Origin of the sequence: Nitritalea halalkaliphila LW7 (assembly GCF_000265075.1) — a bacterium.
Classification (GTDB): Bacteria; Bacteroidota; Bacteroidia; order Cytophagales; family Cyclobacteriaceae; genus Nitritalea; species Nitritalea halalkaliphila.
The window spans coordinates 1-57,671 of record NZ_AJYA01000024.1; the positions used below are offsets into that span (position 1 = coordinate 1).

The 57,671-nt window shown below is 51.7% G+C and carries 49 protein-coding genes and 9 pseudogenes (1 of these 58 running past the window's edge); 38 read left to right on the forward strand and 20 right to left on the reverse strand.

Annotated features, from left to right (window positions below; all coding sequences use genetic code 11):
- From A3SI_RS19330 to A3SI_RS09060, 7 genes are all read left to right on the forward strand, one after another.
- A partial coding sequence (locus A3SI_RS19330) for a hypothetical protein (RefSeq protein ID WP_040670575.1) occupies positions 1 to 229 on the forward strand: 229 nt, incomplete at its 5' end.
- Between the two features lie 230 nt (positions 230 to 459).
- On the forward strand, positions 460 to 1,143 hold the full coding sequence (locus A3SI_RS17395) for a TonB-dependent receptor (RefSeq protein WP_050977460.1): 684 nt from the start codon (positions 460 to 462) through the stop codon (positions 1,141 to 1,143).
- The gene (locus tag A3SI_RS17400) at positions 1,140 to 2,420 is read left to right on the forward strand and encodes a SusC/RagA family TonB-linked outer membrane protein (RefSeq protein WP_050977464.1); all 1,281 of its coding nucleotides are present in this window, start codon (positions 1,140 to 1,142) and stop codon (positions 2,418 to 2,420) included. Before A3SI_RS17395 ends, A3SI_RS17400 begins: the two co-directional genes overlap by 4 nt.
- 11 nt (positions 2,421 to 2,431) lie before the next feature.
- Positions 2,432 to 3,847 carry a RagB/SusD family nutrient uptake outer membrane protein gene (locus tag A3SI_RS09045; RefSeq protein WP_083836476.1) on the forward strand — a complete coding sequence of 472 codons (1,416 nt, stop codon included), beginning with the start codon at positions 2,432 to 2,434 and terminating at the stop codon, positions 3,845 to 3,847.
- Positions 3,848 to 3,859: 12 nt separating this feature from the next.
- Entirely contained in the window at positions 3,860 to 4,318 is a 459-nt protein-coding gene (locus A3SI_RS09050) for a hypothetical protein (protein WP_009055280.1), read from the forward strand.
- A gap of 97 nt (positions 4,319 to 4,415) precedes the next feature.
- The gene (locus A3SI_RS20685; protein WP_009055281.1) at positions 4,416 to 4,643 is read left to right on the forward strand and encodes a hypothetical protein; all 228 of its coding nucleotides are present in this window, start codon (positions 4,416 to 4,418) and stop codon (positions 4,641 to 4,643) included.
- On the forward strand, positions 4,615 to 5,319 hold the full coding sequence (locus A3SI_RS09060) for a mechanosensitive ion channel family protein (RefSeq protein ID WP_009055283.1): 705 nt from the start codon (positions 4,615 to 4,617) through the stop codon (positions 5,317 to 5,319). Before A3SI_RS20685 ends, A3SI_RS09060 begins: the two co-directional genes overlap by 29 nt.
- A gap of 37 nt (positions 5,320 to 5,356) precedes the next feature.
- On the opposite strand, the pseudogene argJ reads toward A3SI_RS09060, so the two are convergent.
- From argJ to A3SI_RS09090, 5 genes and pseudogenes are all read right to left on the reverse strand, one after another.
- A pseudogene (gene argJ / locus A3SI_RS09065) lies at positions 5,357 to 6,570 on the reverse strand (bifunctional glutamate N-acetyltransferase/amino-acid acetyltransferase ArgJ).
- 13 nt (positions 6,571 to 6,583) lie between these two features.
- Positions 6,584 to 7,630 (reverse strand): N-acetyl-gamma-glutamyl-phosphate reductase, encoded by a 1,047-nt coding sequence (argC, locus tag A3SI_RS09070; RefSeq protein ID WP_009055291.1) that lies wholly within the window; start codon positions 7,628 to 7,630, stop codon positions 6,584 to 6,586.
- Positions 7,617 to 8,836, reverse strand: a pseudogene (locus A3SI_RS09080) (aspartate aminotransferase family protein). The gene argC and the pseudogene A3SI_RS09080 overlap by 14 nt, the downstream one beginning before the upstream one ends.
- A 13-nt stretch (positions 8,837 to 8,849) precedes the next feature.
- On the reverse strand, positions 8,850 to 9,677 hold the full coding sequence (gene argB / locus A3SI_RS09085; RefSeq protein WP_009055296.1) for an acetylglutamate kinase: 828 nt from the start codon (positions 9,675 to 9,677) through the stop codon (positions 8,850 to 8,852).
- 490 nt (positions 9,678 to 10,167) lie between these two features.
- Complete coding sequence (locus A3SI_RS09090) at positions 10,168 to 11,661, reverse strand: M28 family metallopeptidase (RefSeq protein ID WP_009055298.1); 1,494 nt, start codon at positions 11,659 to 11,661, stop codon at positions 10,168 to 10,170.
- Positions 11,662 to 11,928: 267 nt separating this feature from the next.
- On the opposite strand from A3SI_RS09090, the pseudogene gcvP reads away from it, so the two are divergent.
- From gcvP to A3SI_RS18210, 5 genes and pseudogenes are all read left to right on the forward strand, one after another.
- Positions 11,929 to 14,750 (forward strand): annotated as a pseudogene (gene gcvP, locus A3SI_RS09095) (aminomethyl-transferring glycine dehydrogenase).
- A 291-nt stretch (positions 14,751 to 15,041) separates the two neighbouring features.
- Positions 15,042 to 15,251 (forward strand): hypothetical protein, encoded by a 210-nt coding sequence (locus tag A3SI_RS20700; RefSeq protein WP_238531697.1) that lies wholly within the window; start codon positions 15,042 to 15,044, stop codon positions 15,249 to 15,251.
- An 8-nt stretch (positions 15,252 to 15,259) separates the two neighbouring features.
- Positions 15,260 to 16,288 (forward strand): MFS transporter, encoded by a 1,029-nt coding sequence (locus A3SI_RS09100; RefSeq protein ID WP_238531698.1) that lies wholly within the window; start codon positions 15,260 to 15,262, stop codon positions 16,286 to 16,288.
- Positions 16,289 to 16,406: 118 nt separating this feature from the next.
- Positions 16,407 to 16,760: pseudogene (locus A3SI_RS21595) on the forward strand (trehalase family glycosidase); the annotation flags it as partial.
- A gap of 73 nt (positions 16,761 to 16,833) precedes the next feature.
- Positions 16,834 to 17,769, forward strand: a complete 936-nt coding sequence (locus A3SI_RS18210; RefSeq protein ID WP_262491767.1) for an alpha,alpha-trehalase — start codon at positions 16,834 to 16,836, stop codon at positions 17,767 to 17,769.
- A 68-nt stretch (positions 17,770 to 17,837) separates the two neighbouring features.
- Here the strand turns inward: A3SI_RS18210 and A3SI_RS09110 are convergent, their stop codons facing one another.
- Positions 17,838 to 18,956, reverse strand: a complete 1,119-nt coding sequence (locus A3SI_RS09110; protein WP_009055304.1) for an App1 family protein — start codon at positions 18,954 to 18,956, stop codon at positions 17,838 to 17,840.
- A 76-nt stretch (positions 18,957 to 19,032) separates the two neighbouring features.
- Here A3SI_RS09110 and rlmN point away from each other — a divergent pair, with 76 nt between their 5' ends.
- On the forward strand, positions 19,033 to 20,103 hold the full coding sequence (gene rlmN / locus A3SI_RS09115; RefSeq protein ID WP_040670576.1) for a 23S rRNA (adenine(2503)-C(2))-methyltransferase RlmN: 1,071 nt from the start codon (positions 19,033 to 19,035) through the stop codon (positions 20,101 to 20,103).
- Positions 20,100 to 20,579 carry a hypothetical protein gene (locus A3SI_RS09120; RefSeq protein WP_009055308.1) on the forward strand — a complete coding sequence of 160 codons (480 nt, stop codon included), beginning with the start codon at positions 20,100 to 20,102 and terminating at the stop codon, positions 20,577 to 20,579. Before rlmN ends, A3SI_RS09120 begins: the two co-directional genes overlap by 4 nt.
- 83 nt (positions 20,580 to 20,662) lie before the next feature.
- On the opposite strand, the gene A3SI_RS09125 is transcribed toward A3SI_RS09120, so the two are convergent.
- The 4 genes from A3SI_RS09125 to A3SI_RS09140 form a co-directional block, all read right to left on the reverse strand.
- Positions 20,663 to 21,634 carry a rhomboid family protein gene (locus A3SI_RS09125; RefSeq protein ID WP_009055309.1) on the reverse strand — a complete coding sequence of 324 codons (972 nt, stop codon included), beginning with the start codon at positions 21,632 to 21,634 and terminating at the stop codon, positions 20,663 to 20,665.
- A gap of 18 nt (positions 21,635 to 21,652) precedes the next feature.
- On the reverse strand, positions 21,653 to 22,450 hold the full coding sequence (locus A3SI_RS09130; RefSeq protein ID WP_009055310.1) for a rhomboid family intramembrane serine protease: 798 nt from the start codon (positions 22,448 to 22,450) through the stop codon (positions 21,653 to 21,655).
- Between the two features lie 131 nt (positions 22,451 to 22,581).
- Entirely contained in the window at positions 22,582 to 24,387 is a 1,806-nt protein-coding gene (gene mutL / locus A3SI_RS09135) for a DNA mismatch repair endonuclease MutL (protein ID WP_009055312.1), read from the reverse strand.
- Complete coding sequence (locus tag A3SI_RS09140) at positions 24,384 to 24,794, reverse strand: hypothetical protein (protein ID WP_009055313.1); 411 nt, start codon at positions 24,792 to 24,794, stop codon at positions 24,384 to 24,386. Before A3SI_RS09140 ends, mutL begins: the two co-directional genes overlap by 4 nt.
- 203 nt (positions 24,795 to 24,997) lie before the next feature.
- Between A3SI_RS09140 and A3SI_RS20705 the strand changes: the two genes are divergently transcribed.
- From A3SI_RS20705 to A3SI_RS09160, 8 genes are all read left to right on the forward strand, one after another.
- On the forward strand, positions 24,998 to 26,695 hold the full coding sequence (locus tag A3SI_RS20705; protein ID WP_050977466.1) for a glycoside hydrolase family 3 protein: 1,698 nt from the start codon (positions 24,998 to 25,000) through the stop codon (positions 26,693 to 26,695).
- Complete coding sequence (locus A3SI_RS20710) at positions 26,692 to 27,252, forward strand: serine hydrolase domain-containing protein (RefSeq protein ID WP_050977468.1); 561 nt, start codon at positions 26,692 to 26,694, stop codon at positions 27,250 to 27,252. The genes A3SI_RS20705 and A3SI_RS20710 overlap by 4 nt, the downstream gene beginning before the upstream one ends.
- Positions 27,237 to 27,542, forward strand: a complete 306-nt coding sequence (locus A3SI_RS21600; RefSeq protein ID WP_009055314.1) for a serine hydrolase family protein — start codon at positions 27,237 to 27,239, stop codon at positions 27,540 to 27,542. Before A3SI_RS20710 ends, A3SI_RS21600 begins: the two co-directional genes overlap by 16 nt.
- The gene (locus A3SI_RS21605; protein ID WP_262491768.1) at positions 27,515 to 27,910 is read left to right on the forward strand and encodes a serine hydrolase; all 396 of its coding nucleotides are present in this window, start codon (positions 27,515 to 27,517) and stop codon (positions 27,908 to 27,910) included. Before A3SI_RS21600 ends, A3SI_RS21605 begins: the two co-directional genes overlap by 28 nt.
- A gap of 93 nt (positions 27,911 to 28,003) precedes the next feature.
- Positions 28,004 to 29,143, forward strand: coding sequence for an N-acetyl-alpha-D-glucosaminyl L-malate synthase BshA (bshA, locus tag A3SI_RS09150; protein WP_009055316.1), 1,140 nt, complete (start codon positions 28,004 to 28,006; stop codon positions 29,141 to 29,143).
- 138 nt (positions 29,144 to 29,281) lie between these two features.
- Positions 29,282 to 29,905 (forward strand): sterol desaturase family protein, encoded by a 624-nt coding sequence (locus A3SI_RS09155; protein ID WP_202946856.1) that lies wholly within the window; start codon positions 29,282 to 29,284, stop codon positions 29,903 to 29,905.
- 116 nt (positions 29,906 to 30,021) lie between these two features.
- On the forward strand, positions 30,022 to 30,237 hold the full coding sequence (locus A3SI_RS20720; protein ID WP_238531699.1) for an NAD(P)-binding domain-containing protein: 216 nt from the start codon (positions 30,022 to 30,024) through the stop codon (positions 30,235 to 30,237).
- Entirely contained in the window at positions 30,195 to 30,833 is a 639-nt protein-coding gene (locus A3SI_RS09160) for a Rossmann-fold NAD(P)-binding domain-containing protein (protein ID WP_238531700.1), read from the forward strand. The genes A3SI_RS20720 and A3SI_RS09160 overlap by 43 nt, the downstream gene beginning before the upstream one ends.
- Before the next feature lie 165 nt (positions 30,834 to 30,998).
- Here A3SI_RS09160 and A3SI_RS20725 read toward each other — a convergent pair whose 3' ends face one another.
- The 7 genes from A3SI_RS20725 to A3SI_RS18915 form a co-directional block, all read right to left on the reverse strand.
- Positions 30,999 to 31,124 (reverse strand): hypothetical protein, encoded by a 126-nt coding sequence (locus A3SI_RS20725; RefSeq protein ID WP_083836478.1) that lies wholly within the window; start codon positions 31,122 to 31,124, stop codon positions 30,999 to 31,001.
- 137 nt (positions 31,125 to 31,261) lie between these two features.
- Complete coding sequence (locus tag A3SI_RS09165; protein WP_009055321.1) at positions 31,262 to 32,335, reverse strand: RagB/SusD family nutrient uptake outer membrane protein; 1,074 nt, start codon at positions 32,333 to 32,335, stop codon at positions 31,262 to 31,264.
- Positions 32,336 to 32,346: 11 nt separating this feature from the next.
- On the reverse strand, positions 32,347 to 32,505 hold the full coding sequence (locus A3SI_RS18910; RefSeq protein WP_156810251.1) for a hypothetical protein: 159 nt from the start codon (positions 32,503 to 32,505) through the stop codon (positions 32,347 to 32,349).
- Complete coding sequence (locus A3SI_RS21610) at positions 32,478 to 33,845, reverse strand: SusC/RagA family TonB-linked outer membrane protein (protein ID WP_050977473.1); 1,368 nt, start codon at positions 33,843 to 33,845, stop codon at positions 32,478 to 32,480. The genes A3SI_RS18910 and A3SI_RS21610 overlap by 28 nt, the downstream gene beginning before the upstream one ends.
- Positions 33,842 to 35,401: a SusC/RagA family TonB-linked outer membrane protein gene (locus A3SI_RS21615; protein WP_009055323.1), complete on the reverse strand. Its 1,560-nt coding sequence runs from the start codon at positions 35,399 to 35,401 to the stop codon at positions 33,842 to 33,844. Before A3SI_RS21615 ends, A3SI_RS21610 begins: the two co-directional genes overlap by 4 nt.
- Before the next feature lie 277 nt (positions 35,402 to 35,678).
- Positions 35,679 to 36,710, reverse strand: a complete 1,032-nt coding sequence (locus tag A3SI_RS09180) for a PQQ-dependent sugar dehydrogenase (RefSeq protein WP_009055327.1) — start codon at positions 36,708 to 36,710, stop codon at positions 35,679 to 35,681.
- Positions 36,707 to 36,844, reverse strand: coding sequence for a hypothetical protein (locus A3SI_RS18915; protein ID WP_156810252.1), 138 nt, complete (start codon positions 36,842 to 36,844; stop codon positions 36,707 to 36,709). Before A3SI_RS18915 ends, A3SI_RS09180 begins: the two co-directional genes overlap by 4 nt.
- Positions 36,845 to 36,982: 138 nt before the next feature.
- Here A3SI_RS18915 and A3SI_RS09185 point away from each other — a divergent pair, with 138 nt between their 5' ends.
- The 3 genes from A3SI_RS09185 to A3SI_RS09195 all read left to right on the forward strand — a co-directional run bounded on the left by A3SI_RS09185 (position 36,983) and on the right by A3SI_RS09195 (position 40,018).
- Complete coding sequence (locus tag A3SI_RS09185; protein WP_009055329.1) at positions 36,983 to 38,101, forward strand: sugar phosphate isomerase/epimerase family protein; 1,119 nt, start codon at positions 36,983 to 36,985, stop codon at positions 38,099 to 38,101.
- A gap of 126 nt (positions 38,102 to 38,227) precedes the next feature.
- Entirely contained in the window at positions 38,228 to 38,995 is a 768-nt protein-coding gene (locus A3SI_RS09190; RefSeq protein WP_009055331.1) for an NRDE family protein, read from the forward strand.
- A gap of 36 nt (positions 38,996 to 39,031) precedes the next feature.
- Positions 39,032 to 40,018, forward strand: a complete 987-nt coding sequence (locus tag A3SI_RS09195) for a YpdA family putative bacillithiol disulfide reductase (protein WP_009055333.1) — start codon at positions 39,032 to 39,034, stop codon at positions 40,016 to 40,018.
- An 8-nt stretch (positions 40,019 to 40,026) separates the two neighbouring features.
- On the opposite strand, the pseudogene A3SI_RS09200 reads toward A3SI_RS09195, so the two are convergent.
- Positions 40,027 to 41,177 (reverse strand): annotated as a pseudogene (locus A3SI_RS09200) (NAD(P)H-dependent glycerol-3-phosphate dehydrogenase).
- Entirely contained in the window at positions 41,062 to 42,762 is a 1,701-nt protein-coding gene (locus A3SI_RS09205) for a 1-acyl-sn-glycerol-3-phosphate acyltransferase (RefSeq protein WP_009055335.1), read from the reverse strand. Before A3SI_RS09205 ends, A3SI_RS09200 begins: the two are co-directional and overlap by 116 nt.
- A gap of 184 nt (positions 42,763 to 42,946) precedes the next feature.
- Here A3SI_RS09205 and A3SI_RS09210 point away from each other — a divergent pair.
- Positions 42,947 to 43,923, forward strand: a pseudogene (locus A3SI_RS09210) (polyprenyl synthetase family protein).
- A gap of 145 nt (positions 43,924 to 44,068) precedes the next feature.
- On the opposite strand, the gene A3SI_RS09215 reads toward A3SI_RS09210, so the two are convergent.
- Positions 44,069 to 45,316 carry a TlpA disulfide reductase family protein gene (locus A3SI_RS09215; RefSeq protein ID WP_009055336.1) on the reverse strand — a complete coding sequence of 416 codons (1,248 nt, stop codon included), beginning with the start codon at positions 45,314 to 45,316 and terminating at the stop codon, positions 44,069 to 44,071.
- 375 nt (positions 45,317 to 45,691) lie between these two features.
- Between A3SI_RS09215 and mraZ the strand changes: the two genes are divergently transcribed.
- The 12 genes and pseudogenes from mraZ to A3SI_RS09275 form a co-directional block, all read left to right on the forward strand.
- A complete protein-coding gene (gene mraZ, locus A3SI_RS09220) occupies positions 45,692 to 46,126 on the forward strand; it encodes a division/cell wall cluster transcriptional repressor MraZ (RefSeq protein ID WP_316929151.1) in 435 nt (144 codons plus the stop codon).
- A gap of 44 nt (positions 46,127 to 46,170) precedes the next feature.
- Entirely contained in the window at positions 46,171 to 47,043 is an 873-nt protein-coding gene (gene rsmH / locus A3SI_RS09225) for a 16S rRNA (cytosine(1402)-N(4))-methyltransferase RsmH (RefSeq protein ID WP_009055340.1), read from the forward strand.
- A complete protein-coding gene (locus tag A3SI_RS09230; RefSeq protein WP_009055342.1) occupies positions 47,036 to 47,437 on the forward strand; it encodes an FtsL-like putative cell division protein in 402 nt (133 codons plus the stop codon). Before rsmH ends, A3SI_RS09230 begins: the two co-directional genes overlap by 8 nt.
- Positions 47,437 to 49,536 carry a penicillin-binding protein gene (locus A3SI_RS09235; RefSeq protein WP_009055344.1) on the forward strand — a complete coding sequence of 700 codons (2,100 nt, stop codon included), beginning with the start codon at positions 47,437 to 47,439 and terminating at the stop codon, positions 49,534 to 49,536. Before A3SI_RS09230 ends, A3SI_RS09235 begins: the two co-directional genes overlap by 1 nt.
- A 1-nt stretch (position 49,537) precedes the next feature.
- The gene (locus A3SI_RS09240) at positions 49,538 to 51,001 is read left to right on the forward strand and encodes a UDP-N-acetylmuramoyl-L-alanyl-D-glutamate--2,6-diaminopimelate ligase (protein WP_040670580.1); all 1,464 of its coding nucleotides are present in this window, start codon (positions 49,538 to 49,540) and stop codon (positions 50,999 to 51,001) included.
- Positions 51,001 to 52,213 (forward strand): annotated as a pseudogene (mraY, locus tag A3SI_RS09245) (phospho-N-acetylmuramoyl-pentapeptide-transferase). Before A3SI_RS09240 ends, mraY begins: the two are co-directional and overlap by 1 nt.
- 5 nt (positions 52,214 to 52,218) lie before the next feature.
- Complete coding sequence (murD, locus tag A3SI_RS09250) at positions 52,219 to 53,580, forward strand: UDP-N-acetylmuramoyl-L-alanine--D-glutamate ligase (RefSeq protein WP_009055349.1); 1,362 nt, start codon at positions 52,219 to 52,221, stop codon at positions 53,578 to 53,580.
- Between the two features lie 58 nt (positions 53,581 to 53,638).
- Positions 53,639 to 54,747 (forward strand): annotated as a pseudogene (locus tag A3SI_RS09255) (FtsW/RodA/SpoVE family cell cycle protein).
- Positions 54,747 to 55,861 (forward strand): annotated as a pseudogene (murG, locus tag A3SI_RS09260) (undecaprenyldiphospho-muramoylpentapeptide beta-N-acetylglucosaminyltransferase). The pseudogenes A3SI_RS09255 and murG overlap by 1 nt, the downstream one beginning before the upstream one ends.
- Positions 55,851 to 57,266: a UDP-N-acetylmuramate--L-alanine ligase gene (gene murC / locus A3SI_RS09265; RefSeq protein WP_009055355.1), complete on the forward strand. Its 1,416-nt coding sequence runs from the start codon at positions 55,851 to 55,853 to the stop codon at positions 57,264 to 57,266. Before murG ends, murC begins: the two are co-directional and overlap by 11 nt.
- On the forward strand, positions 57,259 to 57,510 hold the full coding sequence (locus A3SI_RS09270; protein WP_009055356.1) for a hypothetical protein: 252 nt from the start codon (positions 57,259 to 57,261) through the stop codon (positions 57,508 to 57,510). The genes murC and A3SI_RS09270 overlap by 8 nt, the downstream gene beginning before the upstream one ends.
- Positions 57,434 to 57,671, forward strand: partial view of a cell division protein FtsQ/DivIB gene (locus A3SI_RS09275; RefSeq protein WP_156810253.1) — the start only. It continues 296 nt past the right edge of the window; the window shows 238 of its 534 coding nt (coding positions 1-238); its start codon is at positions 57,434 to 57,436; its stop codon lies beyond the right edge, outside the window. The genes A3SI_RS09270 and A3SI_RS09275 overlap by 77 nt, the downstream gene beginning before the upstream one ends.

The following is a 57,671-nucleotide window of genomic DNA, read 5'->3' on the forward strand; positions in this document are numbered from 1 at the left end:
GGCCGCTAATGGTGTGGTGATCATCACGACCAAGCGTGGTAAGGCTGGTAAGACGAAGATCAACTTCAACACGTACATCGGATCTGTGGAGCCTATTCGTCAGTTAGATATGATGAATTCTCAGGAGTTTATCAATTATAGATACAAGCGAATAGAAATTTTTATTCACGATTTGCTGCCACAAACCCTGCGAATACGCTTGAGGGGCTTGCTCGTAGAAATGCCTTAGCTGGGATAACTTCTGCAAGTTGGGCACCGCTGGGTCTCAGCAACCCTGCACTAGGTGAGCTTCCTATCGAAGATTTCAACGAATTTGTAGATGGTATTCCTACTTACGATTGGTTAGGAGAAATTTTATCTCAGTCAGGTCGTATTCGTAACTATGAGTTATCTGCTTCGGGTGGAGACGAGAAGACACGTTTCTTTATTTCCGCTGCCTATAACAAGCAGGAAGGTCAAGTGCGTCAGTTTGATTTCGAACGTGCCAATATTCGTTTCAATATCGATCACAAGTTTAACGACAAGTTAACTTTCTCCACGCAGACCAATTTGAGTACGACTGCTCAGAATGCCACTGTAACAGGGGGTACCCAGTTTGAGAATCCGATGTTTGCTGGTTTAGGTATTTTACCTTTTGCGCCGATTTTCCGTGAGGATGGGGAGTTCAACGAGCCACTTCCAGGCATTTTACAAGAAAATCCCTTGAAGTCCTTAAGCATGAACGAGCGTTTTAACAGAACGAATCAGCTAAATGGTAACTTCAATATTACCTACAAAATCCGTCGTAACTTGACCTTTACTTCTTTCTATGGACTAGATTACAGAGCGATCGAAGAGACACGTTATACAGATCCTAGAGCCTTTGGTGGTCGAAACACACAAGGATCAGCTTTTGCTCAGTATCAAAACAATATTAACTGGATCACGACGCAGAAGTTAAATTACAACCTAAAGATTGATGATAATCATAGAGTAGATGTGTTACTCGGTGTGGAATACAGAGAGGAGTCTCGTGAAGGTTTTTCCGCAAGTGCGCAGGCTTCCCAACGCCTTCTTTCCGTACGATTCAGTCAGCTGCGGAGCCAACAGGTGCAGGTGGTTTCTTTACGATTTGGAAAAACGCTGGTGCGTTTACGAATGTGAAGTATAACTTCCAGAATAAGTTGACAGTAAATGGTACGCTACGTTATGATGGATCTTCTCGTTTCGGTGTAGATAACCGTTGGGGTTTATTCCCATCTATCGGAGCAGCTTATGTCTTGAGTGAAGAGGGCTTCTTGAAAGATTCTCGTTTCTTAGAAGATCTTAAATTACGTGCAAGTATCGGTACTGCCGGTAACAACAGAATCGATAACTTTGCTTCTCGCGCACTTATTTCTTCTGCTGGCGCTTCCAACTACCTAAATATCCCTGGTTTAACGGTAAGTGGCTTGGGGAATAACTTCCTTTCTTGGGAGACGCAGACCACGATTAACTTTGGTTTAGATTACGCCGTTTTACAAGGCCGAATCACAGGTAGTGTGGACGTGTATAGAAGACGATCTACAGATATGCTTTTAAGTCGAAACTTACCGAATACTTCAGGTTATGGTTCTATTCGCGAGAATGTTGGCGCATTAGACAACAGAGGAATTGAAATTGCCATTGATGGGGCTGTTATTAATACAGGAACGTTCCGTTGGAATACCAACTTCAATATCGCTTTCCAAGACCAAGAGCTGTTAAACCTCTTTGAAGGACAGACGAACAACGGCGCTTCGCAGCAGGTGGGTCATCCTCTTAACCTGTGGGTAGGTGCTCGCTGGGCGGGTGTAAACCCAGCCACGGGTCGTCCGATGTATTATGACAGAAATGGTGAGATCACTTATCAGCCAACTTCAGGTTCCACCCTTGGGGATGAAATGGACGACCGAGTTATTCTTGGAAACTCTAACTCTGATTTCTTTGGGGGCTGGTTGAATACTTTTACGTACAAGAACTGGACCTTTGATTTCATGTTCCAGTATGATTATGGAAAAAGAGGGACAGACGGTACGGGATCATTCTCTTATAATCCGTATGAGATGCGTTTGAACCTGTATAACAGACTAAATGATATCACATGGAGTAATCCTGGAGATATCGTCTCTATGCCACGACCAAATACACAGGCAGAGCTAGGTGCTATCGGTGTGGGAATTGGAAGAACGCTCCAAGATTTATCTTACATCCGCTTAAAGCAGGTGTCATTGGCCTACATGGTTCCACAGCAGTACTTGCAGAGAATAGGTGTTAGCACGATGAAGTTTTATGCGCAAGGTATCAACCTTTGGACTTTAGATCGCTTCACGGGACTTGATGTAGAATTTACGGGTGGTACATCCACAGGTATTTTCCCTCCTGCTAAAAACTATACCATCGGTGTTCAATTTGGATTTTAAACGTAAACACAATGAAACGAATATATAAATCAATTCTAGCGGCTTCCGTACTAGCGTCTTCGGTTGCATGTTCTGATCTACTAGATACAGAGCCGAGACAATCTATTTCGGTAGATGTCGCATTATCTTCGCCTGATGTTTTGGAACCCTTACTTATTGACGTTTATGGAAGTTATAGAGGATCGGGTAGAATGGGTTCGAACCTTCTGGTACTGCCAGAGGTAATGGCCGATAATTTTACTAGAAATCAAAATAGAGGAACATTCGCTGCACAGTACGAAAATCGCTTCCGTGCACACATGGGTGTATGGGCGAATTATAGTTCTATGCTCCACCTAAACATTGTTATCGAAGGTAGAGAGGCACTTCCAGATCAAATCGTAGGTGAGGCTTTTGCGTTTAGAGCATTGCATTATCTACACTTGAATGCGATCTATGCTTATTTTCCTACAGCCATCGTGGAAGGTAGAGATTTCGGAGGCGTTCCTTTGGTAAGAGAGGCAATTCTTTCCATTGAGGATGTTACCTTCCCCCCTCGTGCTCCTATTAATGATGTTTACGATGCCATCTTCGAAGACGTAGATGCTGCAGTAGCCTTGATGAATAATAGCGGGACGCGTGCTAGAATTACACAAGCTGGTGCGCAGGCCATCGGTGCACGTGCAGCCTTGTATGCGGGTAGATGGGAAAAGGCCATTGAATATGCTGAAGCAGTTATCGCTTCTGGAGTTGGTCAACTTTCTTCTCGTGCTTCGTATGTCGATGATTGGTATGAGCCTGTTCATCGGGAGGCGATCTGGTATTTTGAATTCCAGACGCAGGAAAATCAAGGTCCTAATACTTCACCGATGTCCATTTATGTAAGTTCCGCGACTCGAAATGTGCCTGATTATATCGGGAACGGAGATTTTACTCCCGCTCAGCAGGTAATCGATTTACTGGAAGAGACAGACGTAAGAGCTGGATTGTTTATTCCGGTTGATCTTCCGCAGCGTCCGAATCCAATCGGTACCGTTGAACTTCATAAATACAATGGAAATACAGGAGATCCGAATCGCGATAACATTACTGTATTCCGTATTTCTGAGATGTATTTAATATTAGCTGAGGCTTATGCTCAATTAGGAAATACTGCTATGGCGCATCAAAACTTAAACATTTTGAAAAAGCGTAGTATCGGGCCTGATTATGAGGCAACAGCCACTGGTCAAGAGTTGATCATGGAAATTTTAACCGAAAGACGTCTTGAGCTTATCGGTGAAGGCCATCGTTTCTTTGACCTGAAACGTTACGGAATGGATATCGACAAAACAGCTGTCGATCTTACTGGTGAAGTTATACCGTTCACAGACGAAAGAATTTTGGCTCCTCTTCCAACAGGGGATCTCGAAATCAACCCTAACCTTGTTCAAAACTTCGGCTATTAATTCCATACCATTATGAAAGCAAAAATTTTAAGTTTCTTATTCCTGCTTAGCCTTGGTTTCTTTTCCGGATGTATCGAGGATGTAGAGCAGACACGTGTGTTCAGAGATCAAGCGCAAATAGAGTTTGATGCTATCGCTACTAACCCCAATCTGATTCGTAATACTAATCAAGGAGTTGGTTTACGGTCTGAGCAGGTAAATTTAATCGCCCCCCACTTTACAGTAGATCAAACGCTTACTTTCCGCGTTTTTGCGGATGAAACTACTGCTACTGAGGGTGTTCACTATCGCTTAGTAAATAACGGTACGTTCGTTATTCCTGCTGGTGAAAGCTTCGGAACGGCACAAGTGGAGTTATTGCCTGTGTCGGGGATGACGGCTCCTGTTAGCCTTACTATTGAGTTAGTTGGGAACGAGGCTGTACGTGCAGCAGCCAACTACAGACTGTTAACTTTTAACATTCGTCCCTAATTCAAGTACATTAGTTTAACTTTCTTCATACTGATTAAAAAAGACTCCGGTTCGTTACTGGAGTTTTTTTTTGGCTAAAGGTTTTTTATCTTGCTGCATGATCGATCAGTTAGAGGAATGGCTGCCGAAGGCCCTTCGGTATGATATTTACAGTACCGTAGCGATCCTTCTCGCTGTATGGCTGCTTAAAAAAGTGGCCTACACCCTTTTAGAGCGTAACGTGAAGGATGTGGAAATGCGGAAGGTCTTTCACTATAAAAAAAACGATCCAGTATACCTTCGCGATTGTCGCGCTCTTGCTGATAGGAAATATTTGGATAACTAACTTCCAATCCATAACGACCTTTCTCGGCTTACTTTCCGCGGGCATTGCCATTGCCTTAAAAGATATATTTGTTAATCTCGCAGGTTGGTTATTTATCTACTGGAAAAAACCTTTTGATGTCGGTGATCGCATCCAAATCGGCAGCATCAAAGGGGATGTCGTCGACCTTCGCTTGTTTCAGTTTAGCCTACTAGAGGTAGGGAATTGGGTCGATGCAGATCAGGCCACAGGCCGCATCGTGCATGTTCCGAATGCCAAGGTGTTTATGGAGGCACAAGCGAATTATTCTCAAGGTTTTAACTACATCTGGCATGAGCAGAGTGTCATGCTTAGCCTCGATAGTGATTTCAAAAAAGCAAAGGAGTTACTTCTCGCTATCCTTCAGGCAAAGTGCCAAAGTGAGTATAAAAACATAGAAGCGGCGCTTTTGCGGGCACATAAGGATCAACTCATTAGCTTTGGACATTTCACGCCGATCGTCTATTTAAGTATCCAAGAGCGGGGTATTCGCTTAACGATGCGCTACCTCTGTGATCCGCGAAAACGAAGGGGTTTCGAAGATAGTGTCTCCGAACAAGTGCTCCAAACTCTTCGTGCCCAGCCAGATATCCGCATCGTGTACCCGATAAGCACCGTACAGCTAGAACAAAAAATGCCTCCATCCACAAACGGATAAGAGGCATAGAAGGAGCGCTTTGCCGATAAGGCTATTTTTAGGTCGTATAAACAGAATTAAACATGACGTAATCGGTTGTCAAGTCCGTTCCCCAGCCCACTGCTTCTTCCTTACCGGTATTAAGCTCTAGAGAAACGATGATATTCGATTCACGTAAGAGTTTTTTCACATAATTTTTATCGAAGGCGACTGGCTGGCCTTTTTCTAATACTTGTACCATGTGTTCTTTATCGCCAATGGCTAAATTCACCTTTTTGTAATTAAAGTGAATTCCTGCATTTCCACAGGCGGCGATGATGCGTCCCCAGTTGGGATCTCTTCCGAACATCGCAGTCTTCACTAGGGTGGAGTCAGAGATACTACGAATTAGCTTGCGCGCATTCTCTTCAGAGCGTGCCTTGCTGACGCGGTACTCCACGAATTTCGAGGCTCCTTCACCATCTGAGACGATCAGCTTGGCGAGATTGGTGAGCATCTGAAGGAGTTGCTCACGGAACAGCAGATAGCGTGGGTCTTCCAAGCTGGTGATGGGCTCGTTTTCTGCTTGTCCATTGGCCAGAACGGCCACCATATCATTCGTGGAGGTATCGCCATCTACTGTGATCATGTTAAAGGTGCGGTCCACACAGTAGCGAACGGCTTCCTGTAACACGGCTCCCTCGATCGCGGCATCTGTGGCCACAAAGGCTAGCATCGTCGCCATATTCGGGTGGATCATGCCAGAGCCTTTGGCTACGCCCCCCATGGTGACCGTTTTATCGTCCAGTGTAAACTCGCTGTAGTCTTCCTTCGCGAAAGTGTCTGTGGTCAGGATGGCGTTCGCCACAAAAGAGCCCGCCTTCGTGTCTTTACTCAGTTTATGCACATTCTCCCGAATGCCATTTACCACGTCGTCGGTAGGAAAAGGTTCTCCGATAAGCCCTGTAGAAGCGACGATGACCTCCTCTTTCGGTACTTTTAATAGCTCTGCGGTCACGTTTACCATAGCTTCGGCACCTAAGCGGCCTGTTCTCCTGTACAGGCATTCGCATTTCCTGCGTTACAGACGATGACACGCGCGCGCTGCCCCTTTTTCACGTGGGCTTCACTGATTTCTACAGGTTCCGCGCGGACTTTATTCTGGGTAAAAACGGCTCCGACACTCGCCGGAAATTCGGAATAAATGATGGCAAGGTCCCGACGCATGGATTTTACTCCGGTGTGGGCTCCCCAGCATTTAAATCCTTTTATGTGGGCTATATTTTTAATCATGTCTTTAAGTTTTTTAGGGTTTTAAGGGGAGCTGCTCCAGCCCGCGTGTTTCGGGTAGCCCGAACATCAAGTTCATCGAATGGAGGGCCTGACTGGCGGCACCTTTTAATAAGTTGTCGATGGCGCAGGTCATGATGACGCGTCCCGTTCTTTGGTCGAAGAAGGGGTGTACTGCTGCAAAATGGCTCCCCCTAACAGTCTTGATTCCAGGGCTTTCAGGTACCACATGGACGAAAGGCTTGTCGGCATAAAAGCTGGCTACGGTCTCCTGCAAGCGCGCAGCGTCCAGTCCTGCTTTGGCTTTGGCGTAAGCCGTCACCAAAATCCCCCTGTCGAGGGGTAGCAAATGCGGGGTGAACTGTACCTGAAGCGGCTGCTTCCCTCGCTGTCTGCTGAGTTGCTCTTCGATTTCGATCGTATGGCGGTGAACGCCTAATCCGTAGGCTTTAAAGTTTTCATTTACCTCTGAGAAATGTGTGCCGGCACTGGCCTTGACGCCCGCTCCTGTGAGACCTGATTTGGCATCGATGATGATGGAGTCTGGCTCGATGAGGTCCTTTTGCACCAGCGGTGCCAGGCTCAAAAGGGAGGCCGTGGGGTAGCAGCCGGGGTTGGCAACGAGGTCAGCCTGCTGGATTTCCGAGGCATAGAGTTCGGGCAACCCATAAACTGCTTGGCCGAAGCCGGCAGGGTAGCGGTGTGTTTCGCCGTACCATTCCGCGTACACTTCGGGGCTAGAGAGACGAAAATCTCCACTGAAATCGATGATTTTCACGCCCAGTTCATGCCAGCGTGCGACGTAATCCATGCTCACACGGTGGGGGAGGGCTAAAAAGAGCACCTCTGCCCCTAGATCTGGTACCTGTTCGGCCGAGATAAGGGGAAGGTCGATGCTGCCCAGAAACTGGGGGTGGAGGGTGGAAAAGGGCTTGCCGGTATGGCTTTCGGAAGTGATGCCGATCAGCTCCACGTCAGGGTGCTGGTGCAGCAGGCGTGCCATCTCGGAGCCCGTAAATCCGGAAGCCCCGACGATAGCCGCCTTGATTTTATTTGGAGTCATGCTGTAAAGCTTGTTGAGAAGAAATGTGAAGGGTTTGGAGGACTTTGCGCAGGCGCAAGCTAAAGCGGAAAATCTCCTCCTCGGAAATGGTTAAGGGGGGCACCAGGCGCAGCACATTCCCGGCCGTGGCATTTGCCACCACCCGTTCTTCGAGCAGGGCACGCATGATGGGGAGCGTTTCGCGATTGAAGACGATGCCTAGCATAAGGCCCTTGCCGCGGATTTCTTCGATTTCAGGGAAGTCTGCTTGGATATTTTTTATTTCCTCGCGTAAAAGTTGCCCATCGCGCGGGTGTGTGCGAGCAGTTTTTCCTCTTGAATGACCTGTAGGGTGGCCAGTGCAGTGGCAGTGGCGAGTGGATTTCCTCCGAACGTGGTGCCGTGGTCGCCAAACTGCACAGCGGCGGCTACTTTTTCATTTGTCAAAAAAGCGCCGATGGGGATGCCACCTCCGAGTCCTTTCGCCAGGGTCATCATATCGGGCTGCACCTCGTAGTAGTCTTTTGCGAACCAGTGGCCCGTACGCCCGATGCCGCATTGGATTTCATCAAAGATGAGTACGATGTCCTGCTCGTCGCAGAGCTTGCGGAGTTTTTTTAGGAAGTGTGGGCACACGGGACGTACGCCCCCTTCCCCTTGGATGGGTTCTACTAAGATGGCGGCAGTTTCCTGTGAAACAGCGGCGGCCACTGCTTCAAAATCGCTGAAGGGCACCTGCCGGAAACCTCCGGGAATGGGCGCAAAGCCTTCTTGGTATTTTTTCTGCCCGCTGGCGATAGTGGCTAAAGTCCTGCCGTGAAAGGCTCCTTCGAAAGAGATGATTTCTCCTCCGCGGCCATTGGCATGCGCGTAGCGACGGGCGATTTTTACTGCCCCTTCCACGGATTCGGCTCCGCTGTTCGTGAAAAAGACCCGCTCCAGGCCGGAGAGGTGTGTCAGCAACTTGCTGAGTGCCACCTGCGGCGGCGAGACGAAAAAGTTGCTGATATGCATAAGCTCGGCTGCCTGCTCCTGCAAGGCTTTCACCACTTTCGGGTGGCAGTGCCCGACATTCGTCACAGCGATACCTGCTAACATGTCTAGGTATTCCCGACCTTCCGCATCCCAAAGCCGCGCTCCTCGCCCTTTCACGAAGGTGATGGGGATCCGATTAAAGGTGCGCAGGTGATGCTGCTGGTCGATGTGGTGATAGTCTATGTTTTTCATCGTAAATGCGTTTTTAGGGGTGTAAATGAGTGCCGACAACACGCTTTTCTATAAAGTATTGACGAAATTGCTCGGGTTTCGTTCCGTTTAGGAGGAGTGCGCCGCCTAAACCTTGCGCGATAGCGCGGGCACAGGCCTGCATTTTCGGGATCATCCCGCCGCTGATCACTTTTCCATAAAGCCCTTCCAGTTCGGCTAGGGGGAGGTCGTGAATCAGGCTCTCAGGATTCGGATACTCCCGGTATAGGCCATCCACATCGCTGAGGATCAGGAAAATTTCGGCCTTCAGTGCGGCTGCCAGTGCGGCTGCGAAATCATCTCCGTTTACATTATACGCCCCCTCTTTATCTGCTGCACCCGCGATGCAGGCGACGATGGGGGTAAAACCATTTTCCAGAAGATGCTCTAGGAGCGCGGGGTTCGTAGCGGTGATTTCGCCTACCTCTCCCAGGTCGAGGGGGGCATTCGTGAGCTCTCCCTCGCCTGGCGGCAAAAGCTTTCGCTTGGCCTGCACCATTCCCGCATCGAGGCCGGAAAGTCCCACCGCCTGCATCCCTGCCGCACGAAAGGCGACTACCAGGTCAGCGTTTACCTGACCGATGAGTGTACGCGTGATGACCTGCAGGGCTTCTTGGCTGGTGTAACGCTGCCCCTGAACGAAGTGCGAGGGGATGTTCGCCTGCTGAAGGGCTGCCTGAATAAAGGGCCCCCCGCCGTGTGCGATGATCGGCGCATAGCCAGCTGCACGCAGTCCTGCAACTTCCCGTGCGATAGCTGTTTGTAAGCTGGGCGTCGTCATCGCGTTCCCACCATACTTGATGAGAACTTTTTTCAATTTCATGACAAATAAAGTTTTTTTGGAGAAAATGAGCTATGGCTCTTGTTTTTAGTCAAAATCAATAAGCAAGATCTATTCCAAATCAGAATATTCGGTGGTTTTGTCAAGTTTTGGCAGCTTAAAAATTAAAAATATTTTATTTCATACTGAAAAAAGTATATTTAGCGTCGATTAGTGTTTGCTTAGGCCTGTAAGTAGCAGTCTGTCAGGATTTCGCATTTCTACACCTTGTTTCAGTTGGAGTAGGAGGTGCATGAGTATCTAAGGTGCTTAATGAAGCCGGAAGCGTCTTTCTGCTGGGGGCTGCAGAGGCTAGAACCACCCAGGGCGCAGTTTCTGCTGGGGCTGTTGGGTTGGGCGCATAATCCGCTGTAGATTTCCTTATGCATACCATCAAAAAAGCCCGTCAGCTGTAAGCGACGGGCTTTGCTAGTGCAGGAAGTAGGTGTGTCAGCAGGGTCAACTAATGGATTGCCTGCTGCTACTTTTCGTATTAACGTTCACCACGTGTATTTACGCGATTTACAGGATTTCTCTCTGCGCGGTTTGCTAAGTCCCAGGCCGTGTAAAAAATCATCTGCGCACGCGTGGTCATAAGCGGGAATTCAATCTTGTCCACGGTATCCGCAGGGGTGTGGTAGTCCGGGTGTACGCCGTTAAAGAAAAACACCGAAGGGATGTTGTACTTTGCTAAGTTATAATGATCGGAGCGGAAGTAGAAACGGTTCGGATCGTCTGGTGCATCGTAGCGATAATCCAAGTTTAAGCCCGTGTAGGTGATGTTATTGTAATCGATAATCATTTTTAAATGCGTCGAAAGCACTTCAGATCCGATTACATAGAGGTAGTTTTGGTCTTCCTCCTTTTCGTAGTTCGTGTCGATACGGCCGATCATATCGATGTTTAAGTTGTTCACGGTGTTTTCCAAAGGGAAGATCGGATTTTCGGCATAGTACTGTGATCCGAGTAGGCCGATTTCTTCCGCTGTCCACAGTGCGAACAGTACGCTGCGTCGTGGCTTGATGCCATCTTTAGCGGCGAGCGCAAAGGCCTCCGCCATTTCCATTACGGCTACTGTGCCGGAGCCATTGTCATCAGCGCCATAGTTGATGCTTCCATCGGCATTAAAGCCCGTATGGTCGTAATGAGCGGAGATGATAAGTACTTCTTCTGGTTTTTCAGCGCCTTCGATAAAGCCGAGCACATTTTCCGTGGGGAAGTATTCTACATTTTTCGTCACTTTAAAGCTCGCCTTCAGCGGTTTGATACCAGCGGGATTAGTGGCGGCTGCTTTAAGTCCTGCCTCGTCTAGGCCGAATAGGCTGGCCATTTGGCCGGTGCTGGTCAAGAAAATCGGCTCATTGACTCCTTTTTTCTCAAAGCCCATGCGTCCTCTTTGGCTCATGGAAGCATAGCGGCTGGCCAGGCGGTCGAAGTTTTCTTGTCCTTCCATGGTTACGATGAGCACACCCTTTGCGCCAGCGTCCATAACCGATCTCACCACATTCTGTGCGCGTCCGCCGATGGCATATACGGCTGCGATGCGTCCTTTTACGTCCACTTGGCTAAGGTTCGCTTCGGTGGCCTCACCTAAGAAGACGATGTCTGCTTTCTCCGAGCTGGTTTTTTCTACGTCCCCGATGAAGATGAAGTCCTTATTATAGGCCATGTTCGTGCGGCCGATTTTCAAGTCCACTTTCGGATAGTTTACGCGGGCGAGGTCAAATTCCTGGTAGTAGGAGCCATTTACAGGACCCTCTATGCCTAAATCGCTAAAAAAGTCGCGGATATAGGCGGCAGCCAGCTTTTGTCCTTTTTCTCCTGTGTTTCGGCCTTCAAATTCCTCTCCGGCGATGATGGTGAGGTGGCGACGGAGGTCGTCCTCCGTAATGGTGTTCCCGTATTTCAGGGTGGTGGCATCCTGGGCGCTGACCATCCAGCTTAAGCCGATGCTCAGCATTCCAGCAAGGAAAAACCTAACTTTCATAACGTGTTTTTTGATGTCTTAGCGGGTAAAACTATGCAAAGTTTCGATAAGATTAAAACCGTTTATCAAGTTCCTATTTCCTTCATGGGAATTCTTAACAAATCCAGTGCGTTATCGCTTTATAATGCATACATTTGTGCACCTGATAAAGGTGTTCAGAATAACCCATTTATATAGATCTGTACCGAATTTATGAACATTAATCTGCATCCATCTGTAACGTTTGAGCAGCGTCATAATGGACCCACCGAGCAGGAGGTAACCGTGATGTTGGAAAAGTTAGGAGTGGCGTCTCTCGAGCAACTTATCGATGAGACGATCCCGGCTTCTATCCGTAATGAAGGCCCTATGCGGCTGCCGGCGCCCCTCTCTGAGGCGGACTTCCTAAAGCAGTTCAAGGCATTAGCGTCTAAAAATAAAGTCTTCAACTCCTTTATCGGCATGGGCTATTACGACACGCTGGTGCCAGGGGTGATTTTGCGCAATATTTTAGAGAATCCGGGATGGTATACGGCGTACACACCGTACCAGGCGGAAATCGCGCAGGGAAGATTAGAGGCACTTATCAACTATCAGACGGTAGTGATGGAGCTGACCGGAATGGAGATCGCGAATGCTTCCCTTCTCGATGAGGGAACCGCAGCGGCGGAGGCCATGACGATGCTACATGCTGCACGTCCGAGACAAAAAAAGCAGGCGAATAAATTTTTCGTGGATGCGGCGACATTTCCGCAGACGCGCGATGTGCTGCTCACCCGTGCGGTTCCGGTAGGGATCGAGCTGGTGGTGGCCCCTTTAGCGGAATTAGATCTTACGGATCCAGATTACTTCGGTATTTTCGTGCAGTACCCGAATGCTGCGGGTGAAGTAATCGATTATGCTGCGCTTTTTGCGTCAGCGAAGGAGCAGGGCGTCCTCGTGGCCTGTGCTACGGACCTGTTAAGCTTAACGCTGCTCACCCCTCCAGGTGAAATGGGAGCGGAAGTTGTAGTAGGAACCTCTCAGCGTCTCGGCGTGCCGATGGGCTTTGGTGGTCCTCATGCAGCGTTTTTCGCTACGAAGGAGGCCTATAAGCGTCAGGTGCCGGGTCGTATCATCGGGGTGTCTATCGACAAAGATGGCAATAAGGCCTACCGTATGGCGCTGCAGACACGTGAGCAGCATATTAAAAGAGAAAAAGCGACTTCTAATATTTGCACCGCGCAGGTGCTGCTGGCGGTTATGTCCAGCATGTATGCGGTGTACCACGGTCCGAAGGGACTGCAGGCGATGGCTGCGCGCATCCATGGCCTGGCGAAGGTGACGGAAGCGGCGCTGGAGCAGCTGGGCTTCGAGCAGCTTAACGAGACGTATTTTGATACGTTACGTATCAATTTGTGCGGCAGTGCTTTAGAGCGTCTCCGTGCTTTGGCCCTGAATGCAGAGCTGAACTTCCGCTATGAGAAAGATGCGGTGCTGCTTTCTTTCGATGAGGCCAAAGGGCTGAACGATGTGCAGCAGGTCGTCGAGGTGTTCGCCAAATTAATGGGCCTGCCTGCCCCAGACCTAACCCCTTTCACGAAAGATTTACAAGTGGTACTTCCAGATGGGTTAAAGCGTACCACGGACTATTTAACGCATCCTGTGTTTAACAGCTACCACAGCGAGCATGAGATGCTGCGTTATATCAAGCGCTTAGAGGCAAAGGATCTTTCGCTGGTGCATAGCATGATTTCATTGGGCTCATGTACCATGAAGTTAAATGCGACCACGGAAATGATTCCCGTCACTTGGCCAGAGTTCGGTCAGCTGCATCCTTATGCGCCACAAGAGCAGACTGGTGGCTATCAGGAGTTGTTCCAAAATCTGCGCAACTGGTTGACGGAGATCACGGGCTTTGCCGACACTTCTTTGCAGCCGAATTCAGGTGCGCAGGGCGAGTATGCAGGGCTTATGGTGATTCGTGCGTATCACCTCAGCAGAGGAGATGCCCATCGGAACATTGCCTTGATTCCGACCTCCGCTCATGGAACTAACCCCGCTTCTGCGGTAATGGCGGGCATGAAGGTGGTGCTGGTAGCTTGTGATGAAAAAGGAAATATCGACGTAGCTGACTTGAAGGCAAAAGCAGCGGCGCATGCTGAGAATTTAGCCGCGCTGATGGTGACCTATCCTTCTACGCATGGTGTTTTCGAGGAGGCGATTCAGGAAATTTGTGCCACGATTCATGCGCATGGCGGTCAGGTGTATATGGACGGTGCGAACATGAATGCGCAAGTGGGACTTACGAGCCCGGGGCGTATTGGGGCGGACGTTTGTCACCTGAACTTACATAAAACTTTCTGTATCCCTCACGGTGGAGGTGGTCCAGGTATGGGGCCTATTTGCGTAGCAGCGCACCTCGCCCCCTTCTTACCAGGAAATCCACTGGTGAAAACAGGAGGAGAGCAGGCGATCACATCGATTTCAGCCGCTCCTTTCGGTAGTGCGAGCATCTTACCGATTTCTTATGCCTACATCGCGATGATGGGAGATGCGGGCTTAACCCGTGCGACCAAGTTGGCGATCTTAAATGCGAATTATATTAAATACCGTCTAGAGGCAGACTTTCCGATTCTATATACGGGAGCCAATGGCCGTGCGGCACATGAGATGATCGTGGACTGTCGTGGCTTTAAAGAGGTGGGCATCGAGGTGGAAGACATCGCGAAGCGTTTAATGGACTACGGTTTCCATGCACCGACAGTTTCTTTCCCGGTGGCGGGCACCTGATGATCGAGCCTACAGAGTCGGAGACACTGGCGGAGTTAGATCGCTTCTGTGATGCTATGCTGGCGATTCGCGAAGAGATTCGTGAGATCGAGCGTGGTGAGGCTGATCGTGAGTTAAATGTCCTCAAGCAGGCGCCGCATACAGCAGGACTGGTGCTGGCGACAGACTGGTCGATGCCCTATTCTCGTGAGAAGGCAGCATTTCCACTTCCGTATGTGGCAGCCAATAAGTTTTGGCCGACAGTACGTCGTATCGACTCGGCTTATGGCGATCGCAACCTGATGTGTAGCTGTATTCCAGTCAGCGAGTATGCGGAGGGAGATTTAGCGGAAGCTTAAGTTTAGTATGTAATACGTGTGCTTGCCGGAGGCGGTACATTATTCTACCCTAGAGGTGTAGCACGGCTGCACCTCTAGTTTTATTTTTGGGGAGCTGGTTTTTTAGTTACAGGAGCTGGATTTTTTAAAAAAAAATGCACGATATTCTTTCTGAGATCGCAATCGGTTTAGATTTTTCATGCGAGGGGATTTTGGCCCTCTAGGGCCTGTTTACCTCCTTTTTCACCAGCTGGTTTCATTTTTAATCCTGCGAAATTTTAGCAAACTTAAGGCTTCATTTCCAAGAAACCCATGAAACCAAGTGTACTCATTCGCGCGGCACTGATCGTGAATTATATGGTCTTCGCTGTGCTGCTAAACTCTGTCGGGGCGGTCATCTTACAGGTGCAGCGCAGTTTCGATGTCTCGAAGGCAGACGCTTCCGTGCTCGAAGGCTTTAAAGACCTTCCCATCGCCATTTTCTCGTTTTTGGTCGCTCTTTTCTGCCGAAGCTGGGGATAAAAAGAGGCATGCTCTTGGCCTTGCTGGCGGTGGGCAGTCTCTGCCTGTTGATTCCGCTGGCGGCAGACTCCTTTTGGTATTTCAAGTTGCTCTTCGCCGTGGTGGGCATTTCCTTTGCCCTGATTAAGGTGAGCGTTTTCGCCACGATCGGTTTGATAACGGCAGACACCAAGGCGCATTCCAGCCTGATGGCGACGATCGAAGGCTTTTTTATGGTGGGGGTTTTGCTGGGCAATGTCTTTTTCTCGCTTTTCGTCAATGATGCTGACCCCAGTTCGCGGGAGTGGCTGCAGGTCTATGGGTACCTCGGCGGGCTGTGCTTTTTGGCCGCAGGCCTGCTTGCCTTCGCTACCCTCGATGAGCAGGAAGCTAAAAAAGAGAACAGCTCTGCGCGGGAGGACTTTCTGGGCATGCTCCGGTTAGCGATCCAGCCGCTCGTACTGGTTTTCGCTGGTTCAGCCTTCCTTTTTGTGCTGATCGAGCAGTCGTTTATGACCTGGACGCCGACCTTTTACACGGAGGTGCTGCGGGTGCCTGCCAGTATGAGTATTCAGGCAGGGGCGGTGCTGGCGGGGGCATTGGCCTTAGGTAGGCTGCTGGCAGGGCTGGTGCTGCGCCGCGTGCATTGGCTGGCGTTTACGCTCTTTTGCACCGTGTGCGTGGGGATCTGCATCGTGCTTACCCTACCGCTCAGTGAGCAGGGACCGGATACCATCGCGGACATTACCTGGCTGCGCGCGCCTTTTGTGGTGTACTTATTTCCTCTGATCGGCCTGTTTCTGTCGCCGATTTACCCTACGATTAACTCTGTGGTGCTCAGTGCCCTGCCCCGCTACATGCAAAGCGCCATGTCTGGGCTTATCGTGGTCTTCAGTGCGCTCGGCGGCACCACCGGCTCCATTATTACAGGCCATATTTTCGAAGCCTATGGCGGGGTGCAAGCCTTTTATTTTGCACTTGTGCCGGTTTTGGCCCTCTGCATGGTCCTGTATCTCCTTCATCGTCAAGTGAAAAAACGTGATCAACATGCCGCATAATTACATTCATTTTCCCACGAGCTTTCCCGGGCTGTTCGAAGAGGTGCAGACCGCTGCTGTTTTTCCAGATTCTAAAACCTTCGTGGACCTGATCCCGAAAGTGGATCCCACCGACATCATGGCTGCCTACACGCAGGAGCGTCAGGGGGTGGACTGGTGTCCAAAATCCTTTGTCTCGCGCTATTTTCAGGAGGAGCAACTGCCAGAAGGGCTGGAAAGTCAGGAGGCTCAGCCTGTGCCTCATGCTTTAGAGGCCAAGCTTCATGCGCACTGGGATTATCTACGGCGGGAGGGAGATGCCGCACGGCCACTCAGTTCCCTGCTGCCCCTGCCGCGTCCGTATGTGGTTCCGGGCGGGCGTTTTGGAGAAATTTACTACTGGGATAGCTATTTTACACTTTTAGGGCTGGCAGAAAGTGGGGAAAAGGAGCTTTTAGCGGATATGGTGCATAATTTCGGGCATCTGATCGACACGGTAGGCTTCATCCCGAATGGGAACCGCAGTTACTTTTTAAGTCGATCGCAGCCGCCTTTTTTTTGCGCTGATGCTGGAGCTGGCGGTGGACAAATTAGGCGACAGCAGCTGGTATGCGCGCTATTATCCGCTGTTAGAGCGGGAGTGGGCCTTTTGGGAGCAGGGGCGACAGGTGGCGCTGGAAGAGGGGCTTTACCTCTTCCGTTATTCGGATGCGCTGCAGACGCCTCGACCTGAATCCTACCGCGAAGATGTGCATTTGGCAAAAGAGGCGGAAGATCCCCTAGCCTTTTACCAGCATTTGAGGGCTGCCTGTGAATCGGGTTGGGACTTTAGTTCTCGCTGGTTGGCGGATCCTATGAAGCTCAGCAGCATTCGAACCGCTGCCTTGCTGCCAGTAGATCTAAATACGCTGCTTTATCAGCATGCCCGTATCGCGGCAGCAGCGGCAGCCGTGCTGGGGGACGGAGTAGGCCAAGAGCGCTGGCAGCAGCGGCAGGAGATTTTGCGCCAAGCCCTACTGCGCTACTGCAGGGATGCGGCGAGTGGCTTGTTTCTGGATTATGATGTGGAGCAGGGCAGGTGTACGGATGTTCCCTCGGCAGCCATGGCCTTTCCGATCTGGGCGGGTTTGGCGGAGGGCAGCAGCGCTGCTGCCAGTTTAGATTTTCTCGAGCAAGTGCTATTAAAGCCCGGCGGGATCGTGTGTACGCAGGTGTATAGCGGGCAGCAGTGGGATGCCCCGAACGGTTGGGCTCCCCTGCAGTGGATCGCTTATCAGGCATTTCAGCGCTCGGGGCGTAGCTCGGTGGCGCGCCTGCTGGCCAGTCGCTGGTGTGCGCTAAATGAGGCGGTGTATCAGCGTACGGGCAAAATGATGGAAAAGTACAATGTTGAGGATCTTAGCCTCGAAGCAGGGGGCGGGGAATACCCGGTGCAGGATGGTTTTGGCTGGACAAATGGCGTTTATTTGGCACTTCGCGCGGCACTGCGGACAGATGCCTGATGCAGAAAACGACCCTACTGGGGGAGTAGCCTACCGCTCGTGAGCAGAGCATGCCTATCTTTTAGCGTTTAGTGTCGGCTTTCGCGGCAGGTTTGGCTGATTTCCGTTAGGGTCTCGGGATCTATCCAGCCTGCGGCTGCGGCATGACGGGCGGCAGCTTCGGTGGTTTCGCTGAGTAGGAAGGGAATCCCTAGTTCTGCGAAGCGTTCGCGGAATCGCTCCATTTCAGGGGTTTTAGCTGCCTTCACATGCCGGATATACACAGCCTTTATGCGTTTAGGGTCCCTTTGCGCCACGCGCCAGTAGATTTCCGCGTCCTTCTGGCCGGAGTCCCCGATAAGCAGGAAGTCCAGCTCCCGGTGCAGGGAGAAAATGTGGTCGATCTGCTGCAGCTTATGCGCTTCATGGCTTCCGGCGATAAATTGTTCGCGGGAAATGCCCAGATCGCGGAGCATCAGCGGCCCTAGCGGCAGGCGATGAGCTTCCAGAAATTCGGTCAAAAAATCGTAGAGGTTCCAGGGGGAGGAGGACACATAGAAGAAGGGGTGCTGCGGTTCATGGGCATGCCCTTGGCTGAGTGCTCGGTAGAAGGGCGCCACCCCGCCGAAGGGCAGGCGTGTGTGTGCATTTCCCAGAAAGGTCGTTTTTAGCATTTCCCAGAGGCGTGTGGCTCCGGTGGGCACGATGGTGTCGTCGATGTCGGAGATGATGCCGAACTGGCTTTTTGTCCCCGGGATGTAGCAGTAGGCGGTGGCACTCACTTCGGGCTGGCTGGGCAGCAGCTTGTCTTCCAGCTGCACGCGCAGGCTGAGTACATGGGAGTAGGCGCTGGGCTCGCGGCGTAGGGGCAGGCGAAAGGCGAAGTAGCCTTCCTCGTCGCAGCGGGTCTGGTAGGTCTGTCCTCCGATGCGGGCACTGACCGTGCCAAAGGGGATTTCCCAGCTCATGAAGCGCTTGTACATCTTGCGGAAATTTCGGAAGCGGCTATCCTCGATGGCGGAGAGGCCGATGCCCCGGTCGCGCAGCACGCGCCCCATAAAGTAGATTTCCTCTTCATTTCCAAAACCTTTATAGGGCATGAGCATGAGGCTGCGGATCAGCCCGAGTTTTAGCCCAAGCTGCAGTTTGGCGTAGGAAAAGCCTCTTTTTAGGGGGTAGAGGAGGCGGAGTATGGCTTTCTTTAGCATGTGAGAAGCGATAGGGAATGAAGGCCCGCTGGGCACAAACAAGGTGGAAACCGCTGATATTTATTATCTTTGTACCATGCAAGTACCCACCAAAACCGATATCCGTCAGCTTTCTTTAGCTGAGCTGGAGGCTTTCTTCATCGCTCAAGGTGATAAAAAATTCCGCGCCAAGCAAGTCTATGACTGGTTATGGAATAAGTCGCTCAAGAATTTCGATGACATGACGAACATTTCCCTCAGCACGCGGGAGATGCTAAAGGCGCATTTTGTGATTAATCATGTGCGTGTGGATGTCATGCAGCATTCGGTGGATGGGACGATCAAGAATGCGGTAAAGCTGCATGATGATAAGATCGTGGAGTCGGTGCTGATCCCTACGGAGAAGCGGATCACGGCTTGTGTATCCTCCCAAGTGGGCTGCAGCTTGGACTGTAATTTTTGTGCTACAGCGCGCTTGAAGCGGATGCGCAACCTGCAGCCGGATGAAATTTACGATCAGGTGGTGGCCATTAAGGAGGAGGCGGAGCAGTTTTTTCAGCGTCCGCTTACGAATATCGTGTTTATGGGTATGGGAGAGCCGCTGCTGAATTATGCGAACGTGCTGGCTGCCATCGAGAAAATCACCTCTCCGGAGGGGCTGGGCATGGCGCCACGCCGGATCACCCTTTCCACGGTGGGCATTCCGAAGATGATTCGCCGCATGGCAGATGAGGAGGTCAAGTTTAATTTGGCTGTCTCGCTACACAGTGCGATTAATGAGACGCGGAGCCGGCTGATGCCGATTAACGATAAAAGTCCGCTGGAGGAGCTGGCTGAGGCACTGGTGTATTGGTATCAAAAGACGCAGCGCCGGGTGACCTATGAGTATGTGATCTGGCAGGGGATAAATGACGATGAGCGGCATGCGCGGGCGCTGGTTAAGTTCTGTCGCCATATTCCCTCGAAGGTGAATATCATTCAGTATAATCCTATCGATGAGGGGGATTTCCGCCAGGCGGCGCAGGAGGCGGTGGACATGTATGTGCGGATATTAGAGGAAAATGGGATCGTGGCGAAGGTGCGTCGCTCGCGGGGACAGGATATCGATGCGGCCTGCGGGCAGCTGGCAAATAAAAATGAGGTGGCCACTTTAGTAGAAAAGAAATGAGAAGAACGATAGGCGTATTGGGGTTATTTTTGCTTTTAAGCTGGAGCGCTTCCGCGCAAGAGGTAGGGGATATACGCCTTCAAGGGGGGGGAGACTACCGCATCGGCTTCCTCCAAAAAGCGGGGACGCATGTGGGTGTGGAGTATTTTTTCGCGGACATGTTTTCGATCGCGCCTACCTTTACGGTTTGGTTTCCGGAGGTGGGAAATTCCACGAATGTAAATGTAGATTTACGGTATTATTTGACCAGGGGGATCTCCCAAGTATATATCATGGGGGGGTATAATAATTACTGGATCAACTTACAGCCTGGCGATGCGGGGCTGCGCCAGACTCGGCCGGGGGCCAATTTCGGGTTGGGGGCCTTTATTCGAGCGACGGAGCAGTTCGGATTTAATACCCAGTTTTCGATCCAAAGTCAAAACCAGCGTGCCCAATATTTGCGGGTAGGTGTGGTTTATCAGTTTTCTCGATAAGTGTAGTGGATGCAGACCTGAAAAAAGCCTTTCTATAGCAGACAGAAAAGCTTTTTTCAGGTATTCCTTTACTCCGTTCCGACTTAATTTTTCTTGCTAAACTCGAAAAGCTTACGTTTTTCGTCTTTGCTAAGGGAGTCGTAGCCTTTTTCGGCAATTTTATCGAGGATAGCATCGATTTCTTCTTGCGTCGTCAGGGCACTTCTGCTGGAAGAACTGCTTTTGCTGCCGAATTTTTTGCTAGGCTCTGACTCCTTTGGACTTCCACCCACGGTGAAGCTGGGGGATTTATCGGGAGACTCTCCTTTTCTGCGGTAGGTGACGCGGATAGCAGGACGGGCCTTGAACAGCTTCTCGAAAAACTGACCTACCGTCTGCACGATGCGGCCCAGATCATTCCCCTTTTTCAGCTGGAGGATGTAGAAGAAACCCATGGCAGCCCCTCCCAGGTGAGCTAGTTCTCCTCCTGCATTGGCACCTGCACTATTCGCGAATGCGATGATGACATAAAAAAGTGCGATGTATTTGATTTTAACAGGACCCAGGATTAAAAGTTGGAATGTCCGATTCGGGTCTAAGGTAGCTGCACCTACGACTACTGCATACACTCCTGCACTTGCGCCCAGCATACGCGAGCTACTCACGGATTCTGAGAACATCGGGGAGATATTATAGATAAGCAGGTACAGCGCTGCACCCGCCAGCCCTCCTAAGACGTAAATATTAGCGAGTTTTCTACTGCCGAGGTATTCGTTAACTATCAGCCCAAACCAGTAGAGGAAGAGCATATTAAAAAGAATGTGGAAGATACCTTCGTGAAGAAACATGTAGGTAAAGAGCGTCCAGGGCTGAAAGAGGAGCTGCCCGAGGTCCGCGGGAAGCATCAGGAAGCCTATTAATTTGCCGTAGGCTGCCCCTGCTCCTCCGATGGCCATGACGACCCGGAAGAAGAGCATCACGAAGAAGACGATTAAATTAATCGCCAGCAGTTTATACAGACTGTTGTTGCTGTATTTAAATGCATTTTTTAAGTTATCCCAAAATCCACCGTACATGTTTTACTTCTTATCTTTTTAATAGCGTATGCCGCTGTTTCTTTTCCAATAGATGATCATCACTGCTCCGATGAGGAGTCCTGCTAAGTGGGCAAAGTGCGCCACATTATCGTAAGGGTTTCTGTTTAATAGGTTATAAACGGTGTACAAACTATAGAACAGCACTAAATATTTCGCGCGCACAGGCATAGGGGGAATGAGCAGGAAGAGCTGCAGGTTAGGGAAGAGCATCGCGAAGGCGATTAATATCCCGAACAGGGCCCCTGAAGCACCCACCATGGGCACGTTTACTTGATTATTTCTGGCCCCCTGCATGTCACGCACGGCCTGTCGTTCAAGGTTTTTACGCTCTTCGCCTGTGGCGCGCTCGTAATCATCGATGAAGTCATATACCGTGCTGCGGTACAGGTGGGGATAGTCGCGGACGAAGGCCACGAGGCGATCGGGATCGGGATCGGCCGTGAAGGCTTCGATCTTCTGATCCATGCGATGCACTTTAAAGGAAGTATACCCGGAATAGAGTAATCCTGACCCGACGCCACATACCATCCACAATGTCAATAACCGTTTTGGCCCCAAAGATTGTTCCAATAAGGGTCCGAAAACGAATAATCCTAGCATATTCGAAAATAAATGCCAGCCGTCAGCGTGCATAAACATGTAGCTGATGTACTGGGTGGGGATAAAGCGGGGGCTTTGGATGTAATAGAGTGCCAAAATAGCCTGCAGTTCAGGCAGTATAAAGCTCACCACGAGGAAGGAACCTATGGTGATCAGTAGGAGCGATTTTACAGTCGGCGTCAGGTTGTTAAACATGCTTCGTTAGCTAAAGAAGGAGCGGAGGCGATCCGGTCCTAACTTGATAAAGGTTTTATTTCCGGCTAGGCCGTAGTTCGGTTGTTCACAGGCGAAGAGCTGTCCCACGAGCGTCTCCATTTCTAATTTATCTAAGGCAGTGCCCTTTTTCTTCGCGGCGCGTTTCGCGAGTGCGCGTGCGAGGTTTCTCTGGTACCTAAAGACAGTTTATCCTTAAAGTGTTTAAACTGGTCAAGGAGACCTTCGAAAAGAGCTTTGCCGTCACTGACGGGGACATCAGCAGGAACCCCCTGGATAAGCAGGGTGTCTTGGCCGAAGACGCTGAGCTCGAACCCAAGTCGCTGCAGGTCTTCCATGATGTCCATAACCAGCGCGAAGTCGGCTGGATGCAGACTGATATGCTGGGGAAACAAGCACTGCTGGCTGGCTCCCTGCTGTTTTTCGTACTGCCGCATGTACCGTTCGTACAGGATGCGCTCATGCGCGGCTTGCTGATCGATGATAACCAAGCTCCCTGAAAGCTGCGCCACGATGTAGCTGGCATCGATCTGAAAGGTCATCCCCGCCTGTTCCTTTTCGAGTAGCGGGCGCTTCGGGAGGGTCGCTGAGGATCTATCCTCTTCATTTGCCCGTGAGGCAAAGGTCAGGGTTTCTTCTTCTCGGGCGAGTTTGCCAGGATCTAGGGAGCTCTGTCCCATGGATTTTGGCGCTGGCGCCCCCGGTTCGGCACCTGCTTCGAAGAGCTTTTCCCAGCCCCGCGCAGAAGGGCGCTGAAAGCCAGGGCGAAAGTCTATGCGGGTCGAGGAGTGCGCACTTTTATCGGGGTAAATGGTGCGCTCATCAATTTCAATACGGTGTTCTTCATCCAGCGTTTCTTGCTGGCGAGTATTTTTCTGGAAATTATCTGTGAAATTCACGTCCAGGTCAAAGTCGATCGTAGGGACGACCAGGTGCCCTCCGAGCGCCTGACGTAGTGCAGTTTTGACGACACCATAGATGGTACGTTCATCGTCAAATTTGATTTCTGTTTTTGTCGGGTGGACGTTGATATCGATATGTTTCGGGTCGATTTCTAAGAAAAGCACATAAAAAGGGTGCAAGTCGGAAGCGATAAGTCCCTCATAGGCAGTGCATACGGCGTGGTGTAGGTAGGGGCTTCGGATATAGCGATGGTTTACGAAGAGGTACTGTTCCCCCTTCGTTTTACGTGCGAGCTCAGGCTTGCCTACGAAGCCACTGATGGTCAGAAAGGGGCTTTCTTCCTGCGCGGCGATGAGCTGGCTGCGGTACTGCTTGCCCATCAGAGCCACGATACGCTGCTGTAGTGAGCTGGCGGGCAGCTGGTAGAGCTCCATGTCCTGCTGGTGGAGGCTCATTTTAATTTCGGGATGTGCGAGAGCCACACGTTGAAACTCCTCCACGAGGTGTCGCATCTCTACGGCGTTAGATTTGAGGAAATTTCTGCGCGCGGGCACATTAAAGAAGAGGTTTTTTACAGCGATGGCGGTGCCATCAGGAAGTGCTGCGGGCTTCTGCTCCTTTACTTCGGAGCCCTCTATGAGGAGACGTGTGCCGAGTTCATCTGCGGCGCGTTTGGTTTTCATCTCTACCTGGGCGACTGCCGCGATGGAGGCGAGCGCTTCCCCTCGGAAGCCAAAGGTCTTGATGGCGAAGAGGTCTTCTGAAGCACGGATTTTAGAGGTAGCATGGCGTTCGAAGCTCATACGCGCATCTGTTCCGCTCATTCCTTTGCCATTATCGATGACCTGAATGAGCTGCTTTCCTGCCTCTTTTATGAGCACTTGGATGTGAGTAGCCCCAGCATCTACGGCATTTTCTAACAACTCTTTAAGCGCCGATGCGGGACGCTGAACGACTTCTCCTGCGGCTATTTGGTTCGCGATAGCATCGGGAAGAAGTTGGATAATATCACTCATCTAATCCGTCCCTTTCTTAAGCGGTTTAAAAATAAGAGGCCTGCGATGGACACACCACCATAGCCCAGTACATATAAAATAACCGGACCAAGGTACACATAACCGAAAAAACTTCCTACTAAGAAAATAAGTATTACCAGGCGCAAGATGCCTGTTTGGCTGGCGGCGCTACTTTTTCTACCCCCGATGCTGCCACCCTGGGCGAAGGCCCCGCGGATTCCACTGCCATAATCGCCCTGCAGCCGCTGCCGTTCGGAGTCTTCGCTGGCGATTTTGCCATCGGCCTGCAGTTCGCGTCGGATACGCTCTGTGCGCTGTTCTATTTCCTCGCGCACGGGATCATAGTAGCGCGGTTTGATGTCGAAACGCATCGGCTTGGCTGTTTTAAAGATGGAGGGAAATTTCATGGGCAACTCTCTTCAATTTTTACTCTATTTCCTTCGTTACTTGATTGAATTCGCTAAATTCGACCTCTTAGACGAATAAAAACAAGTAGCTTTGTAACGCACTGTCACGTTTACAAAGTTATCCTAATTTTCAGGTTTTTAAAATTAAACAGCACCATGACCCGAAAAGTTTACCTCATTTACATGGCTACCTTTCTGCTGCTTTGGCCTTAGGGGCCCAAACCAAGGACCCGCTCTTAACCCGCGATTATGCGGAGCAGATGGCTTGGGTCGAGGCGCAGTTTCAGGCCATGAGTTTAGAGGAGCGCATCGGGCAGCTGTTTATGGTGGCGGCCTATTCGAATAAGGGGGCGGCCCATGAGGCGGCGATCGCGCGGCTGGTGGAGCAGGAGGGCGTAGGGGGTCTGATCTTTTTTCAGGGGGGACCCGGACGGCAGGCCTCGCTGACGAATCGCTACCAAGGGCTGGCGAAGGTGCCTTTATTCTTAGCCATGGACGCGGAGTGGGGCATGCAGATGCGGCTGGACTCGCTTCCTGCTTTTCCTCGGGCCATGACCTTAGGGGCGCAGACCAGCCCGGAGTTGATCCGAACGATGGGAAATGAAATCGGCCGGCAGTTTCGGGAGATCGGCATGCATATTAATTTTGCACCGGTGGTGGATGTGAATGCGAACCCTCGAAATCCCGTGATCGGCAATCGCTCCTTCGGGGAGGATCCAGTACGGGTGGGGCAGCTGGCGAGCGCCTACATGAAGGGCTTGCAGGAGCAAAAAGTTTTGGCGAACGCCAAGCATTTCCCCGGACATGGGGACACGGAATCGGATTCTCATCACACGCTACCCGTGATTCGGAACAGTCGGGCGCACCTGGAGGAGGTGGATCTGGTGCCTTTCCGCATGCTTTTTCAGGAGGGGCTCACCAGTGTAATGGTGGCGCACCTGCATATTCCGGCTTTAGATGCCACCCCGAATTTAGCGACCACACTTTCGCCGAAGGTGGTGCAGGGCCTGCTGCAGGAGGAGATGGGCTTCCAGGGGCTGGCCTTCACGGATGCCTTGAACATGAAGGGCGTGAGTAATTTTAATAAGCCGGGGGAAGTCGATTTGAAGGCATTGCTGGCCGGGAATGATGTGCTGCTTTTCGCAGAGGATGTGCCGAAGGCGAAGCGGCTGATTATCGAGGCGCTGCGCAAAGGGGAGCTCGAGGAGCGGGTGCTTAATGCGAAGGTGGTAAAGATTTTAAAGGCGAAATACTGGGCTGGCCTTCACCGGCAGGGGCCTGTTTTTACGGCAGGACTTGCTGAGCGCTTGCATACACCTGCTACTGACGCACTACTAAAAGAATTGTATGCGGCTTCGCTCACGGTTTTGGATAACGAGGATGGCTTTTTACCCATGAAGTTTTTAGACCTGAACCGTGTCGCCACCCTTACGATCGGCGGCGACGCGAGTGTCTTTCAGGAGAAATTCGATCGCTATGCCGAGGCGAAGCATTTTAGCATCGGAAAAGGGGAGACGAATCGCGCACTGCGGGATAAGTTGGCGGAGTTCGATGTAGTGGTCGTGAACCTGATGGGTGTCAGTGGGGGTGCGGGCAGTAATTATGGGCTGAATCGCATGGACATGATTTGGCTGAAGGACCTGGCTAAGGTGAAGACCGTGGTACCCGTGCTGTACGGCTCTCCTTATGCCCTCGCCGCACTTAGTGGTTTAGGGAATGTGGTGGTGGCCTACGAGAACAATCGTTATGTGCAGGATGTGGTGCCGGAATTACTCTTTGGTGCCCGCGGCACCCAGGCCCGCCTACCTGTGACGGCCTCCTTTAGCTGGAGGGTAGGCAGTGGAGAGGATGTTTTGCCCTCTGGCGACTGGGCTTTGCTACGCCTTTTCAGCAGGGCATGAACCCGGATGCGCTGGAGGAGATCGATAAAATTATGGAGGAAGGCATGCGGCGTCGGGCGTTTCCGGGCGGCGTGGTGCTGGTGGCGAAGTCGGGCAAGGTGGTTTTCGAGCGGGCTTATGGGGGGCACATGTATGAGGGGGGCACTCCGACGACCGTGCAGTCGATCTATGACCTGGCCTCCCTGACGAAGGTTTTGGCCACCACACAGGCGGTGATGTTTCTCGCAGATCGAGGGCTTCTCGATGTGGAGCAGCCACTCGAGCGCTATCTTCCAGAGCTGCGCCAGACCAATAAGGGCAGGCTGAAACTTCGAGAGGTGCTGCTGCATGAGGCGGGGCTCAAAGCCTACTTGCCCTACTATTCAGAGACTTTAGAGAAGCGGGAGTGGAAGCCGAGTTACTACCAGTCCACGCGGCAGCCGGGGTTTTCGCGACCTGTGGCGGCGGGGATGTACGCCATGGATCACCTGCGGGACAGCATTTGGCACTGGACGATTCAGTCGGAGTTAAGCCTCCGAAAGCGGGGGGGAAACCGGCCTATGTGTATTCAGATCTGACCATGTATTTACTTCAGGAGGTGGTGGAGCGCTTGGTACAGGAGCCCCTCGATCGTTTCTTAAACCGGACCGTGTATGCACCGATGGGGCTGAGGACCTTGGTTTTTAATCCTTTAGAGAAATTTCCTTTGGAACGTATCGCCCCTACCGAGTATGATGTGCTGCTGCGGAAAACGCTGGTTCATGGCTATGTCCACGACCCTGGGGCAGCCATGTTCGGCGGTGTAGCGGGCCATGCGGGCTTTTCGGTCAGGCTTTTGATGTGGCAGCGGTGCTGCAAATGGCCCTGAATGGGGGCTATTATGGGGATTTAGCCCTTTATAGCCCCGAAACCATAGCCACTTTTACAGGCTATCAGTCCTCGATTAGTAGGAGAGGCTTCGGCTGGGATAAGCCGGAAAAAGAATTGGATAAAGGGGGGAGCGCGGGAAAATTAGCGCCTAAATCCACTTTTGGTCACACTGGGTTCACAGGAACCTGTGCCTGGGCTGATCCAGATAATGAATTGATCTACGTTTTTCTCTCCAATAGGGTACATCCGAATGCGGAAAACAACGTACTTCTAAAGGAGGGCTATCGGCAGCGCATCCACGATGTGATTTACAAGTCGATGCAGATAGAATTATTTCAGGAACGCTTAGTAGATGCCGAGGATTAGCGCGTTCGTTTTGGTTAGGTAACGAGAGTCACAGAATTTAATGAACATTTTCCCCCTACTTTGCTGTTTATACAGCATTAAATAGAGAAGCACATGAAAATAGGCATTGTTTGTTATCCCACCTTCGGCGGTAGTGGTGTAGTGGCTACGGAGTTAGGTAAGGCACTTGCTAAGGTGGGGCACAAGGTGCACTTTATTACCTATAGACAGCCCACCCGTTTAGATTTTTTCAGTGAAAACCTCTTTTACCATGAGGTGGACATTAAAAGCTATCCGCTTTTCGAACATGCGCCTTATGAGTTGGCGCTGGCCAGCAAAATGGTGAATGTGGTCAAATACGAGCAGCTCGACCTTCTGCACGTACACTATGCGATTCCGCACGCTTCGGCGGCTTTTATGGCCAAGCAAATCCTGCGTGTGCAGGGCATCGAAATCCCGGTGGTCACCACGCTGCATGGAACAGACATTACCCTGGTGGGAAAAGATCCGAGCTATGAGCCGGTGGTGACCTTTAGCATCAATCAGTCCGATGGAGTGACTGCCGTTTCCGAAGATTTACGGCAGGCGACCTATGCCCACTTCGATGTTCAGCGAGATATTCGCGTTATCCCAAATTTCATCGATCTGGACCGCTTTAAAAAGCAGAAAAAAGAGCATTTTAAGCGGGCGATTTGTCCACACGATGAAAAACTTTTAGTGCATACCTCCAACTTCCGAAAGGTGAAACGCGTAGAGGATGTGATTCGGGTCTTTTATGAGCTGCGTAAGCGTATTCCTGCCAAACTTCTTTTGGTAGGGGATGGTCCAGAACGCGATCGCATGGAGCGCCTCTGTAGAGATTTGGGGACCTGCGATGATGTGCGCTTCCTGGGCAAGCTGGAAGCTGTAGAGGAGGTGCTCTCCGTAGCAGATCTCTTCATCATGCCCTCCGAAAAAGAAAGTTTCGGTTTGGCCGCTTTAGAGGCCATGGCCTGCGAAGTGCCTGTACTCACCTCGAATGCAGGCGGAATACCTGAGCTAAACATCGACGGGGTGACGGGCTTCGCATGTCATGTCGGTGATGTGGCTACGATGACCGAAAAGGCCGCCTATATGCTGGCACCAGAAAATTTACCGCGTTTTAAGGCGAATGCACTTAAGCGTGCTAAGGACTTCGATGTCAGTAATATACGGCCTATTTACGAGGCCTACTACGAAGAAACTATTGCCAAAGCGCACAAGGTCCTGACCTAAATTCGCTTGTTTCCTAATAAACTTTTGGCTGTAGCGATAGTTCTATAGCCAATCTGCATGTACTTTTGCATGCTTTTTGATTACGCGTTCTTTTCAGTATGCATTAACCAACTATTTAAATAGGATATGAGTAGCACAATAAAAAAGATTGGGAGGTTGGACAGGCCTGATAATTCCGGTTCTGCTCAAATGTTCAAAAATCCGACACTGGAGAGATTGTCTCGGACGCATATCAGCATTCCGATCGTATTATTTCTGGGGATAAGTTCGGTATCCTTTTATTATGCGGTGACGAGCACGACGATAGCGCTTCCGCTTGGTATCGGGATATTCTTAGCAGGAATTTTAGCCTTCACTTTCGTGGAGTATATGATGCACAAGCATTTCTTCCACATGCTTCCCGATACGAAGTTTAAGGATAAGCTGCAGTATTCCATTCATGGTGTACATCACGATTACCCGAAGGATAAGGACAGGTTAGCCATGCCGCCCTTCGTGAGTGCTGCTTATGCGGCCATCTTCTACGGCGTGTTTACGCTGCTAATGCAGGACTACGCGCTTTATTTCTTGCCGGGATTCTTGGTAGGCTACGCCGCTTATTTGGCGGTTCACTATGCGGTACATGCTTTTCAGCCGCCGAAAAATTTCTTGAAGGTGCTCTGGGTGAACCATGCGGTGCATCATTATAAGGATCCAGATGCGGCCTTCGGGGTGAGTTCACCACTTTGGGACTACCTTTTCGGAACCCTACCAAAAAAATAAAGCATACAATCAAGCAGCTTTCGGGCTGCTTTTTTTTGCCCGTAGGGCAAAGCATGTTCAAGAAAACCCTGCGGCTGCGGCTGCGTTTAATGAAAAAAATTAGCGGGAAATTCGATATGAAAAAAATAGGAATCATTGGTTTTGGCTGGCTGGGGGAGCCTTTAGGGCATCACCTGAAAGAGGCGGGCTACACAGTAGTAGGCTCCTGCACGTCGGAGCAGAAAAAAGAGCGGTTGTGGGCTGATGGCCTGCATGCTGTGTACTTTAAACTGAGCCTTATCCGGAGGGCGTGGCGTATCAGGCACTTTTTCAGGTGGATGTGCTGGTCGTGAATGTTCCGCCGCGGAGTCGAAGCATGCCTGGGGATTTTTATCCCGAGCAGATGCGCTACCTGCGTGAAATGATCGAGCAGGCGGGGATAAAGCATGTGATCTTTGCTTCCTCCACCTCTGTTTACCCGAATGAGCGGCAGCTCGCACGAGAAACGGACGCCTTGCTCTTAGAAACGTCGGAGAGCCCGGGGATTTTAGCGGCTGAGTACCATATGCAAGGCGGCGATTTCAATTGTACGGTCTTGCGCTTCGGTGGTCTGCTTGGTGTGAATCGCGTGCCAGGGAGCTACTTTTCAGGCAAGGAGGGAGTGGCCGGCAATCCTCCTGTCAACTATATTCACCAAGAGGATGCCATTCGGTTAATTCAGTGGGTTATTGAGGAAGGAAAATGGAATGAGGTGTATAATGCCGTGAGCCCATTGCACCCTTGTCGCCGTGAGGTGTACGAAGAAAATGCGCGTAGGATGGGCTTTGCCCCCCCTGCTTCGTATGCAGAAACAGGAGCTTGGAAGACCATAAGTGCAGACAAGCTGGTGGAGCACGGATTTGAGTTTGTGTTTCAGGATCCGATGAAGTTTTGGTATCAAAAAGTATGAAGTTCCTCTTTCGGTTCGGTCTTGCATGGCATGCATGTGAGTAAGTGACCGAGGCGCGAAGGTCTTACAAGCATAAAAAAAGCTATCGGAGAACCGATAGCTTTTTATTTTTAAGTGCTACTACTAGCCATTTATTTCCAAGTTCGCGCCAGTAGGGGGCTAAGCTTATAGCGTTTCATAGCCCGGATTCTGCACGAGTGCGCTGGAAACTTGTAGTTCATCGCGTGGAATCGGGAAAACTCTTCTGAAAGCAGGCATGCCGAGTACTGTGCCGATTTGATTAAAACGCACAAGGTCGAAGAAGCGGTGTCCCTCATAGTTGAGTTCTGCTCTGCGCTCACGAAGTAAGGCGTCACGGAAATCATCGAGTGAGCTGATCGTTTCGAGTGGTGCTAATCCCGCTCTCTCGCGTACGCTATTTAGGTCATCTAAGCCCGCCGCCGGTTTCCGGAACCATAAGCTAAGGCCTCCGCGCGGATAAGTAAAAGCTCAGCGAAGCGGAATACTTTGGCATTATTCGAGTTGGTATTATCCGGATATTTATTCGTACGGTTTGCATTACGTAAGAAAATAAATAGGTTTCTTCTTGCGTCGCCATCTTCGAAGAAGTTAAGCAGTGAAGGGTCTACATTGTACTCATCTCGACGGATGGTGAAGGTATTGAAACCACTTTGATCTTGATCGTTAAACTCTACTTCGAAGATCGATTCAGCGGTAGGCTCAGTAGCTTCGTAAATCGCGTTCACGTCAGCTAAGAGACTAAAGTTCCCTGAATTGATCACCTCATTAGCATCTGCCGCAGCGGCGGTGTAGTTTTTGCGGTAAAGCTGCACACGCGCTCGCAGGGATAGTGCCGCCCAGAAGTTAAAACGTCCTCGGTCGTTAAAGCCTTCTAAATTAGCGATCGCCACATCGAGATCAGCTAGAATCTGGTCATACACCTCCTGAACGCTGCTACGCGCTAGGTTAGGAATTAGATTAAAGTCATTGTTCTCGATAGGAGCCAGCAGAAGTGGCACACCGAAGGCGGAGCTTTCGTCGTAAAACTCTCCATACACACGTAGCAGATCGAAATAGGCCAAGGCACGAACGCCATGAGCTTCTCCTAATACACGGTCTCTATTGCCAAAAGTCTCGTCTTCTAGGTTAGGAATGCCCGTAATCAGCAGGTTAGCGATATTCACCACCCGGTAAATATTCGGCCAGGCCTGCGTGATCCATAAATTCGTGAAGGGAACGGCACGCTGATCGATCTCCAGCTGGCTATCAAAGAAGCCTTGGAAGGTCGCATTATCGGCGATTAGGTCATTATTTAGGACGAATTCCACTCCGTAGTACGGATCTACCTGCATGCGGGAATACGCTCCCAGCATGATCGCATTTGCAGAGGCGCCATCACGAAGTGCTGTGTTCGCATCTAAGTTCGCGAAGGGCTCTGGGTTTAATATATCACAGCCTGAAATCAAGGCTATGGAAAGACATATAGCTAGTATTTTTTTCATAGTAGGCTGCATTAAAGTCCGATGTTAACACCTAAAGATAAACTTCTCGTCTGAGGGAAGGTACCGAAGTCAGATCCTGCCACGCGTGGATCACGTGCATTCTGGCTCACCTCAGGATCGAAACCGGTGTAACGGGTAAAGGTCAGAAGGTTTTGGCCTTGTAAGAACACACGCAGGAACGTGCACCTACACGCTGTACGATTTCAGGTCTGAAGTTATAACCTAAAGTAAGCATACGTAAGCGTAGGAAAGAGCCGTCTTCCAACCAGCGGCTGCTGTACTCTCTCCAGTTGTCGTTTTCTAAAGAGGCTCTTGGGATATCGGTAATGTCCCCAGGATTTCTCCATCTGTTTTCAGCCAGCCTGTGGTTATTTCCGTCTGGAAGTGGGAAGCCGGTCCCGATTCTACTCCAGCCTAAGTTTTCGTACACCGCGCGAGAATGGTTGAAGATCTGATTTCCTACCGTAAACTGGAAGAAGACATTCAGGTCAAACCCCTTGTAGGAGAAGTTGTTATCGAAACCTCCAAAGAAGTCTGGCTGTGCATTTCCTACGATTCTTCTGTCTGCGGAGTTAATCACTCCATCGCCATTTTCGTCGATCCAGCGCATGTTACCTGTTTCTGGATCCACTCCTTCATGATCGATGAGGAAGAAGGTTCCGATAGGGTGTCCTACGGACAAAATATGGGAGTCGCTGATGATCTGATCGTTAGTTTCTAATGCCAAAATCTCATTTCGGATCCAGGAGATGTTAAAGGCTGAGCTCCACTGGAACTGTGCATTGTTGATGATTGCACCGCGAATGCCTAACTCCAAACCACGGTTTTGAACACTTCCGATATTTTCTGTTACCGTTCTAAATCCTGAAATTCCCGGGATAAGGCGGTTCAGTAAGAGATCGTTGGTGGTTTTGATGAAGTAGTCTGCCGTTAAGGTAATACGATCGTTCATCACACCGAAGTCTAACCCCCAGTTCCACTGTGCGGTCGTTTCCCAAGTCAAGTTATCATTTGCTAACTGTACAGGAAGTAAAGAGGGCACCTGACGATAGGCATTGATTCCGAATAGGCCCCTTGAAGCAAAATTGCCGATACCATCCTGATTTCCTACTACCCCATAAGAAGCACGGATTTTTAGGTCAGAAATAAAGTTTTGCTCCTGTAAAAAGGCTTCTTCCGAAAGGCGGTACGCTACAGAACCGGAAGGGAAGTACCCGAAGCGGAAGTTTCGACCAAAACGGGAAGAACCATCTGCACGAACGGTAAAGGTGGCTAAGAATTTATCTGCATAGCTGTAGTTCGTTCTAAAGAAATAAGAGGCGATACCCCAGTCCGTGCGGTTCGTGGAAGCACTGGTGATATTAGCTGCAGCCGCTAAAACCACGAAGTCATCACTTGGAAACTCCTGTCCGATGATGCTGGAAAACGCTCTTCTGGAAGCCTGAAAGGACGTACCCAAAACGGCATTCAAGTAGGACTTACCCCCGCCGAAATCTTCATCATAGGTCAAGTAGTTTTCTGTAATCCACGTAAAATCTTGGGTGGATCCGAAAGTGCCTGCCCATTTAGCTGTGCATTAACAGACTCTCTGGAGATAATCGGCGTATAGGACTCATCTTCCAAGTAAGTGAAGTCGATACCTGCAGAGCTTCTAAATTTCAACTTCTTATTGATCGTCGCTTCTGCATAAGTATTCGCGATTCCACGCGTAGTGCGCGTAAAACGATGGTACTCATTAGCGATCAGCACGGGGTTATCAAGCATCCACCAGCCGAAATAGTCAAATGGATCTGCATAGCTACCATCTGCCTCAAAAACAGGCATTAAAGGATCACCCGCTAGTGAATTAATTACCACCCCGTAAAGGGAGTTGTCATTAATCGTTCTATCCTGAATGGTGCGGCTGACATTGATGCTGGTTCCTACTTTCAACCAGTCTCGTGCTTTGGTATCTACATTTAGCCGAGCCGAAATTCGCTCGAAACCCGTTCCTAACTGAACACCTTCCTGATTAAAATAAGCTAAGGAGGTATAGTACGTGGTCTTGTCATTTCCTCCAGAGACAGCTACATCGTGACTTTGGATCGGAGCGTCGCGGAAAATTTCGTCAAACCAACGTGTATTGCGTAGCTCTAAATCTGGATCGGTGAGATCAAATCCCCATAAGTTAGACACAAAGCGCTCTGGATAATTCCGTCCTAAAAAGCGATTGTCCTGCATGGCGGCTTCATCCATGAGCTCTAAAAACTGACGGGAGTCCATCATATCGATCTTGTTCGTCACCCGCTGAAAGCCGTAAAAGGAGTTAATATCGATTTTAGCATCGCCTGATTTACCACGTTTCGTGGTGATCAAAACCACGCCATTTGCACCTCGTGAACCGTAAATGGCTGCTGCGGAGGCATCTTTAAGGATTTCGATGGATTCGATGTCGGCAGGGTTAATGTCTGCTAAAGAGTTCGTCGCCTGACCACCCGAAAATAAACCGGAAAGGTCTTCAGAAATCATCGGAATACCATCGATTACATATAAAGGCTCAGAGCTGGCGGAAAGGGAGGTGTTCCCCCGAATCTGCATTGTGATGCCTGCGCCGGGAGTTCCGGATGGGCTCTGCACGAAAACACCCGCCGCACGCCCCTGCATGGCCGCATCTAAGCTGGCCACTGGCATACGGTTAATGTCATCGCCCGTCACACTTCCTACCGAGCCCGTTAAATCACGACGAGACTGCGTACCATAACCGACTACCACCACCTCACTAAGCTGCCGCTCGTTCGTTTGTAAACGGACATCGATCACGGACTGATTTCCGATCGTAATCTCGGTGTTGTTATAGCCGATAAAGGAAAAAACAAGCACCTGCTCATTATTATCTACACGTATGGTGTACTTTCCGTCGATGTCTGTGACGGCCCCTAAGTTCGTCCCCTTCACCCGGATGTTTACCCCGGGGATAGGGTCATTATCGTCCGCCGAAACCACCGTTCCCGTGACGACTTTTTCTTGTGCCCATGCCGCCGCTAAAAAAGCGAAGATGAACATCATACTCAGTAATTGTTTCTTCATATAAGGTTTGTTTTGATTGGTATAAAACAAGTTGTTTTAGAATTAAATGTAAGGAATAATAAGGAGTCATTCCAAATTTTTCTTCACATTTAAAAAAGGGGGGAATAAATAAACGCTTAATAGTCGGATGACTGTATTAAATTTTGTCTTATTCCTAAAAAAAACAGGCTTATTTGGGTTCTTGTAAAAGCAAACCGCGAAAGCAAGATACGTGCGGTCATAAAAAAAGCTGACTTGTAAAAGCCAGCTCAAATTTAAACCAATTTTTTCTAAAAAATCAAATTTCTACTGGAAGTAGCTTGATTAATAATCCTGTTCCTTCTACTAGAGCATATAAATAGCCGTCAGGGCTTTGCGCCACCTGGCGCACCCGACCGATACCTGCTAAGAGCTTTTCTTCACCTACGTATTCGGTTCCATTCAGCTCTACGCGTGCTACCTGCATGCCCGCCAAGCCAGCGACCAGCATATTTCCTTTCCAAGCGGGATAGCGGTCAGAGGTCACCATGGCCATGCCACAGGTAGCGATGGAAGGTACCCAGTAGGTCACGGGCTGCTCCATGCCTTCCCGCTCGGTTTCCTCCGTGAGGATAGTGCCGTCGTAGTTAATGCCATACGAAATGGTCGGCCAACCGTAATTTTTCCCCTTTTCAATCAGGTTAAGCTCATCTCCGCCTTTCGGGCCATGTTCCACCGCCCAGAGGCGCTTCGTCTCGCGATCATAGACCATACCCTGCGGGTTCCTGTTGCCATAACTCCAGATGGAAGCCACAGCACCCTCCTGACCTACGAAAGGATTATCCTCAGGAATACGCCCATCATCATGAATACGGTGGATTTTTCCGTGCGCATTATCGAGCTCTTGGGCATTTTCGGGGCGAGAGCCCTTGTCGCCATTCGCAAAGTATAGGTAATTTTCTTCATCGAAGACGATGCGGCTGCCGAAGTGACGCCCACCCTTCCAAGCAGGATAATTTACATAAATTTCCTCTAGATCCACCAAGTTAAGTCCGTCGAGTTTGGCACGAGAAATAACCAGCACCCCTCCATCTTCCTCATCACGAGCATAGGCAAGGTACAGCCAGCCATTTGACTCGTAATCGGGATGCAGGGCGATATCCAAGAGACCCGCCTGATTCACATGGTGCACAGCAGGCACACCACTCAGTTTTTGACCCGTGTAGCTGTCATTTTCGAAAACCAGGATGTCCCCACGGCGCTCGGTCACGAGCATTTTGCCGTCAGGCAGCCAGGTCATCCCCCAGGGATGCTCGAAATCTTGGTACAACGTATCTACTTTAAAGGTCATTTTATCCGATACCGTCGCGAAAGCCAGTTGCTCTGTGGACCCTGTCCCTCAGCCTGAGGCTCTCCTGTACAGGCTATTCCGAAAAAGACCAGACCAGCCAGCAAGAGTTTGAAGCGGTGTTTGTTTGTTTTCATGAGATCAGTTTTTATTTATAGAAGATATTTTCGACCTTGAAGGTTTCTCCGTTCACGTAATTCTGGGTGCGCCTGGGCGCAAAACACGCGCCGCGAAACACACTTTATTCTATGTATGTACAAACAAATGTAACAAAAATGAATCAAATTTGGCTGATGACTTCTGCATTCGACCGCCTGCAGCTGCAGGAGCTCCTTCCACTGGCACAGGAAATCGGGGTGCAGGGCCTCGATCTGTGTGTGTTTCGCCGTGATGGCACACGCGATGATTTCGTGGCCACGCATCTGGAGTATGCGCATTTCGGCCCTGAGGACGCTGCACAGCTTATCGAGCAGTTTAATGCCCATCGCCTGCGCCTGTCAGTAGGGGCTTTCGATAATCTCATCGGGGGACCTGAGGAGGTGCAGCGCCAGAATCAAAACCATCTGCTCCGGCTTATCCGCATCGCCCACCTGCTGGGGGGAGATGAAAACGATGTGAAAGTGGGCACCTTCGTCGGCTATAATCATGAGCTCGGTAATACCGAAGGGGGCTTCGAAAAGAACTTGCTGGCCTACAAGCGTGTCTTTACTCCGATTATCCGCTATGCTGAAGACCTCGGGGTGACCATTCTGTATGAAAACTGCCCGATGGAGGGCTGGCGCAGTGCCGGACATGCCCATACCTTTAATAACCTGTCGGGGGTTTTGGCGGCACGCCAACTGATGTACTATCTGATCGATAGCCCGAATCATGGGGAGATTTACGACCCCAGCCACGATGTCTGGCAGCATACGGACCCCTGCGCGGTGATGCGGGCGACTGACCCCAAGCGCCTGCACCGCATCCATGTGAAATCGACGCGCAGGCAGGCGGACCCTTTTTGGGGCAATATGTACCCTCGCCATGCCATTCCTGCCGACTGGAGCCGCGCACTGGGCCTGCCGGACAGTACGAATCCCTGGGAGCGGCACCATTATGAGGCTACGCTGCCGGGTTTCGGTCTGGGAGACGACATGGACTGGCGGCGCTTCATTCAGGTGGTTCAAGAGCAGGGCTTCAGTGGCCCATTCGAAATCGAAAATGAGGCCAAGCTGTCCAAGCAGACTGGCAACTTGGCCGCTACCGTGCAGGGCTGTCGCGCCACCGTTCAGAACTTAGCTCCTCTGCTTTATCCCCTCGGCGAGAGCGGCTACCAGTACCCTGTGGAGGCAGTGGCACCCTTGCGCCAGCTGAGACGAAAAAATATCCCGCTCGTGCAGATGCAGGATTTATAGGGAGGTCGCCCAGCGCTGATCAAGCAGGGCAGCCTACACGTATCGAAAGAGAACGCTGCTTTAGCGAATTATCCATGCGGAAATGCTGAAAAAGTCGTACTTTACAGCCGTTCTATCACCTTACCCATGTGTTTAATCGGATTTAAGTGGCAAAATCACCCGGGCCACCCCCTCGTGCTCGTTGGAAATCGGGATGAATTTTTCGATCGACCCACTCAGGCGCTGCATCGCTGGCCTTCTGGCATGTTTGCGGGCAAGGACCTGAAGGCAGGCGGCACCTGGATGGGCTTCCATCCTAATGGGCGTTTTGCGTACCTAACTAATTACCGCGATCTACGTCGGCCGGTGCAGGGTGCGCTCACCCGCGGCGACTTGGTGCGTGATTTCGTAGAAGGGAATTTAAAGCCCGAAGCCTATTTAAAGCGCATAGCCCAGCGGCAAGAACGCTATGAGGGCTTTAACTTGCTCGTCGGCACCCCAGAGGAGCTCTATTACCTTTCGAATTATGGAGATGCGATTTCGCGCCTCGCGCCGGGGACCTATGGCCTGAGTAATGGGCTATTAAATAATGACTGGTCGAAGGTGAGGCGCATTCAGGAAGACCTCGAGGCCCTGCCGGAGCAGCCCTACTTGGAGGATCTCCTGCAGCTGGCCGGGGGCCAAAACGTGGATCCGGACCACTTGCTTCCTGACACGGGAGCCAGTTTACATCAGGAGCGCCAGCTTTCGGCGCAGTTTATTCGCCTCGACGATTATTATGGCACGGTTAGCACGACGGCCGTTTTATGGCGGGAGGATGGCCAGGTCGAGCTGCTGGAGCGCGCATATTTAGGCCAGCAGACCCGCATTCAGGAGGCTCATGTGCGCTTTCAGATTAAGAAAAGCCGCGCCTAATCGGGAACTTAGCGCGTGAAAAGCTGTTGCTTTACTATGGAAAAAACTTGTGTGGAAGTGCTGATCATCGGTGGAGGGCCGATCGGTCTGGCCTGTGGGATCGCCTGTGAAGAACATCAGCTGGATTACCTGATTCTGGAAAAGGGAGTGCTCACGAATTCCCTGTTTCATTACCCTTTAAACATGACTTTTTTCTCCACTTCAGAAAAACTGGAGATGGGAGGAGTCCCTTTTATGTCGGTGAGCCATAAGCCGACGCGGACGGAGGCGCTGGAGTATTATCGCCGTGTGACGGAAAAGTGGCGGCTGCGGGTACGCTGCTATGAGGAAGTTTTGCGCCTGAGGCGCAATGAAAACGGCACCTTCACCGTCACCAGCTCGAAAGGGGTCTACGAGGCCCAAAACCTCATTTTAGCCACTGGATTTTACGATCTCCCGAACCTGATGGGGGTTCCAGGGGAGGACTTGCCGAAGGTAACACATTATTATAAGGAGCCCTGGCCTTACATCGGGCAGCGCGTGCTCGTGGTGGGTGCGGGAAATTCTGCCGTAGATGCGGCCTTGGAAACCTACCGCAAGGGGGCCCAGGTGACCATGGTTCTCCCCGGGGAGGGTATCGATGAAAATGTGAAGTATTGGGTCAAGCCTGACATCGAAAACCGCATAAAAGAGGGGTCTATCCGGGCCTATACCCAGAGCCGTGTGCAGGAAATCCTCGCCGAGGAGGTGCTGCTGCATACGCCAGAAGGAGAGGTGCGGGTGCCTAATGATTTTGTGCTCGCCATGACAGGCTATCGCCCAAATTTCGCGCTGCTCGATCAGCTCGGCGTGGAGCTCTCGCTTGATGAAAAGCGGCAGCCCTGTTTCGATCCGGACAATCAGGAGTCCAATGTGCCCGGGGTATATTTAGCCGGTGTGGTCTGCGGTGGCTTGGTTACGCGTACGTATTTTATCGAGAATTCCATCGTGCATGCCAGTCAGATCGTGCAGCATATCCTTCAGAAGAAAGGTGCTGCCTCTTAAAACCGCATTTAGAGGAAGTCCACATCCACGCTGAAGGGGTACTTCATCAGGTACTGAAGCGCATCTTCTATGGGGAGCTCCTCGAAAAGCACCTTGTAGAGGTTCTCGGTGATGGGTGCGCGCAGGCCATTTCCCTGAAGGAAAGCCTTAATAAGTTGCACGGTGTTAATTCCCTCGGCCACCTCCTCCATGCTGGCGATGATGGCAGGAAGTTTCTCTCCCTTCGCAAGCCGATAGCCCACGGTATAGTTGCGCGAAAGGTTCGAGCTGCAGGTGGCCACGAGGTCCCCGATGCCAGCCAATCCCATAAAGGGTTTTACGCCGCCGCCGAGGGCATTTCCGAGGTAAATGAGCTCGACCATCCCCCTGGAAATCAGCAGGCCGCGCGCATTTTCGCCCAGCCCCATCCCTTCGAGGCACCTGCGGCGATGGCGATGATGTTTTTCAGGACCCCGCTAAGCTCTACGCCGATGATATCCGCATTTCCATACACCTGAAATTTATCGGAGCGGAGCAGGCGCTGGCCTTCGAGGATGACCTCATTGTATTTACTGGCGATCACGGTGGCGGCAGGCTTTCCGGCCATCAGCTCCCGAGCCAAGTTAGGGCCCGCCAGACAGCCCACGCGGATGACCACCGTTTCTTCTAAAATCACCTCACTCATGGTGCGGATCTGGCTGCGCTTGATCTTGGAGATTTCTTTAAGGTTTTCCCCGGGGGGCAAATTTAGAGCCAGGCCCTTCGTGCCGTGGATGATGCGGTGATAAGGGTGCAGAAAGGGCGCAAAGGCCCGTGTCACCTCCGTAAATGCGGCTGAGGGAACCATGAAGAAAAGGGTCTCGCAGCGCCGGCAAATACCCTCGATATCTTGTGTCGCTTTCACCTCGGGGTGAACCGAAAGGGAGCCATTCAGATGCTGGGAGTTGATCTGCTCCACGACTTCGGGCCGCCGCACATAGGCCAGTACCTCCGTTTTTTCGGCTAGGTTGTTTGCGATAGCCGTTCCGAAGCTACCCATGCCGATGACACCTACGGGTTTCGATTTAGAAGAGCCTGTGGAGTTCATATCCCTGAAGTCTGTTGTGGTAAAAATAAAGTAAAGAAAGGTCCTCGGTGACGATTTGGCCGGCCGCATCTCGGATGAGGGGGCGCTTCGCATGGTACATGCCCACATTATCGAGCCCATGCGCGATGATGGCATCCAGCTCTCTGTTGAGGTGGGGGGCCATGTGGATTTTACCTGCCGCCTTGAGTGTTTTGATTTGCGCCAGCACAAGTCCCACGGCCTCTTTAAAGGCGCCATAATCCAGGCTGATGTCTTCTTCCGGCAGGCGGAGGACGCTGTAGAGATCCATTTTTTTATTCGCCTTCCGGATCATCTGAAAGGCTGTAAAGGCCACGATATGCGAGCTGAAGACCCGGTTATTGATGTGGAACTCTTCCACGATGCGGCGCCCCAGGTGATAGGTGTACTCTTCCTCTCGCTGTTCATCGCGGTTTACCTTGCCGTTCGCCATAAAATAGTCGGAGGTTTCGATTTCCCGACCCGTTCGGTCCAGGCTTTTGCCCTCGGCGGTCACATAATTACCGAGCACATCCATGGCGCGCCCCACGGAGACGGAAATATCGGAACCCTTCGTAAAGAATTTTACTAAAAACTTCGAAATTTTATACGAGGTGCTGAATTCATCGGCCTCTTCGTAGTAGCGCTCCTGCCCGGTTCTGGAGAGGTGCTCCTTAATGAGGGAGGGTGCTTCCAGCACAAAGTGGTAGTTGATCGTCACAGGCACGATAAATATTTTTCCACTCACGTCGGTCTTGCCACGCTCGTAGTTGACGCGCTGTGCTTCTATGGCCGTGCCCAGTAGACCAAGCTTCAACTTGGACTCGATTTCTCCGCTTCGGGAGCGGGTGCCGCCAGGGAAGAAGAGGCTGTGGACGCCCTGCTGCATGGCCATGGAGGAGTAGCTTTTTAGCGTTTCGATGTAGGGAAGGTTTTTTTTCCTGCGGTCCACCTTATAGGCTCCCAGTGCATTCATGAAGTAGGCGAAAATCTGGATATTAAACAGGTTCAGCCCCGCGCCATAAATGAAGGGAGGGAGTCCCAGCACGGAGATGATCCAGCCGATCAAAATGCTGTCCAGGTTCGAAAAGTGCGTGGGAACCATGACGATGGTGCCTTTTCGTGCCAGCTGCCGGAGCTGGTCTGTCTCCCCTATGATCTGAATTTTATCTTGGAGGGTGAACTGGTTGCTGAAGAGTGAACGAATCCCTTTTACACGCGCGGCGTTTAGGAGTCGGGCGAAGCCAAAGGTGACGATCCGGCGGGTCAGCTTGTAGTGGGTATGTTTAAAGTTGGAGGCGATTTCCTCGGCATAGCGCATAGTGATCTCTTCCAGGATGCTAGTGCAGCGGGCCATTTTATCAGCGCGGCTGAGACTAGCATTTTCGGCAGTAAGCTGTACCAGTCGCGACTTCACCCCATTCCAGAAGGCATAATCATCCTCTGGGTCTACGACCCAAGGGTTCTGCTTAATGCGCATTTTTTCCCGGTAGAGCGTCGTTTCTAATTCTTCTTTTAGCAGATCGGGATTGTTACCTGTGAGTTGTAGTAGCGCATTTTTGCTGGCTTGGGCTACAGCTAAGACGAAAGCTTTACGCTCCTTACTAAGTTTGACGACGGGCCATTCGTCTTTTTCGGGAAGAATCGGCTCGTAGCGGTGTTTGATGTACGCGTCTGTCAAGGCGGTTCGAGGTTTAAAAACAAATATAGGAATTTTTTTTTGAGTCCTTTTGGCAGGGACTGCCGCCCAATTCTATCGAAAAAACAAAACGATTTTCTCTATGGGGTGTTATCCCTAAGAATTAAACGATGAATGGTTTTGTCTAAGGTGGAAACCGTAGTATTATTGCAGCTGAATTACCCATATGAAACCCGACCTTAAACAAATACAAGCGCCGATCGCTGTGGAAATGGCGGAATTTGAAAAAAAAATTCCGTGACTTTATGAAAAGTAAGGTCAAGCTGTTGGACCACATCACGAACTACATTGTGAAGCGGAAGGGCAAGCAGATGCGGCCCATGTTCGTGTTTTTAACGGCGGGTACCAGCGGGCAGATCACAGATGCCAGCTTTCGGGGTGCAGCGCTGATAGAGCTCCTACATACCGCTACCCTCGTACATGACGATGTGGTGGATGATGCGAATTATCGCCGGGGCTTTTTTTTCGATAAATGCCCTGTGGAAGAACAAGATAGCGGTCTTGGTGGGAGACTATTTACTCTCAAGAGGCCTTCTGCTCAGTGTGGAAAATAAAGATTTTGAGCTTTTAGAAATCGTCAGTACGGCGGTGCGCGAAATGTCGGAGGGCGAACTACTGCAGATCGCCAAGGCCCGTAAACTGGATATTACCGAGGACGTTTATTATACGATTATCCGCCAGAAAACTGCCAGTCTCATCGCAGCCTGCTGTGCGGTCGGGGCCCAAACCTCCGGTGCTTCTGCTGAAGAGGTGGATCGGATGCGAAGTTTCGGTGAAAAGATCGGTATGGCTTTTCAGATTAAAGATGATCTTTTCGACTACGGAGATGATGAAATCGGCAAGCCGGTGGGCATCGATATCAAAGAGAAGAAAATGACGCTGCCGCTGATTTATGCCTTGCAGCAGGCTCCCTGGCTGGAGCGTAAAAAGATCATCCACCTCATTCGCCATCGAAATGAAGATAAAAAAGCCATTAATGAGGTCATCGATTTCGTGAAGAAGTCGGGTGGCTTACGCTATGCCACGGAGGTCATGAATCGCTTTTACGAGGAGGCGATGGAGATGCTAAAAAGTTATCCAGAATCTACCTATAAGGCCTCTCTGGCGGGCTTGGTGGATTACACGATTTCGAGGAAAAAATAAGGCGACTAGCCTTCTGCTTAGTGGATGTTGGCCGGCAGGCCAAAGGGGCTGCATGCGCATCCTATCCAAATAAACTAACGGGAACGAAAAGAAAAAGCCCCTTCAGGTGCCTAATGTAGGTATGAGGGGGCTTATTTTTTTCATTTTATTCTGCGAGTAGGCGCTGGACGAAGGCCTCATGCTGCTGGGTCCATGCGGTGTACACCTCGCCCGTACCCGGTCCGCTGAAGCCTGTGTGGATCTTGCGGACGCGGTGCTGGCGGTCCAGGTAAATTAGGGTGGGGAAGGCGATCACGGCAGAGAGCTGGGGCAGCTTTTCGGCGGCTTTTTGCTTGTTCGATTCTCCAGCGATCAGGAAGGGGAAGTCGGCCTGGAAGCGTTCCTTACTTTTCTTCACCCGCTCCACGGCATAGTTGAAATCATCCTTGCGCTCGAAGGCTAAGGCGATGACGGCCACCTCCCTTTCGTCTTGTGTCTTCAGCCAAGAGGCTAGGTAGGCGGTTTCATCCATGCAGTTCGGGCACCAAGAGCCAAAAAGGGTCACGAGGACGACCTTGTTCGCAAATTCAGGGTCGGAAAGGGAGACAGGGTTACCTTCCAGATCGGGGAAGGTGAAGTCAAACTGCTCTTCTCCTTCCTGCAGCTGGGTGAGCGTATCTGCGTCGGGGAGCTGAAAGTCTGCGTCGCGCGTGGCGGAGTAGCTTTCGAGATAGCTGGGGCCAGAGCGGAAAATGCCGGTGAAATTGTTTCGGTCGCGGTAATTCCCTTCGAAATAAAAGAGATGGCTCCCGTTAAAGGTGCTCAAGCGGAAGGCATCTCCTTCTACGCGTCCTTCTAAGAAGCGGTAGTCGCCGAGGGCGGTCAGGAAGGTGCCGGTGAGCAAGCTGCCCTCTTGTTCGAGCAGGGCGATGGCCTCATAGCTGCTGCCGTTTTCATGGCGGAAGGTGACACGGTAGCGGCCAGAAAAATCCACAGAAGGGTCGAAGTGAACGGGGAAGCGTGTGTCGGCGGCTTGCTTCGTGCGGGCGCGAAAAGGCCAGCTGTATCCGGGTACATCGTATTTCGTAAAGCGACCGCGTAGTGTGCCGTCAGCTTGTGGCGCTAGATGGAGGCCTGCATCGAACACACCCATGCTGATGATGAGGCTGTCTCCCTGCTGGTCGACCCGATCCAGGAGGAGCCTTTCGTCGGCATTACGTGCATAGACGAGCGTTCCTTCCGGGCTCGGTTCGAATTCCAGTTCGAAGGGAAGGCTGTATGCGGGCATGTCGATATGCGCTAGCCAGAGGCCGCTCAGGGAAGCTCCGGCTGCCACTTCCTCTTGCTCAGAGGGGGTGGAGCAGCTGAACAGCAGGGCAAGTGATCCGAGGAGTAGGGTCCAAGTTTTTTTCATGTGGTTAGGAATTAGGAGCGTAAAAGTACGACAAAATTTTTTTCTCGATTTCAGACTTTTTTTTTGTGAGGAAAGATCCTTCTGCTAAAGGGGTGAGAATCGAGGGGGAGGTCGGAATAAGTCTATTATGTGAGTAGGGAATTTGGGTGTTTCACCAAATTTTATGGAGGTATTCCTAAAACGTAAAAGGTAAGTTACTGTAAACCAAAGGCCCCTGATCGTGTAGAGCCCGATGTTTTCCCAGTAAAGTGTTGTAAACATTTACGGAAATGACTACTTTTAATAAAAAGTGGAGACTTATGTCATAGTGTGGTGGTAAGTGTCATGGCTTTTTGTAATTTTGTAAACACGATACAGTTTTGATTTTAAATGGGGATGTTCAACAGCCAGTATGATTGCAAGATCGACGCGAAGGGGCGTATGGCATTGCCGGCCAAGATACGGTCGGCGATACCAGAGTCTAATGGCGCGAATTTGTTCTTGCGATGTGCGGATGATGGCTGCTTGACGCTTCTAACCCAGCTGGAGTATAAGAAGATCCAGAATCAAGTGAATGCGCTCTCGGATCATAATCCGGAGACGCGAAAGTTAAAGCGGAGTTTTTTCGCGATGATAACAGAGGTGGAACTGGATTCTGCAGGGCGAATTTTAGTCCCAAAGGGTTTTTTAAGTTTCGCCGCACTGGAGAAGGACGCGGTGGTCGTCGGGGTGGGCAGTTATGTGGAAATTTGGAACCCTGAGCGATACAGGGAGCTAGTTTTTGAGGACCCGGCGGACTTATCTGATTTGATGCAAAAATACCTTTCATAGGCTATGAGTACATACGATTATCATGTTCCAGTAATGCTTCAGGCATGTATGGATGGCTTGGCTATACGCCTAGTGGCCTTTATGTGGACGTCACCTTCGGAGGTGGCGGTCACTCGCGTGCCCTATTAGAGCGTTTAGACGGAGGCCATCTCTATGCCTTCGATCAGGATCCTGATGCGGTAAAAAATAGCCCAGAGGATGCACGCTTCACCCTTATCGAAGCCAACTTTAGAGATATTAAAAAGTACCTACGCCTCTATGGTGTCCGTCAGGTGGACGGTCTGCTAGCGGATTTAGGCATTTCTTCTCATCAGATCGATGAGCCGGAGCGTGGATTTTCTACACGCTTCGAGGGACCCCTGGATATGCGCATGAGTCAGCAGGGGGCGCTCACCGCCGCTCAGGTGCTGAACACCTACGAGGAGGGGCAGCTCCATCGCCTTTTTGGCATTTACGGAGAGGTGAAAAATGCCAAGACCCTCGCGCAGGCGATCGTGGCACGCCGAGCAGACCGCCCATTCGGAGATAGTGCGGAATTTAAAGCATTCTTAGAACGCTTTGCCCCACGGGGCAAACAATTTAAATACTATGCCCAGGTTTATCAGGCGCTGCGGATCGAGGTGAACGATGAGATGGGCGCCCTGGAGGAACTCCTGCTGGCCTGTACCGACCTGATCAAGCCGGGAGGCCGCCTGGTCGTGATGAGCTACCACTCGTTGGAAGACCGTCTGGTCAAGCATTTTATGGCGAAGGGCAAGTTTCACGGGGAGGTGGAAAAAGATTTCTATGGCAACCTGCAGCGGCCTTTCGATCCCGTGCTCCGGAAGGCGCAGACGGCGGATGCGGCAGAGTTAGCAGCGAATAATCGGGCGCGCAGTGCCAAGCTTCGGGTGGCAGAAAGGAGGGCAGATGGCTAACACCTTTCGCAAGTCGAATCCGACGAAGCCTCAAGCAGGGAAGCAAAAGCCGAAAAAGGCAGGCAAAAGCTTGTTCGGCTGGCTCGAGTCCACCTTTAATGTGCGGCCGCTTTTAGGAGATGGCATACCGGCGGGCTTGGTGCTGCCCTTCCTGTTTTTTGCGCTGCTGGCTTTTTTGTATATCTATACGAATTACCGAGCAGAGAATTTAGTGCGGGAGATCGCACGCTTGCAGACGCAGGTGGATAATCTCCGGGTGGATGTGACGACGGAGGAGGCCAACTACCTGCTCCATCTGAAACAGTCCGAGTTAGCGAAAAGGCTGGAGCCGCTGGGCTTAGTGGAGATCAGCCAGCCACCGATAAAATTAGAACGAAAACAAAAAGCCGACTAGTGAATATCAAACAAAATATCGTCATCCGTGTACGCCTCGCATTTACCCTTATCGCCCTAGTGGCCTTAGCGGTGGTGTATGCCCTAGTGAAACTGGCGGTATTCGATGCGGAGCAGTGGCAGGAGGCGTCTATCTATCGGCAGATTCAGGAGCGAGAGATAAAAGCCACCCGCGGAAATATTTACGATGCGCAGGGGGCCCTACTGGCGACGAGCCTCCCTTTTTATCGCCTGGCCATAGACCCGGTACAGGCTTCTGATACGCGTTTTTATGCTTCTATAGACTCTTTATCGCTTCTGCTTTCCCGCCGCTTCGGGGACAGGTCTGCGCTAGGGTATAAGCAGCTGATAGAGCAGGCACGCCAAAAAGGCAATCGCTTTCTATACCTTAGCTCAAAAGAAATCAGCCATCACGAACTGCAGACCATTAAAACCTGGCCGCTTTTCCGGGAGGGTAAATATGGCGGTGGTTTTATTCCTACTAAGGAAGAGCGGCGGTATAAGCCCTTCGGGCAATTGGCCTCCCGCACCATCGGAAATGTGAGTGATGCGGGCCATAGTGTCGGCCTGGAGGCTAGCTTTGACCATTTTTTAGGTGGGGTGAATGGTAAGGGCTATTTTCAGGCGCTGTCAGGGGGTGTCTTGCGCCCCGTTTCACACGCGAATGAGGTGAAGCCGGAAGATGGCTATGATATTTTCACCACCTTGGATGTGAACATTCAGGATGTAGCAGAGGCGAGTCTGCTGCGGCAGCTAAAGGACCGAAATGCGCGCTTCGGATCGGTGATCGTGATGGAGGTGCAGACAGGACATATTAAAGCGCTGGTAAATTATGAGCGCAAGTCCCCTGGGGTCTATGTGGAGTCCTATAACTATGCCATCGGCGATCAGGGCCTCACCGAGCCGGGGAGTACCTTTAAGCTTTTTTCCATGCTGGCGCTGCTGGAGGAGAAAAAAGTCTCGCTTCAGGACATCGTGGAGACTGGAAATGGCACCCACCGCTTTTATGACCGCACCATGCGCGATGTGAAGGTGGGGGGGTATGGTAAAATTACCGTGCAGGAGGCCTTCGAAAAGTCTTCGAATGTAGCGATTTCTAAATTAGTAGACCAGCACTTTGGGCATCAGCCCAAACGCTTCACCGGCTACCTGGAAAAGTTAGGACTAGATCAGGCAATCGGCTTTCAGATGCAGGGGGAAGGGGTGCCTTATGTGAAGACACCGGGATCTAAGAACTGGTACGGCACCACGCTGCCGTGGATGTCGATCGGGTATGAGCTCCGCTGGAATCCCCTGCACACGCTGATGTTTTATAATGCAGTGGCGAATCAGGGGGTGATGGTCAAGCCGATGATCGTGCGTGCGGTGGGACGTGGAAATGAGTTCGAAGAAATTTTTCCCACGGAGGTGTATCGCAAGCGGATCGCTTCCGATAAGACCATCAGAGACTTACAGCGCCTGCTCGAAGGGGTGGTCGAAAATGGCACGGCGCGGAATATTCGGCATGCCAGCTATAAAATCGCTGGGAAGACAGGAACGGCACAAATCTTGGAAAATGGCAGCTACACACGGAAATACTATGCCTCCTTCGCAGGCTATTTTCCTGCTGATCAGCCACGCTACAGTGCCATCGTGGTAATCGACAGCCCGGAAGGCTTGCATGCCTACGGAGGGGACGTTTCCGCACCGGTTTTTAAAGATATCGCAGACAAAATCATGTCGCAGGATTTAGAGTTGAACACCCGTCGCTTTCAGGGAGCGATGGCGCAGATAGGGGATTTCCCACTCATTCAGGGGGGAGCCTATCAGGGTATTCGGGAGGTGACGGAGCGTTTAGCTCTGCCCGCTAGACCTTTAGCAGAGGAAGTGGATTTCGTGCATACCGCCCTAGCGGGTAATCAGATCGTCTATCGCTCGGGAGATCAAAACGTTTCCGATCAGGTTCCTGACGTGACCGGCTTCCCTCTGCGGGATGCGCTATATGCATTAGAAAATAGAGGGCTCTCCGTGCAGTACACGGGCAGTGGGCGTGTCAAGCGGCAGTCTATCCCTGCGGGGACCTCTTGTGCAGGGCAGTCCATACATTTAATTCTTGAGTAGCATGCGGAAACTGAAAGACATATTATATAAAGTGGCTTTACGCGCGACGCAGGGGGACATGGAACTGGGCGTGACGGGCATCTATTTTGATAGCCGCCAGGTGCGTCAGGATGGCCTCTTCGTGGCAGTGCCTGGAACGCAGGTGGATGGGCATGCCTTTATCCCAAAGGCCATCGACCAGGGGGCACGTGTGATCGTATGCGAGGTCCTGCCTGAAGAAACGCGTGTGCATGTTACCTATGTGCAGGTCGCCTCCGCGGCAGTGGCCTTAGGGGAAATGGCGGCGAATTTCTACGGTAACCCCTCAGAGAAACTCAAGTTGGTCGGCATCACAGGCACGAATGGCAAGACCTCGACTGCGACGCTGCTCCATCGGCTTTTTATCGCGCTGGGGTATCAGGTGGGACTGATCAGCACGGTGGAGAATAAAATCAATGAAGAAGTGCTGCCAGCCACGCACACCACACCGGATGCAGTGCAGCTACAGGCGCTTTTGCAGCGCATGCTGCAGGCCGGCTGCACGCATGTATTTATGGAGGCCAGTTCCCATGCCATCGTGCAGGAACGGATGGCGGGCACACGGGTGACTGGGGCAGTTTTCACGAATATCAGCCACGATCACCTGGATTATCATGGAGATTTTAACTCCTACATCAAAGCCAAAAAGAAATTGTTCGACGGCCTGCCGAAAACGGCTTTTGCGCTGACGAATGCAGACGATAAGCGCGGTGCTGTCATGGTCCAAAATACCGCAGCACAGATTCATACCTATGGGATTAAAACGGATGCGGATTTTAAGGCCAAGGTCCTGAGTAATACCCTCGAGGGTTTAGAGCTCTCCATTCAGCAGCATGCTGTGTGGTTCGGACTCATCGGCCGCTTTAATGCTTATAACCTTTTGGCCGTTCTGGCCACCGCCCTTCTGCTGGGCGAAGAAGAGGAAGAGGTGCTGCTGCAGCTTTCCCGCCTAAAAAGTGCCACTGGCCGCTTCGAAACCGTGCAGGCGCATGGGCTGACAGTGGTCATCGACTATGCGCACACGCCAGATGCACTGGAAAATGTGCTCGCCACGCTGGAAGAAATTAACGATGGGCGGGCACACATCTACACGGTGGTCGGCTGCGGAGGGAATCGGGATAAAACCAAGCGCCCGCTGATGGCTAAAATCGCTGCCGCCAAGAGCACGAAGGCCTATTTCACCTCAGATAATCCTCGCGATGAGGATCCTGAGCAGATTTTAGCAGACATGCAGGAGGGGCTCTCTCCCGTGGAGCTGCGTAAGGTGCTCAGCATCGCAGACCGCCGCTCCGCCATTAAAGCCGCCATTTTAGGAGCTGAGGAGGGCGACATGATTTTAGTGGCCGGAAAAGGGCACGAAACCTATCAGGAGATAAAAGGGGTCAAGCATCCCTTCGACGATAAAGAAGAAGTAAAGAAAATTTTAGCGCTGTTAAACCAAAAGTAATGTTGTATTCGCTTTTCGACTATTTAGATAAGGTATTGGACTTCCCGGGTGCGGGAGTGTTCCGCTATATCTCCTTCCGTGCGGGGATGGCGGCCTTACTCTCTCTGGTCATTACCATCACTTTTGGGCACCATATCATCCACTGGATCCGCCGGCAGCAGATCGGGGAGACGAGTGCGGGATTTGGGCCTAACCGGCCAAAACGAAAAGAAAGGGACGCCTACCATGGGGGGCTTGATGATGATCGCGGCTATCCTGCTGCCTACCTTGCTGTTTGCGAACGTCAAGAATGTGTACATCATCTTGCTCCTGATTACCACGGTATGGTTAGGGGCCATCGGCTTTATCGATGACTACATCAAGGTCTTCCGTAAAAATAAGGAAGGGCTGGCCGGACGCTTTAAGATCGTCGGGCAGGTGGGCATTGGCATCATCGTGGGCGCCACCCTTTACTTCCATGAAGGCGTCGTGGTGCGGCAGTTTTCCAACCCCGTCTCCGTGGAAGAAGGGGTCGTGGATGCCCCCGCTTACCGAGATGTGAAGGTGGCCAAAACGACTATTCCTTTCCTCAAAAATAATGAGTTGAACTACGAAGAGGTATTGGGCTTCCTAGGAGATGCCATGACCCCTTTCCTGTATATTTTCTTGGTGATTTTTATCATCACAGCGGTCTCAAATGGCGCAAATATTACCGATGGGATCGACGGGCTCGCCGCGGGCACCTCTGCCATCATCGGCTTGACCATCGCTATTTTCGCCTACCTGAGTGGAAATGTGATTTTCAGCCAGTACCTGAATATCATGTACATACCGAATTCCGGAGAGCTGGTTATCTTCTGCGCGGCCTTCGTAGGGGCTTGCGTCGGCTTCCTCTGGTATAATGCCTATCCCGCGCAGGTGTTTATGGGTGACACCGGCAGTTTGATGCTGGGCGGAGTAATCGCGGTGCTGAGTTTGGCGCTGCGCAAAGAGCTCCTCCTGCCGGTGGTCTGCGGGATTTTCTTGGTGGAAAATCTCTCCGTCATCATTCAGGTAAGTTATTTTAAATACACGAAAAGGAAATACGGTGAGGGCAGAAGGGTCTTTCTTATGGCACCCCTGCACCATCACTATCAAAAGAAACAAATTCCCGAGGCGAAAATCGTCACGCGCTTTTGGATCGTCGGCATCTTGTTAGCGATCGTCACATTAGCCACGCTAAAATTACGCTAAGTAAAATGGAAGCAGGAATCGGCATCATAGGAGGAGGAGAAAGCGGCGTGGGTGCGGCTTTACTGGCAGCACGCGCCGGACTTCAGGTATTTTTATCTGAAGGAGGGCTCCTTTTGCCTGTGCGCAAGCAGGCGCTCTTGGGTGCGGGCATTTCTTTCGAGGAGGGCGGCCACACGCAGGAGCGCTTGCTCTCGCTTCCCCTGTGGGTGAAGAGCCCGGGAATCCCCTTCACCCATCCCCTGATTCAGGCGGGGCTGGAGAAGGAAATCGAAATTATCGACGAGCTGGAGCTGGCCTATCGTTTTGCGACGCAGGAGCGCAGCCCGCATATCATCGCCATCACAGGCACAAATGGCAAAACCACCACTGCTCTGCTCACTTATCATCTCCTCGTGCAAGCGGGAGTGGAGGCGGGCCTCGCTGGAAATGTGGGGCAAAGCTGGGCGGCGCAACTGGCCGCAGGTGCATCTCCTGCGGTGTGGGTGCTGGAGGTGAGCAGTTTTCAGTGTGAGGGCTTGCGCCAATTTAAGGCGGACACCTCCGTGCTGACGTCCCTAAGTCCGGATCACCTCGACCGTTACGCCGGAGAGGGCAGTGCTTATGCGGCGGCTAAAGGTTGGCTCCTTGCCAATACCCTTCCCTCAGGCCGTGTACTGGTTACGGCCACAGACGCTTGGGCCTGTGAGACGGCGGAGGCTTTTTCTTCCGCGCCCCTGCACTATGTGGGTCGCGAAGGGGAAATTTGGCGTGCTGCGGACACGGCTTATCTACGAGTGGCCGGTGGGCAGCGAGAGATTTCCATGGCGGGATTTCCGCTGGCAGGGCCGCATAATACCAGTAACGCCCTCCATGCCTTAGGGGCAGCACTGGCAGCAGGTGCCCCTGAGGAGCTTTTGGCCGAAGGCCTGAGGAGCTTTCAGAATGCGCCCCATCGCTTACAGCTGGCGGGGGAACTCGCCGGCGTACGTTTTCTGAATGACAGCAAAGCCACCAACGTGGAGGCGGCGCTTCAGGCGGTGAAAAGCTGCCCGGCGGGGATCGTTTGGATCGCTGGAGGGATAGATAAGGGAAACGATTATAGTGGTCTCGAACCGTATTTGCCGCAGATAAAGGCGCTGGTCATCCTTGGAGCGGACGCGGGTAAGTTGCAAGCGGCCTTTCAGGGTAAAATCCCGAAGCTACTGCATACGCGCCAGGTGGCAGAAGCGGTGGAGCTGGCCTTTCAGGAGGCGGCAGCAGGAGATACGGTGCTGCTGGCACCTGCCTGCGCGAGTTTTGATTTATTTCGCAATTATGAGGATCGTGGCGAGCAGTTCATGCACGCCGTCCACGCATTTATAGAAAGGAGGAAACATGCAGTCGGTTAAGCAATTTTTAGATCGGCACCTGAAGGGGGACCCTTACATTTGGACAGTGGTGCTGCTGATGGCGGCATTCAGCCTGATCGTGGTCTATTCGGCTACGGGTACGCTGGCGCAAAAAACCAGTGGGGGTAACACGGAGCGGTTCCTGCTCAGCCATGGCCAAAATGTGGTCTTGGGTCTGATCGCGATGTTTTTCGTGCACCGCATGCCCTACCAGCTGCTAAAGACGCTTTCGGCCCCGCTTTATGTGCTGAGCATCCTCCTGTTGCTTTATGTGACGCTAAAGGGCAGCACGGTAAATGAGGCCAGCCGCTGGGTGACTCTTCCTGGTCTGGGCCAGTCTTTTCAGCCTTCGGATCTGGCTAAGCTGGCGGTGATCCTGCTGCTGGCTAAGCGGCTGGCGCTGAATCAGCTGAAGGTAAAGGAATCCGGCGCTCTATCCATGGCGCTGGTGATAAAAGCAGGAATCGTGGTAGGTTTAATCGCCTTTGCGAATATTTCTACTGGCTTGATATTAATGTCTTCCGCACTGCTGCTGATGATTATCGGCAGGGTACCTGTGATGCGTTTAGCGGGCTACACCTTTTTCTTCGTGGCCTGTATCGGGATCGCTTACCTCTTCGGACAGCGTGGGGAGACGGCCCTCAACCGCCTTTCGAATGCCTATGGCACGGAGGAGGTGAGCTTTCAGCGGCATCACTCGAATGTGGCGATTGCCTCGGGAGGAGTGTTCGGTAAAGGACCGGGTAATTCGGAGCAGCGCAATATCCTGCCGCATCCCTACTCGGACTTTATATACTCTTTGATCATCGAGGAGTATGGTGTCATCGGTGGAATCGCCGTTTTGGCGGGCTATCTTATCTTGCTCTACCGCTCCACCCGTGTGGTAGCGGCGTCGACCAAGCCTTTGGGGGACTGGTGGCGGCGGGGCTGAGCTTTTCTCTGATCATTCAGGCGATGGTGAATATGCTCGTGGCGGTAGGGCTCGTACCGATTACCGGTCAGCCGCTCCCGCTGTTAAGCATGGGGGGAACCTCCTACATTTTCACCTGTATTTCGATCGGCGTGATCTTAAGTGTGAGCCGTCAGGACCACATGGAATCTGAGAAGCAGAAAAGCGCTGCGGAGCCGGCAGCTTTTGGAAATCGTAAACGAACAGCCCTAGCCTGATGGAGCAGAGAAAAGGACCCTATCGACTGATTATTAGCGGAGGTGGCACGGGTGGGCATATCTATCCGGCACTGGCTGTGGCCAAAGCCTGGGTGGCGCGCTATCCGGACAGCCGTGTGCTTTTCGTAGGCGCGGAGGGCAAAATGGAGATGGAGCAGGTTCCAAAGCGGGTTTTGAAATCGTAGGGCTGCCGGTGATGGGTATCCCGCGTGCCTTGACGTGGAAGCATCTCCTGCTTCCGGGGAAACTTTGGAAGAGTCTGAGCCGTGCCCGCACGCTGATTCGCCAGGAGCGCCCCGACGCGGTGTTGGGATTTGGCGGCTATGCCAGCGGCCCAGTGTTATTTGCTGCGCAAAATAAGGGGATTCCCACACTGGTGCAGGAGCAAAACGCCTATGCTGGGCTGACGAATAAATTGCTGGCCAAGCGTGCCCGCAGAATTTGTGTGGCCTACTCGGGGATGGAGCGCTTTTTCCCACAGGAGAAGCTGCTGGTTACAGGGAATCCTGTACGCCGTGAAATCGTGGAGGGCAGTTACGATCAGGCAGCGGCTCGGCAGCTGATGGGGCTTTCTGAGCGTCCGACCTTGCTGGTTTTAGGCGGGAGTTTAGGAGCTAAGGCGCTGAATGAAGCGGTGCTGGCGCACTTGCCACGTTTGGAGGCGGCCGGTATTCAGGTAATCTGGCAGTGTGGCGCCCTGTATGAGGAGCGTTTACGTGCTGCTTTAGCGCAGGAGGCCTTCGCGCATGTGCAGCTGCGGCCGTTTATCGCAGATATGGCGCAAGCGTACGCCGCGGCGGATGTGATCGTGAGTCGAGCAGGAGCCCTTTCGGTATCTGAGCTATGTGTGGTAGGCAAAGCGGTGGTGTTCGTGCCTTCGCCTAATGTGGCAGAGGACCATCAGACGAAAAATGCGGCAGCGCTTTTAAAGGCCCATGCAGCCCGTGCTTTAGCGGATGCGGAACTGATGGAGCGTTTTGGAGATACGGTACTGGATCTCTTCCAGGATGAAGCTGCACGGCAGCAGTTAGGAGAAGCGATTCGTGGCCTTGCTTTGCCGAAGGCCACAGAGACGATAGTAAATGAAATAGAGCAACTGATAGATGCAGACTGATCAGCTACGGTATGTGTATTTCCTCGGCATCGGGGGTATCGGGATGAGTGCTTTGGCGCGCTGGTTCCATCAGAAGGGGCTACCTGTCAGTGGCTACGACCGCACGCCTTCCCTGCTCACGGAACAGCTGCAGCAGGAGGGGATTCCCGTGTACTTCGAAGATAGTGTGCAGATCCTTTCTGAGGCGCTGCGTGCCCTGCCTGTGGAGCAGGTGCTAGTGGTTTGGACGCCGGCAGTGCCTGCGAGCTCCCAGCTGCTGACGCATTTCCGAGATGCGGGCTATCGTCTGCTCAAGCGAGCGGAGGTGCTCGGGCTACTGAGTGCAGAGCGTAGCTGCTTAGCGGTGGCGGGGACACATGGGAAGACCACCACATCGGTGCTTTTAGCGCATCTGCTCCATAGTCAGGGGCTTCCGGTGTCTGCCTTTTTAGGGGGCATCGCGAAAAATGTAGCGAGCAATTTGATTCAGCCCCAGCGTGGGGAAGAGACGAAGGCCACGATGGTGGTGGAGGCCGATGAGTTTGACCGCTCGTTTTTACACCTGCATCCCACTGCGGCGGTGATTACCTCTGCGGATGCGGATCATTTAGATATTTATAAGGATGCGGAGCAGCTGCTGGAGGCCTTTCGGCTTTTCGCTGGGCGTATCCGCAAGAAAGGCATGCTCCTCCTGCAGCATACGGCTGCAGAGAAGTTAGGGACACTCCCTTTAGCGAAAAAAGTTCGTGTGCTCACCTACGGTTTAAAAGGGGGTGAAGTCCGTGCGGAAGCGATTCGGGCGCATGCCGATCGGTTTATTTTCGATTATCATGCACCGGATAAGGTGATTCATGACCTGACCTTGCCCATGCCCGGCTATCATAATGTGGAAAATGCATTGCCCGCCATCACCTTAGCGCTTGCAGCAGGACTGAGTGTGGTGCAGGTCCGTGCGGCTTTGCAGGTATTCGCTGGGGTAAAGCGGCGCTTCGAGCGCTGTGTGCAGACGGAAGCGCATGTGTACATCGACGATTATGCACATCATCCAGAAGAAATTCGAGCGACACTCAGTTCGGTGCTGGCGATGTATCCCGGAAAAACACTGACGGTAGTCTTCCAGCCGCATCTGTACTCGCGCACGCGGGATTTTGCAGCCGGATTTTCGGAAAGCCTGTCACTGGCTGACCGCGTGTGGCTATTGGATATTTATCCCGCCCGTGAGGAGCCGATTCCTGGGGTTTCGGCGGAGATGCTAATAGGCGGGATACAGGCAGCGGAGAAGCGCCTGGTGGCGAAAGAGGAGCTTTTAGGGCTTATCCGAGGGGAACAGCCCGAGCTCTTGGTTACCTTAGGAGCGGGCGACATCGATCGCCTCGTGGCACCGATTACGGCGCTACTGACAGCGAAAGGAGGTTTAGATGCTTAAGGTTATCGTACCCGTTTTGGCTAGCCTGTTTATGCTGGGCTCTCTGGCCTTTTCTTTTATCCGCTCCCAGGAGCAGGTGCTAAGCAATGTGGTGGCAGAGGTAGAGGCCTTACCTGAAATTTATTTCTTAGATGCGGCTGAGGTGCTCGCGACATGTGCAGTCTGTGATGCCGCTGGTCTCTGGGGAGACCAAGGTCAAGGAAATCGACCTGCATCTCTTGGAGCAGCGTCTGCTGGCACATGACCATGTGAAGGCCGCCCGTGTGGCGCTTAATCCCGCCGGTGAGCTGCGCGTATGGGTGCGGCAGCATCAGCCCGTAGCCCGCGTGGTACGGAGCCGAGCGGCAGACGCTTATCTGACGGATGAGGGGCTGCTGATTCCCGTTTCCCCCCGATTTTCTGCAC

Excerpts from the sequence above, each read along its gene's own strand:
- A3SI_RS09190 (WP_009055331.1), top strand. The coding sequence starts at position 38,228 with ATGTGTTTAATCGGATTTAAGTGGCAAAATCACCCGGGCCACCCCCTC.
- A3SI_RS09045 (WP_083836476.1), top strand. The coding sequence starts at position 2,432 with ATGAAACGAATATATAAATCAATTCTAGCGGCTTCCGTACTAGCGTCT.
- A3SI_RS20700 (WP_238531697.1), top strand. The coding sequence starts at position 15,042 with ATGAAACCAAGTGTACTCATTCGCGCGGCACTGATCGTGAATTATATG.
- argC (WP_009055291.1), bottom strand. The coding sequence starts at position 7,630 with ATGACTCCAAATAAAATCAAGGCGGCTATCGTCGGGGCTTCCGGATTT.
- mraZ (WP_316929151.1), top strand. The coding sequence starts at position 45,692 with ATGTTCAACAGCCAGTATGATTGCAAGATCGACGCGAAGGGGCGTATG.
- A3SI_RS09165 (WP_009055321.1), bottom strand. The coding sequence starts at position 32,335 with ATGAAAAAAATACTAGCTATATGTCTTTCCATAGCCTTGATTTCAGGC.
- A3SI_RS09050 (WP_009055280.1), top strand. The coding sequence starts at position 3,860 with ATGAAAGCAAAAATTTTAAGTTTCTTATTCCTGCTTAGCCTTGGTTTC.
- A3SI_RS09195 (WP_009055333.1), top strand. The coding sequence starts at position 39,032 with ATGGAAAAAACTTGTGTGGAAGTGCTGATCATCGGTGGAGGGCCGATC.
- A3SI_RS21615 (WP_009055323.1), bottom strand. The coding sequence starts at position 35,401 with ATGAAGAAACAATTACTGAGTATGATGTTCATCTTCGCTTTTTTAGCG.
- A3SI_RS09240 (WP_040670580.1), top strand. The coding sequence starts at position 49,538 with ATGCGGAAACTGAAAGACATATTATATAAAGTGGCTTTACGCGCGACG.
- A3SI_RS09100 (WP_238531698.1), top strand. The coding sequence starts at position 15,260 with ATGCTCTTGGCCTTGCTGGCGGTGGGCAGTCTCTGCCTGTTGATTCCG.
- argB (WP_009055296.1), bottom strand. The coding sequence starts at position 9,677 with ATGAAATTGAAAAAAGTTCTCATCAAGTATGGTGGGAACGCGATGACG.
- murD (WP_009055349.1), top strand. The coding sequence starts at position 52,219 with ATGGAAGCAGGAATCGGCATCATAGGAGGAGGAGAAAGCGGCGTGGGT.
- bshA (WP_009055316.1), top strand. The coding sequence starts at position 28,004 with ATGAAAATAGGCATTGTTTGTTATCCCACCTTCGGCGGTAGTGGTGTA.
- A3SI_RS20720 (WP_238531699.1), top strand. The coding sequence starts at position 30,022 with ATGAAAAAAATAGGAATCATTGGTTTTGGCTGGCTGGGGGAGCCTTTA.
- A3SI_RS09130 (WP_009055310.1), bottom strand. The coding sequence starts at position 22,450 with ATGTTTAACAACCTGACGCCGACTGTAAAATCGCTCCTACTGATCACC.
- rlmN (WP_040670576.1), top strand. The coding sequence starts at position 19,033 with ATGCAAGTACCCACCAAAACCGATATCCGTCAGCTTTCTTTAGCTGAG.
- A3SI_RS09140 (WP_009055313.1), bottom strand. The coding sequence starts at position 24,794 with ATGAAATTTCCCTCCATCTTTAAAACAGCCAAGCCGATGCGTTTCGAC.
- A3SI_RS09125 (WP_009055309.1), bottom strand. The coding sequence starts at position 21,634 with ATGTACGGTGGATTTTGGGATAACTTAAAAAATGCATTTAAATACAGC.
- murC (WP_009055355.1), top strand. The coding sequence starts at position 55,851 with ATGCAGACTGATCAGCTACGGTATGTGTATTTCCTCGGCATCGGGGGT.
- A3SI_RS09090 (WP_009055298.1), bottom strand. The coding sequence starts at position 11,661 with ATGAAAGTTAGGTTTTTCCTTGCTGGAATGCTGAGCATCGGCTTAAGC.
- A3SI_RS09270 (WP_009055356.1), top strand. The coding sequence starts at position 57,259 with ATGCTTAAGGTTATCGTACCCGTTTTGGCTAGCCTGTTTATGCTGGGC.
- A3SI_RS09215 (WP_009055336.1), bottom strand. The coding sequence starts at position 45,316 with ATGAAAAAAACTTGGACCCTACTCCTCGGATCACTTGCCCTGCTGTTC.
- A3SI_RS18210 (WP_262491767.1), top strand. The coding sequence starts at position 16,834 with ATGCTGGAGCTGGCGGTGGACAAATTAGGCGACAGCAGCTGGTATGCG.
- A3SI_RS09185 (WP_009055329.1), top strand. The coding sequence starts at position 36,983 with ATGAATCAAATTTGGCTGATGACTTCTGCATTCGACCGCCTGCAGCTG.
- A3SI_RS18915 (WP_156810252.1), bottom strand. The coding sequence starts at position 36,844 with ATGAAAACAAACAAACACCGCTTCAAACTCTTGCTGGCTGGTCTGGTC.
- A3SI_RS20710 (WP_050977468.1), top strand. The coding sequence starts at position 26,692 with ATGAACCCGGATGCGCTGGAGGAGATCGATAAAATTATGGAGGAAGGC.
- mutL (WP_009055312.1), bottom strand. The coding sequence starts at position 24,387 with ATGAGTGATATTATCCAACTTCTTCCCGATGCTATCGCGAACCAAATA.
- A3SI_RS20685 (WP_009055281.1), top strand. The coding sequence starts at position 4,416 with ATGATCGATCAGTTAGAGGAATGGCTGCCGAAGGCCCTTCGGTATGAT.
- rsmH (WP_009055340.1), top strand. The coding sequence starts at position 46,171 with ATGTATGGATGGCTTGGCTATACGCCTAGTGGCCTTTATGTGGACGTC.
- A3SI_RS09110 (WP_009055304.1), bottom strand. The coding sequence starts at position 18,956 with ATGCTAAAGAAAGCCATACTCCGCCTCCTCTACCCCCTAAAAAGAGGC.
- A3SI_RS09120 (WP_009055308.1), top strand. The coding sequence starts at position 20,100 with ATGAGAAGAACGATAGGCGTATTGGGGTTATTTTTGCTTTTAAGCTGG.
- A3SI_RS09180 (WP_009055327.1), bottom strand. The coding sequence starts at position 36,710 with ATGACCTTTAAAGTAGATACGTTGTACCAAGATTTCGAGCATCCCTGG.
- A3SI_RS09230 (WP_009055342.1), top strand. The coding sequence starts at position 47,036 with ATGGCTAACACCTTTCGCAAGTCGAATCCGACGAAGCCTCAAGCAGGG.